Annotated in this window: 62 protein-coding genes and 4 tRNA genes (2 of these 66 running past the window's edge); 4 read left to right on the top strand and 62 right to left on the bottom strand. The window is 49.3% G+C overall.

Features of this window, described 5'->3' with window-relative positions; all coding sequences use genetic code 11:
- From ACYVUT_RS02235 to ACYVUT_RS02170, 14 genes are all read right to left on the bottom strand, one after another.
- Window positions 1–696: the 5' portion of a WecB/TagA/CpsF family glycosyltransferase gene (locus tag ACYVUT_RS02235; RefSeq protein WP_484499814.1), read on the bottom strand. Its footprint begins 39 nt before the window's first position; 696 of the gene's 735 nt are visible here — the first part of the coding sequence; it begins with the start codon at window positions 694–696; its stop codon lies beyond the left edge, outside the window.
- A 50-nt stretch (window positions 697–746) separates the two neighbouring features.
- Window positions 747–2,174, bottom strand: coding sequence for an oligosaccharide flippase family protein (locus ACYVUT_RS02230; RefSeq protein WP_484499813.1), 1,428 nt, complete (start codon window positions 2,172–2,174; stop codon window positions 747–749).
- A 3-nt stretch (window positions 2,175–2,177) separates the two neighbouring features.
- A complete protein-coding gene (locus tag ACYVUT_RS02225; RefSeq protein ID WP_484499812.1) occupies window positions 2,178–3,317 on the bottom strand; it encodes a CDP-glycerol glycerophosphotransferase family protein in 1,140 nt (379 codons plus the stop codon).
- 157 nt (window positions 3,318–3,474) lie between these two features.
- The gene (locus ACYVUT_RS02220; protein ID WP_002878105.1) at window positions 3,475–4,176 is read right to left on the bottom strand and encodes a GntR family transcriptional regulator; all 702 of its coding nucleotides are present in this window, start codon (window positions 4,174–4,176) and stop codon (window positions 3,475–3,477) included.
- A 65-nt stretch (window positions 4,177–4,241) separates the two neighbouring features.
- A complete protein-coding gene (locus tag ACYVUT_RS02215) occupies window positions 4,242–5,309 on the bottom strand; it encodes a hypothetical protein (protein ID WP_484501414.1) in 1,068 nt (355 codons plus the stop codon).
- 12 nt (window positions 5,310–5,321) lie between these two features.
- Window positions 5,322–6,434: a phage tail protein gene (locus tag ACYVUT_RS02210; RefSeq protein WP_484499810.1), complete on the bottom strand. Its 1,113-nt coding sequence runs from the start codon at window positions 6,432–6,434 to the stop codon at window positions 5,322–5,324.
- A gap of 146 nt (window positions 6,435–6,580) precedes the next feature.
- Complete coding sequence (locus ACYVUT_RS02205) at window positions 6,581–8,188, bottom strand: peptide ABC transporter substrate-binding protein (protein ID WP_439776353.1); 1,608 nt, start codon at window positions 8,186–8,188, stop codon at window positions 6,581–6,583.
- Between the two features lie 288 nt (window positions 8,189–8,476).
- Window positions 8,477–8,548 (bottom strand) — tRNA-Gln (locus ACYVUT_RS02200).
- Between the two features lie 5 nt (window positions 8,549–8,553).
- Window positions 8,554–8,635: transfer RNA gene (locus tag ACYVUT_RS02195), tRNA-Tyr, on the bottom strand.
- 75 nt (window positions 8,636–8,710) lie between these two features.
- Window positions 8,711–9,766 carry a PTS sugar transporter subunit IIC gene (locus tag ACYVUT_RS02190; protein WP_484499809.1) on the bottom strand — a complete coding sequence of 352 codons (1,056 nt, stop codon included), beginning with the start codon at window positions 9,764–9,766 and terminating at the stop codon, window positions 8,711–8,713.
- Complete coding sequence (locus ACYVUT_RS02185) at window positions 9,753–10,934, bottom strand: aminotransferase class I/II-fold pyridoxal phosphate-dependent enzyme (protein WP_484499808.1); 1,182 nt, start codon at window positions 10,932–10,934, stop codon at window positions 9,753–9,755. Before ACYVUT_RS02185 ends, ACYVUT_RS02190 begins: the two co-directional genes overlap by 14 nt.
- Window positions 10,935–11,259: 325 nt before the next feature.
- On the bottom strand, window positions 11,260–11,430 hold the full coding sequence (locus ACYVUT_RS02180) for a hypothetical protein (protein ID WP_439775501.1): 171 nt from the start codon (window positions 11,428–11,430) through the stop codon (window positions 11,260–11,262).
- Window positions 11,431–11,549: 119 nt separating this feature from the next.
- Window positions 11,550–11,621: transfer RNA gene (locus ACYVUT_RS02175), tRNA-Gln, on the bottom strand.
- Window positions 11,622–11,721: 100 nt separating this feature from the next.
- Entirely contained in the window at window positions 11,722–12,213 is a 492-nt protein-coding gene (locus ACYVUT_RS02170) for a YbhB/YbcL family Raf kinase inhibitor-like protein (protein WP_439775500.1), read from the bottom strand.
- A gap of 101 nt (window positions 12,214–12,314) precedes the next feature.
- On the opposite strand from ACYVUT_RS02170, the gene ACYVUT_RS02165 reads away from it, so the two are divergent.
- Window positions 12,315–13,484, top strand: a complete 1,170-nt coding sequence (locus ACYVUT_RS02165) for an MFS transporter (RefSeq protein WP_439775499.1) — start codon at window positions 12,315–12,317, stop codon at window positions 13,482–13,484.
- Between the two features lie 64 nt (window positions 13,485–13,548).
- On the opposite strand, the gene ACYVUT_RS02160 is transcribed toward ACYVUT_RS02165, so the two are convergent.
- From ACYVUT_RS02160 to rpsL, 40 genes are all read right to left on the bottom strand, one after another.
- Complete coding sequence (locus tag ACYVUT_RS02160) at window positions 13,549–14,172, bottom strand: NUDIX hydrolase N-terminal domain-containing protein (protein WP_439775498.1); 624 nt, start codon at window positions 14,170–14,172, stop codon at window positions 13,549–13,551.
- Window positions 14,173–14,286: 114 nt separating this feature from the next.
- Complete coding sequence (locus ACYVUT_RS02155) at window positions 14,287–15,918, bottom strand: peptide ABC transporter substrate-binding protein (RefSeq protein WP_484499807.1); 1,632 nt, start codon at window positions 15,916–15,918, stop codon at window positions 14,287–14,289.
- Window positions 15,919–16,212: 294 nt separating this feature from the next.
- Window positions 16,213–16,608, bottom strand: a complete 396-nt coding sequence (rpsI, locus tag ACYVUT_RS02150; protein WP_154546862.1) for a 30S ribosomal protein S9 — start codon at window positions 16,606–16,608, stop codon at window positions 16,213–16,215.
- Between the two features lie 12 nt (window positions 16,609–16,620).
- Window positions 16,621–17,064, bottom strand: coding sequence for a 50S ribosomal protein L13 (gene rplM, locus ACYVUT_RS02145; RefSeq protein WP_003613334.1), 444 nt, complete (start codon window positions 17,062–17,064; stop codon window positions 16,621–16,623).
- Window positions 17,065–17,169: 105 nt separating this feature from the next.
- A complete protein-coding gene (truA, locus tag ACYVUT_RS02140; RefSeq protein ID WP_439776242.1) occupies window positions 17,170–17,958 on the bottom strand; it encodes a tRNA pseudouridine(38-40) synthase TruA in 789 nt (262 codons plus the stop codon).
- Window positions 17,958–18,755: an energy-coupling factor transporter transmembrane component T family protein gene (locus ACYVUT_RS02135; RefSeq protein WP_484499806.1), complete on the bottom strand. Its 798-nt coding sequence runs from the start codon at window positions 18,753–18,755 to the stop codon at window positions 17,958–17,960. The genes truA and ACYVUT_RS02135 overlap by 1 nt, the downstream gene beginning before the upstream one ends.
- Window positions 18,748–19,611 carry an energy-coupling factor transporter ATPase gene (locus ACYVUT_RS02130; RefSeq protein WP_484499805.1) on the bottom strand — a complete coding sequence of 288 codons (864 nt, stop codon included), beginning with the start codon at window positions 19,609–19,611 and terminating at the stop codon, window positions 18,748–18,750. The genes ACYVUT_RS02135 and ACYVUT_RS02130 overlap by 8 nt, the downstream gene beginning before the upstream one ends.
- The gene (locus tag ACYVUT_RS02125) at window positions 19,587–20,435 is read right to left on the bottom strand and encodes an energy-coupling factor ABC transporter ATP-binding protein (RefSeq protein ID WP_484499803.1); all 849 of its coding nucleotides are present in this window, start codon (window positions 20,433–20,435) and stop codon (window positions 19,587–19,589) included. Before ACYVUT_RS02125 ends, ACYVUT_RS02130 begins: the two co-directional genes overlap by 25 nt.
- 188 nt (window positions 20,436–20,623) lie before the next feature.
- Window positions 20,624–21,007, bottom strand: a complete 384-nt coding sequence (rplQ, locus tag ACYVUT_RS02120; RefSeq protein WP_002878136.1) for a 50S ribosomal protein L17 — start codon at window positions 21,005–21,007, stop codon at window positions 20,624–20,626.
- A 23-nt stretch (window positions 21,008–21,030) separates the two neighbouring features.
- The gene (locus ACYVUT_RS02115) at window positions 21,031–21,969 is read right to left on the bottom strand and encodes a DNA-directed RNA polymerase subunit alpha (RefSeq protein ID WP_270447288.1); all 939 of its coding nucleotides are present in this window, start codon (window positions 21,967–21,969) and stop codon (window positions 21,031–21,033) included.
- Between the two features lie 43 nt (window positions 21,970–22,012).
- Complete coding sequence (gene rpsK / locus ACYVUT_RS02110; protein ID WP_201330222.1) at window positions 22,013–22,402, bottom strand: 30S ribosomal protein S11; 390 nt, start codon at window positions 22,400–22,402, stop codon at window positions 22,013–22,015.
- A 29-nt stretch (window positions 22,403–22,431) separates the two neighbouring features.
- Complete coding sequence (gene rpsM / locus ACYVUT_RS02105) at window positions 22,432–22,782, bottom strand: 30S ribosomal protein S13 (protein WP_003613363.1); 351 nt, start codon at window positions 22,780–22,782, stop codon at window positions 22,432–22,434.
- A 25-nt stretch (window positions 22,783–22,807) separates the two neighbouring features.
- Window positions 22,808–22,924 (bottom strand): 50S ribosomal protein L36, encoded by a 117-nt coding sequence (rpmJ, locus tag ACYVUT_RS02100; protein ID WP_002878160.1) that lies wholly within the window; start codon window positions 22,922–22,924, stop codon window positions 22,808–22,810.
- Window positions 22,925–22,938: 14 nt separating this feature from the next.
- Entirely contained in the window at window positions 22,939–23,160 is a 222-nt protein-coding gene (infA, locus tag ACYVUT_RS02095; protein WP_002878178.1) for a translation initiation factor IF-1, read from the bottom strand.
- Between the two features lie 75 nt (window positions 23,161–23,235).
- Window positions 23,236–23,889 (bottom strand): adenylate kinase, encoded by a 654-nt coding sequence (locus tag ACYVUT_RS02090; protein ID WP_002878179.1) that lies wholly within the window; start codon window positions 23,887–23,889, stop codon window positions 23,236–23,238.
- 11 nt (window positions 23,890–23,900) lie between these two features.
- The gene (gene secY / locus ACYVUT_RS02085) at window positions 23,901–25,196 is read right to left on the bottom strand and encodes a preprotein translocase subunit SecY (protein ID WP_003620853.1); all 1,296 of its coding nucleotides are present in this window, start codon (window positions 25,194–25,196) and stop codon (window positions 23,901–23,903) included.
- The gene (gene rplO, locus ACYVUT_RS02080; protein ID WP_296227863.1) at window positions 25,196–25,636 is read right to left on the bottom strand and encodes a 50S ribosomal protein L15; all 441 of its coding nucleotides are present in this window, start codon (window positions 25,634–25,636) and stop codon (window positions 25,196–25,198) included. Before rplO ends, secY begins: the two co-directional genes overlap by 1 nt.
- A gap of 20 nt (window positions 25,637–25,656) precedes the next feature.
- Window positions 25,657–25,842: a 50S ribosomal protein L30 gene (gene rpmD, locus ACYVUT_RS02075; RefSeq protein WP_002878183.1), complete on the bottom strand. Its 186-nt coding sequence runs from the start codon at window positions 25,840–25,842 to the stop codon at window positions 25,657–25,659.
- An 11-nt stretch (window positions 25,843–25,853) separates the two neighbouring features.
- The gene (gene rpsE, locus ACYVUT_RS02070; RefSeq protein WP_270447286.1) at window positions 25,854–26,366 is read right to left on the bottom strand and encodes a 30S ribosomal protein S5; all 513 of its coding nucleotides are present in this window, start codon (window positions 26,364–26,366) and stop codon (window positions 25,854–25,856) included.
- Between the two features lie 16 nt (window positions 26,367–26,382).
- Window positions 26,383–26,742, bottom strand: coding sequence for a 50S ribosomal protein L18 (gene rplR / locus ACYVUT_RS02065; RefSeq protein ID WP_270447284.1), 360 nt, complete (start codon window positions 26,740–26,742; stop codon window positions 26,383–26,385).
- Window positions 26,743–26,767: 25 nt separating this feature from the next.
- The gene (rplF, locus tag ACYVUT_RS02060) at window positions 26,768–27,298 is read right to left on the bottom strand and encodes a 50S ribosomal protein L6 (RefSeq protein WP_484499263.1); all 531 of its coding nucleotides are present in this window, start codon (window positions 27,296–27,298) and stop codon (window positions 26,768–26,770) included.
- 24 nt (window positions 27,299–27,322) lie between these two features.
- Window positions 27,323–27,721: a 30S ribosomal protein S8 gene (gene rpsH / locus ACYVUT_RS02055; protein WP_270447282.1), complete on the bottom strand. Its 399-nt coding sequence runs from the start codon at window positions 27,719–27,721 to the stop codon at window positions 27,323–27,325.
- A 22-nt stretch (window positions 27,722–27,743) separates the two neighbouring features.
- Window positions 27,744–27,929, bottom strand: coding sequence for a type Z 30S ribosomal protein S14 (locus ACYVUT_RS02050; protein WP_002878192.1), 186 nt, complete (start codon window positions 27,927–27,929; stop codon window positions 27,744–27,746).
- Window positions 27,930–27,943: 14 nt separating this feature from the next.
- A complete protein-coding gene (rplE, locus tag ACYVUT_RS02045) occupies window positions 27,944–28,486 on the bottom strand; it encodes a 50S ribosomal protein L5 (RefSeq protein WP_003620844.1) in 543 nt (180 codons plus the stop codon).
- Between the two features lie 19 nt (window positions 28,487–28,505).
- The gene (gene rplX / locus ACYVUT_RS02040; RefSeq protein ID WP_050889557.1) at window positions 28,506–28,745 is read right to left on the bottom strand and encodes a 50S ribosomal protein L24; all 240 of its coding nucleotides are present in this window, start codon (window positions 28,743–28,745) and stop codon (window positions 28,506–28,508) included.
- Between the two features lie 16 nt (window positions 28,746–28,761).
- Complete coding sequence (gene rplN / locus ACYVUT_RS02035; RefSeq protein ID WP_002878195.1) at window positions 28,762–29,130, bottom strand: 50S ribosomal protein L14; 369 nt, start codon at window positions 29,128–29,130, stop codon at window positions 28,762–28,764.
- Window positions 29,131–29,160: 30 nt separating this feature from the next.
- Window positions 29,161–29,427, bottom strand: coding sequence for a 30S ribosomal protein S17 (rpsQ, locus tag ACYVUT_RS02030; RefSeq protein ID WP_002878196.1), 267 nt, complete (start codon window positions 29,425–29,427; stop codon window positions 29,161–29,163).
- An 18-nt stretch (window positions 29,428–29,445) separates the two neighbouring features.
- On the bottom strand, window positions 29,446–29,643 hold the full coding sequence (gene rpmC / locus ACYVUT_RS02025; protein ID WP_002878201.1) for a 50S ribosomal protein L29: 198 nt from the start codon (window positions 29,641–29,643) through the stop codon (window positions 29,446–29,448).
- Complete coding sequence (gene rplP / locus ACYVUT_RS02020; RefSeq protein WP_002878205.1) at window positions 29,633–30,076, bottom strand: 50S ribosomal protein L16; 444 nt, start codon at window positions 30,074–30,076, stop codon at window positions 29,633–29,635. The genes rpmC and rplP overlap by 11 nt, the downstream gene beginning before the upstream one ends.
- A complete protein-coding gene (gene rpsC, locus ACYVUT_RS02015; RefSeq protein WP_260264692.1) occupies window positions 30,076–30,747 on the bottom strand; it encodes a 30S ribosomal protein S3 in 672 nt (223 codons plus the stop codon). Before rpsC ends, rplP begins: the two co-directional genes overlap by 1 nt.
- Before the next feature lie 13 nt (window positions 30,748–30,760).
- Window positions 30,761–31,114 carry a 50S ribosomal protein L22 gene (gene rplV, locus ACYVUT_RS02010; RefSeq protein WP_201330233.1) on the bottom strand — a complete coding sequence of 118 codons (354 nt, stop codon included), beginning with the start codon at window positions 31,112–31,114 and terminating at the stop codon, window positions 30,761–30,763.
- Between the two features lie 21 nt (window positions 31,115–31,135).
- On the bottom strand, window positions 31,136–31,411 hold the full coding sequence (gene rpsS / locus ACYVUT_RS02005; protein WP_003620834.1) for a 30S ribosomal protein S19: 276 nt from the start codon (window positions 31,409–31,411) through the stop codon (window positions 31,136–31,138).
- Between the two features lie 17 nt (window positions 31,412–31,428).
- Complete coding sequence (rplB, locus tag ACYVUT_RS02000) at window positions 31,429–32,265, bottom strand: 50S ribosomal protein L2 (RefSeq protein ID WP_484499264.1); 837 nt, start codon at window positions 32,263–32,265, stop codon at window positions 31,429–31,431.
- Between the two features lie 25 nt (window positions 32,266–32,290).
- On the bottom strand, window positions 32,291–32,587 hold the full coding sequence (gene rplW, locus ACYVUT_RS01995; protein WP_002878211.1) for a 50S ribosomal protein L23: 297 nt from the start codon (window positions 32,585–32,587) through the stop codon (window positions 32,291–32,293).
- A complete protein-coding gene (gene rplD / locus ACYVUT_RS01990) occupies window positions 32,587–33,204 on the bottom strand; it encodes a 50S ribosomal protein L4 (RefSeq protein ID WP_002878213.1) in 618 nt (205 codons plus the stop codon). The genes rplW and rplD overlap by 1 nt, the downstream gene beginning before the upstream one ends.
- Window positions 33,205–33,218: 14 nt before the next feature.
- Window positions 33,219–33,848 (bottom strand): 50S ribosomal protein L3, encoded by a 630-nt coding sequence (gene rplC, locus ACYVUT_RS01985; protein WP_002878214.1) that lies wholly within the window; start codon window positions 33,846–33,848, stop codon window positions 33,219–33,221.
- Window positions 33,849–33,873: 25 nt separating this feature from the next.
- Window positions 33,874–34,182: a 30S ribosomal protein S10 gene (gene rpsJ, locus ACYVUT_RS01980; RefSeq protein WP_008460094.1), complete on the bottom strand. Its 309-nt coding sequence runs from the start codon at window positions 34,180–34,182 to the stop codon at window positions 33,874–33,876.
- A gap of 389 nt (window positions 34,183–34,571) precedes the next feature.
- Window positions 34,572–36,656 carry an elongation factor G gene (gene fusA / locus ACYVUT_RS01975; RefSeq protein WP_484499265.1) on the bottom strand — a complete coding sequence of 695 codons (2,085 nt, stop codon included), beginning with the start codon at window positions 36,654–36,656 and terminating at the stop codon, window positions 34,572–34,574.
- Between the two features lie 33 nt (window positions 36,657–36,689).
- Window positions 36,690–37,160 carry a 30S ribosomal protein S7 gene (rpsG, locus tag ACYVUT_RS01970; protein WP_002878218.1) on the bottom strand — a complete coding sequence of 157 codons (471 nt, stop codon included), beginning with the start codon at window positions 37,158–37,160 and terminating at the stop codon, window positions 36,690–36,692.
- A gap of 15 nt (window positions 37,161–37,175) precedes the next feature.
- Window positions 37,176–37,583: a 30S ribosomal protein S12 gene (rpsL, locus tag ACYVUT_RS01965; RefSeq protein ID WP_003613306.1), complete on the bottom strand. Its 408-nt coding sequence runs from the start codon at window positions 37,581–37,583 to the stop codon at window positions 37,176–37,178.
- A gap of 262 nt (window positions 37,584–37,845) precedes the next feature.
- Between rpsL and ACYVUT_RS01960 the strand changes: the two genes are divergently transcribed.
- Both ACYVUT_RS01960 and ACYVUT_RS01955 read left to right on the top strand, forming a co-directional pair.
- On the top strand, window positions 37,846–38,661 hold the full coding sequence (locus ACYVUT_RS01960; protein WP_439774788.1) for a Cof-type HAD-IIB family hydrolase: 816 nt from the start codon (window positions 37,846–37,848) through the stop codon (window positions 38,659–38,661).
- Window positions 38,662–38,745: 84 nt separating this feature from the next.
- Complete coding sequence (locus tag ACYVUT_RS01955) at window positions 38,746–39,306, top strand: hypothetical protein (protein ID WP_439774789.1); 561 nt, start codon at window positions 38,746–38,748, stop codon at window positions 39,304–39,306.
- Between the two features lie 64 nt (window positions 39,307–39,370).
- Here the strand turns inward: ACYVUT_RS01955 and rpoC are convergent, their stop codons facing one another.
- From rpoC to ACYVUT_RS01915, 8 genes are all read right to left on the bottom strand, one after another.
- Window positions 39,371–43,036, bottom strand: a complete 3,666-nt coding sequence (gene rpoC, locus ACYVUT_RS01950; protein ID WP_484499802.1) for a DNA-directed RNA polymerase subunit beta' — start codon at window positions 43,034–43,036, stop codon at window positions 39,371–39,373.
- Between the two features lie 15 nt (window positions 43,037–43,051).
- Complete coding sequence (rpoB, locus tag ACYVUT_RS01945) at window positions 43,052–46,717, bottom strand: DNA-directed RNA polymerase subunit beta (protein WP_439774791.1); 3,666 nt, start codon at window positions 46,715–46,717, stop codon at window positions 43,052–43,054.
- Between the two features lie 201 nt (window positions 46,718–46,918).
- On the bottom strand, window positions 46,919–47,263 hold the full coding sequence (locus ACYVUT_RS01940; RefSeq protein WP_484499801.1) for a bacteriocin immunity family protein: 345 nt from the start codon (window positions 47,261–47,263) through the stop codon (window positions 46,919–46,921).
- A gap of 129 nt (window positions 47,264–47,392) precedes the next feature.
- Window positions 47,393–49,849, bottom strand: a complete 2,457-nt coding sequence (locus ACYVUT_RS01935; protein WP_484499800.1) for an ATP-dependent Clp protease ATP-binding subunit — start codon at window positions 49,847–49,849, stop codon at window positions 47,393–47,395.
- A 23-nt stretch (window positions 49,850–49,872) separates the two neighbouring features.
- Window positions 49,873–50,334, bottom strand: coding sequence for a GAF domain-containing protein (locus tag ACYVUT_RS01930; protein WP_439774794.1), 462 nt, complete (start codon window positions 50,332–50,334; stop codon window positions 49,873–49,875).
- 310 nt (window positions 50,335–50,644) lie between these two features.
- Complete coding sequence (locus tag ACYVUT_RS01925; protein WP_484499632.1) at window positions 50,645–52,012, bottom strand: IS4 family transposase; 1,368 nt, start codon at window positions 52,010–52,012, stop codon at window positions 50,645–50,647.
- A 694-nt stretch (window positions 52,013–52,706) separates the two neighbouring features.
- The gene (locus ACYVUT_RS01920) at window positions 52,707–54,032 is read right to left on the bottom strand and encodes an RNA-guided endonuclease InsQ/TnpB family protein (RefSeq protein ID WP_484499799.1); all 1,326 of its coding nucleotides are present in this window, start codon (window positions 54,030–54,032) and stop codon (window positions 52,707–52,709) included.
- A gap of 231 nt (window positions 54,033–54,263) precedes the next feature.
- Window positions 54,264–54,335: transfer RNA gene (locus ACYVUT_RS01915), tRNA-Gly, on the bottom strand.
- Window positions 54,336–54,523: 188 nt separating this feature from the next.
- On the opposite strand from ACYVUT_RS01915, the gene ACYVUT_RS01910 reads away from it, so the two are divergent.
- Window positions 54,524–55,367 carry the 5' portion of an ISNCY family transposase gene (locus ACYVUT_RS01910; protein ID WP_484501413.1) on the top strand. The gene runs 527 nt beyond the window's last position, so 844 of the gene's 1,371 nt are visible here — the first part of the coding sequence; its start codon is at window positions 54,524–54,526; its stop codon lies beyond the right edge, outside the window.

Raw genomic sequence — 55,367 nt, 5'->3', positions numbered from 1 at the left:
GACGAATTTTGGCAAAACCATCATCCGGCCGATCCGGCTTGGTTCCTTCAAGAGGCGGTAGAACCATTCCAAGTGGGCGTCCTGGAAGACCTTCGGTGCCCGCTTGACGGCACCGGCGAAAACGTCAAAGCTGCCGCCCACCCCCATCATGCTGGCTGGCAAGTTTTGCTGGCGCAAGATGGCCAGGAGCTTCTCCTGCTTGGGAAAGCCCAGGGCCGCGAAGACCAGGTCGGGCCTGGCTTGGGCGATCCGGCTGGCAATTTCCGGCAGGGCGTCTTTAGAGTAGCCGTCTTCAGCGCCAACTAAGTCGATATTCGGGTAATCCGTGGCGATTTTTTCCTTAACGGCGGCGATCACGGCTGGCTTGGCCCCAATCAGGTAGACCCGCAAGTGGTCTTCATTGGCAATTTGCAGATACCAGCAAAAGAGGTCGTAGCCGGTTACTCTCTCTGGCAATTTCAGCCCCAGCATCTTGGCCCCTTTGATGATGCCGATCCCGTCAGCCGTCACGTAGTCAGCCACATTGTTGATGATTTCCCGGTATTCCGGATCTTCTTTGGCGGCCATGACGATTTCCGGGTTGGCCGTCACTACCAAGGTGGATTCTTTTTTCCGCAAGCGGTCCAAAAAACGGGCTTCAAATTCCGCCAGGCTGTACTTGTCGAAGCCAACGCCCAAAATGTTGATTTTTACCATGCTCACACGCTTTCTTTGTTTATTTTTGCTAATTTCTTCCTTATTAATAGCTATTTTTTCAGCCGCTTTTTGACAATCGTGACCAAGTCTTCGTTCAAATCAAACTTCAAGAGCCAGAGGATGACCAGGTAAAGGGCCATAATGGCCAGGGACTTGACCGTCATGTTGATAAAAGCACTTGGAATCTGCCAAGGCCACAGCATCCCTGCCGCCAGGCTGATCCCCATGGCCAAGAAGCACTTGGGCACATCACTGAAAGTTTCCTTGAAGTCATAGCCGTCCCGCACGATCCAGCAGCGGAGAAACAGAACGACTGCTTCGGTCAAGAGGATCGCCACCATGGCGCCCGCTGCCCCGAAAGGCCGGTCCAAAAAGTAGCTGAAGACCAGCTCCAGGACCGCCCCGATCGTAACCGGAATGGCATAGTCCTTGTCCCGCTTGTTGGCCAGGGCAAACTGGTTGGCGAAGACCCCGCCCATGGGGATCAAGATAATGGTCAAGGTAAAGAAGAACATCAAGGGAGTCATCGGGATATATTTTTTCCCGAAGAAAAAGGGCACGAATTCCTTGGTATTGGCCATGACCACCACGGCAAACATGGTTCCCAGCATAGTCGTGGCTTCTAGGGACTTCTTCAAGACCTTCTTCTGGGTTTCCTTCCCCTGGACCGCCATCTGCGGCATTATTACCAGGGAAATACTGGTGATGACCCCCAGGATCATGTTGGAAATCCGCTGGGAGTTGTCATAATAAGAAACCTGGGCCGTGCTTTGGAAGAGGCCCAAAAGGGGCTTGTCCAAGGAAGTGTATATCTGGGTCGCGATCTGGGGAATCATCAAGGTCATGATGGCCCGGCGGGTTTCCGCGAAATGGTAGAAGTGCTTGACTGGCCGGCCGACATACTTGCCGATGCTGAACCAGAAGACAAAGGAACCCAACATGGTGGAAATGGACATGATCAGGAAATACTTCCACAGGTCAGCCGGACTTTTGATCAAAAGCAAGATAAAGACCACGCTGACGATCTTGACGATAGTGTTTCTAAGAACCACCCGGCCAAAATCAGCCAGGCCCTGGAAGAACCAGGAGATGTCAAACTGAGCCGAAATCAAGTACGGCAGCATCAGCAAGAAGTAGTTCCAGTAGCGGACCTTGAGGACCAGGCAGGTCAAGACAGTTAAAGCGATGGTGACTGCCCCGCCGATAAACTGGAAGTACCACAGGCCCCAGAAGGCCTCGGTCAGTTCCCCGCTCTTGCTTTTGGCCCGGGCTTTAGAGATACTTCTGACCCCGATATTGGATAAAGACAGGACGCAGAAAATCATCAGAAACTGGACCGTGTTGTTGACGCTGGAATAGATCCCGTAGGTCGTCGGGCCCAGGACTCTGGACAGGTAAGGAACCGTGATCAAGGGCACCAGGACCAGGAAGACCTGGTAGACCGCGTTATAGAAGATGTTCAGAAAAGTTTTTTTCAAGGATCAGACCCCGCTTAAGTAATCAAAAATTGTCTGGCAAGCCTGGCCATGGTCGGCCTGGTCGCTCAAATCCAGCCACTTTTTCCGTTCAAGACCATACTTGTCGCCTTCCCCCAGCTGCTTGACCAGGTCAGCCTGGCTGGCCACGCAGGGACCAGGGACGATTTTTTCATAAGGCCCCAGCAAAAATCCCCGGGTCTTTTCATACTGGGCCAGGTAGTTGGTGATGAAAATCAGCGGCTTGTCCAAGTGGAGGTAGTCAAAGTAGATCGAGGAGAAGTCGGTCATTAAGAAGTCGGTGGCTCCCAGGATTTCGTAGAGGTCCAATTTTTTGGCCAAAAGATCGGAATTGTTCAAAAAGGCCACGTGCTTAGCCGCTAAGTGAAAGTCGCTGAAGAGCTTCATTTCCCAAGGGTGGAGCTTGACCAGGAGGTACTGCTTTCTAGCAGCCAGGGCCTGGTCTAAAGCGGCCAGGTCAAAGTCGCTGAAGGCAAAAAAGTTCCCTGCCTTAATCCGCTCCATCACTTCCGGGTCTTCTAATTCATAGCGGAAGGTTGGCACATAAATCCCCACTTGGGCCTCCGGGTCCTGGCAGGAGAAAAAGTCAGCCAGGAGCTGGTCCTTTTTATAAGGGGACTTGAGCAAGGCATCAATTCTGGGAAAACCCAGTTGGACATAGCGGGGACCTTCAATCCCCATGCAGGCGCTCATCAGGCTTTCATAGAGCTCGGAACTGGAGGTGACCAGGTCGGCCGTCTTGTGCCAAAGCTTTTCGTTTCTCTGGTTGTCTCGGCGCTGGGTATTGTTGGCCATGGTCCCCATCCGCTTTAGAGGAATCCCATGCCAAAGGGCCAGGTTGACCTGACTTTTCCGGACCTTGAAGGGCTGGTGGGTGGTCAAGACGTACTTGGCCCGGCCGATTTTTTGCCAGTCCGACCAAGGAAGGTGGGAGGAGGGCCAGGGTTCGATCAAGTAGGCCGTGACTTCCGGGTGCTCGCGGCGCAGGTATTGATAAAAGAGGTAGCCATTGGATCCCGACCGGCCGGCCCCGTTCAAGATCACGTATGTGTTGGGATCTTCTTTTTGCCAGCGGGCCAAAAATTTCATGACTGCCAGATACAGGCGGAATAGTATGCTTTTCATAGTGCCTCGTTAATCATTAGCTAATAGTGTCAAGTCCATTTTAGCAAATTCGCCCCCTGCCGCCAAAAGCAAGTTCCATCTTTTGCCCTTTTTTAAAGGAAGGAAAAAGAGGCAGGTTTGATTCCTGCCTCTTTGTCATTCGCTTATTTATAGCTGGCTATTTGCTGAAAGTAAATTCGAAGCGCTCACCCACGTATGAAGCCCGCGTGTATTCAAAGGGCCGGCCATCGGCCAGCTTGGTGACCTGCCGGCGGGTGATCAAGGCCTCGCCCCGGCGGCAGTTGAGCAGGCGGGCCTCCTGCTCATTGGCAACAGCGGCTGAGATGTACTCAGTTGCATCCCCGATCTGGTAGCCCCCCTGCTTTTCCAAGGTCTGGTAAAGGTGGCTTGACACGTCATCCTTGGCAAAAGGCGCGATCAGGTCTTCCGGCACCGTCACGATTTCATGGCAGATCGGCACCTGGTCGGCATAGCGAATCCGCTCCATGCGCAGGACCTTGTCGCTGCCTTCCAGAGCCAGGCGTTCTTTTTCCGACAGGGAAGGCTGGGTGATCTTGTAAGAAACCAGCTTGCTGGACGGAGTCTGCCCGTTGGCCCGGGTAATTTCGGTAAAGGACATGATCCCGGACATTTTTTCCTGAACCTTCTGACTGGCCACATAGGTCCCGCTGCCCAGCCGCCTTTCCAGAATCCCCTCTTCTTCCAGGGTTTTGATGGCCTGGCGCAGGGTCATCCGCGACACCTTGAACTGCTCAGCCAGCTGTCGTTCAGCTGGAATCCGGTCCCCCACCTGGTAGACATGGTTTTCAATATCCCGGCGCAGCTGATTGTGAATTTTGATGTACATTGGTTCTTGCATCGTTTTCCCCCCCACAGAATCATCCAGCTTAGATCTTAATTAAATTTTATAGCAAAAGGCGGTCTTTAGACAAGTTTACATTTAATTCCTGTCAATTTTACCTTGCCCTGGCCAGTCTGCTTGACCAGCAGCTGTTCCTGGTCGCTCTCCAAAACATTGCCCAAGATCCCGGCTTTGTCGGCTAACCGCAAGTGGCTGCCTGCCACGTTTAAGAGGGCATCCTGCAGGCGAACCTGGCTCGCGCCGCTTAAACTAAGCCAAGTGCCTTCGCTGCAGGAAAAGTGTGGCCGGCAAAAAACAGCCTTGCCCTGGCCTTCAATTTCTCCTGCCACCAAGTGACAGTTGGTTAAGTTGCTGCTCCCGCTGACCTGCTTAAATTGCTTAAAAGTGCAGTTTTGGAAAGCGGCGGAATTGGCTTTTTCCAAAAGAGCCGTCCCCTGCAAGTCACAGTTCAAAAGGTCAGCCTGGCCATTTTTCAGAGTTAAAGACATGGTAGATTCGGTGAAGTAAAGACCGTTGTTTTTTCCCAGGCTGGTCACCTGGTCAAAAGCCGTCTGGTCAAAATGGCCTTCATAAGCCGAATTTTCCTCCAGGACAAATTCTCCCTTGATTTGAGACTGGCTGATGGCCAAGGGACCAAAGCCATCGCCGGTAAAAGCAGCCGGAGCTGCCTTGATTTCACTTCCCGAAATCTGGACATGCTGCTCTTCTCCGCCAACCAGGCGGATTTTTCCCCTAACTTGACAGGAGTAAAGTTCCAACCAAACCGGACCCAGAGTCATGAGGGCAGTACTCCCTTCTCCTTCTGGCGCTTCCAGCCGGCAGCCGCGCAGGGTCAAGTAAGGAGCATTTTCGCCTACATAAACTCTAACCAGGGCCCCGGCAATTGCCTTGGTCTTGACGGCCAGGTTTTCCAGGGTCAAATAGCGGCCAGACAGGACGACTTGACCAACCAGGACCGTCATATCTGGCGCTGTCCCCGTCCCCTTGATCACGATGTTGTTCAGCTTTTGCCCAAAAGGAATTTCATAAAAGCCGGGAGCCAGCATGAGCACGTCATCGTCTTCCAGCTGGTCTAAAGCCTGCTCCCAGGACAAGTCCCGGGGGTCCTGGCTTACTTTGATTAAGCGCATGGTGGCTCCTTTCTATTCCTTCCGTTCAGTCCACTTGATCCCCAGCAAAGAGATGTTTTCCGGATGCTCACACTTGATTTCCAGTGGCGCCCCCTGGTAGTAAAGGGCGTTGGCCACAAAGCGGGCATCATTGTCTACCAAAACCGGCCAGTTTTGCGGGTCAAATTGCAGGTTCCGCCCCTTCAATACCGCTTGGTCGACCAGGAAAATAAAGTAAGGGTAGTCGCCATTGCCCGAAAAGGTCACTAAACTCCCCTCCATGAAGCTTTTTCCTTCCAAGTTGGCCGCGGCCGCGATCTGGACATTGGACAAAAAGCTCTGGCTCTCCCCCCGGGCTTGGAAATTGTAGAGCTGACTGTTCTGCATTAGCAAGTGGCAGTGGTCTTCAATCGCCAATTGGCTTGGCATTTGGCTCTCCAGGATGTTCAGCCAGCATTCGCCCCGGGCATAAAGGCTGTAGTCCCGGTTGAGAAAGCGGCAGGCGTAGACATTGACCCAGCTCTTGCCGCCCAAGTTAAGGTTACCGATGGCTGAGTTATTGATGTTCAGTTCGATATTGCTGGAATCAAAGCTGTTGACCGTCCCCCGAATCTCGGAATTATTGATGATGGCCGTCCCGGTTCCTTCCAAAGAGATGGTCCCGAATTTTTCTGACTCATAGTCCAGCAGGCAGTCCGCCATTTCCAGGCGGAAATTAGCTTTTTCAAAAAAGGACAAGGTCCCGTTGAGCAGGCGGCAGGAGTACATCTCCACCGTGTCCTGGCCGTTGATGGAAATCGTGGTCGTCTTGCTGCCGGTCCCGGTCAAGACGCAGCCGCGCAGGATCAGGTAGCTGTTGGTCTCTTCCGGAAGATCCAGGGTGTTTACGTCCCCATAAGGTTCCAGGGTCAAGTTTTCAAAAACCACCCGGGAGCTGTTTTCACCGATGGAGAAAAAGCTGCGGATCCGGGTGTCTTCCGGGCTGGCCCCCAGGCCCTTGATGGTCACGTCTTCTAATAGCCGGCCCTGGGGCCAAACGTAATAGCCGGGCTCCAGCAGCAGATAGTCCCCCGGCTCCATGTCGAGCATGGCCCGGTGCCAGGTCACTTCACCGCCGCCGCTGCCAACTTTGATGTATTTGCTCATATCCGCCTCCTGGTCAAAAAACTAAATACTATTGTACCCGCTATACAGGCAAAATAGTTGAAGAATGCTTCTTTTTTTCGCAAAAAAGCCGTCAGTTTCTTCCTTATTGAAAGAAACTGGCAGCTTTTACCGGTTTAAAACTTGTTTTACTTAATCTTGACGTCCCAGTAGTAGGCAACAGTCCCGTAAGGAGACAGGCGGAAGCCGGTCACCTTGGACTTAAGCAGGTAGGAAACCCCGGCTTGGTAGAGCGGTGCCGCGAAAGCATCCTTTTGGATCAATTGCTTTTCAGCGGCGATCAAGCTGGCCTGCCGCTTGGCCGGCTGAGTGGCGTAAGTGCTCCTTGCCTGCTTGATTTCCTTCCAGAAAGTGCTGTTCTTGTAGTCACTTTCCAGGTTGAAGAGGCCACCGATGGTCAAGTAGTCGATCGGGTCCTGGAAGCTTGGCTGCCAAGTCCCGTATACCATGTCGAAGTTGTGCTTGGTCGTGTCAGCCAGGCGGGACTTCAGCGGAATCGACCGCAATTTAACAGTCAAGCCCGGCAGGTTCTTCATCAAGTTGCTCTGCAGGTATTCGCCCACCCGCTTAGACGCATCCATGTCACTGGTCAACAGTTCGATGGTGATCTTGGACTTGCCCAGCTGCTTTTTAGCCAAGGCCCATTCCTTTTGGGCCTGCTTCAGATTGTAAGTCATCAGCTTGCCAGCACTGGTCCGGTAGTCCTTGCCGTTTTCATCGTAGATGAAGTCGCTGGCGACCAGACCTTGGGCAGCCTTGCCGGAGTGCAGGACCGTCTTCACCAATTCCTGCTTGTTCACGCCCAGGCTGATTGCCCGGCGAACGTGGACATTGCCAGTGGTCTTGCGCTTGGTGTTAAAAACCATGTAGCCGTTGGTCGGCGTGGTCTTGGTGTGGTAGTCAGCATTCTTTTCATACTGCTTGACGTAGTCAGCATCAACTGGCGCGTAATCCAGCTGCCCGCCCTTGTAGAGGTTGAGGCCGGTAGAGGTGGTCTTGATGACCTGGACCTTGACCGCGCTCAAGCTGACTGACTTGGAATTCCAGTATGTCTTGTTCTTCTTCAAAGTCCACTTGAGGCTGGACCCATCCCACTGGCTGACGGTAAACGGCCCGTTGTAGACCAGCTTGCTGGAACTGGTCCCGTAGCTGGACCCGTACTTTTTGACGATCTTCGTGTCCTGCGGGTAGAACTGGGCCCCGGTTAAAAGGTCTGGCAGGTACTGGATCGGGTTTTCCAGGGTGACCTGCAGCTTGTACTTGCCCAAGGCCTTGATGCCCAGACTGGACACCTTCTTCTTGCCGGCTGCTACAGCCGTCCCGTTCTTGATCACTTGGTAGCTGTCGCTGTCCAAAGAATCGTTCTTGGGGTCAACCGTCCGCCGCCAGGCAGTAACGTAGTCCTGGGCAGTCACTGGGTCCCCGTTGGACCACTTGGCGTTTTTTCTAAGAGTAAAAGTATAGACCTTCTGGTCCTTGGACTTGGTCACCTTGACCGCCCCGGCCAGCTGAGCCTGCCCCTTTTTATCGAAGCGGTAGAGCCCTTCCATGGAATTCTGCAGGGTTTCAGAGCTGACGGTATCCCCGTACTTGCTGGAGTCCAGGGTGCTGATTTCGCCAGTTACAGCTGTCTTCATTACCTGCTTGGAACTGGAAGCCTGCTTGTTTTGCCCGCAGGCCGTCAAAAGCGCCGCCGTTGCTAAAAGCGTTACTGACACAATCCTCTTTTTATGCAATTTTTTGCCTCCCGAAATTTTACTTAATCTAGCCAATCTAATCTTACTTGCATTTGTACTTATCAAACTTACTAAAAGTAACCAACAACTTACTTTTCAGTATAGCAAGTTACGCAAAGAAAGTACATCATTACTTATGAAAGAAAAACATTTTCTTGAAAAGTAAGTTTTTTCATCTATTTTTAAGCATTTTCTCTTGGAAAAAATTGCTTTTCTTTTGCTCTGGCAAAAAAGAGCTCCTGACTCAGTCAGAAGCTCTTCTTTCGGGTTGGGTGTTCTTTAGAACAATTGCGTTAGCTGGATTCGAACCAGCGCATGACGGTACCAAAAACCGTTGCCTTACCACTTGGCTATAACGCAATCAATGGAGGAAAGTGGATTCGAACCACCGAACTCAGAGAGAGCGGTTTTACAGACCGCCGCGTTTAGCCACTTCGCTATTCCTCCGTCGAAGTACTCTATTATCTTAACGAAAAAACAGGGTAAGTGCAAGCTTTTTTGGTAATTTTTTTGCTTTTTAGCTTAAACTTCCAGGCGCAAGTCCTCTGCTTGGGCAAAACTCAAGCGGTCGATGAAGAGCCAGCGCATGAAGAAGCCCAAAGCGACCGGGTAAACAACGTAGAGCACCGTCAAAAGGATGATGCTCCCCCAGCCTGGCGTCATCTTTGCGTAAGCCGCCAGAGGCCCGATCAAGCCGCTGAAGCCAAAGCCAGCGGAATTAGGCGTCCCCTGCAGGTTGAAGATGGCGGCCAGAAGACCGGACAGACCAGATGAAAGCAGGACCGGAACAAAAAGCTTCGGCTTTTCCAGCATGTTGGCCATCTGGATCTTTGGCGTCCCGATGAAGTGGGCCAAGGTGGTCCCCATCCCATTGACGCTGTAACTCATGATCCCCAGAGTGTAGGCAGCCCCGGTAATGCCCAGGTTGGCGGCTCCGGAAGCAACCCCGGTCAAGCCAATCGCCACCGCGATCCCAACTGAGGAAATTGGCGACACGATCATGGCCGCAAAGGACATCCCGATCAAAACGCCCATCAGGAGCGGCTGCAGCTTGGTGAAGGCCATGACGATCATGCCAATGAAGGTGGTCACGGTCTTAACGTATGGCAGAATTAGGAGACCAACCCCGCCGCCAACGACCAAGACGATGATTGGCAAAAGAATCGTGGTGTAGGAACCCAGTTTGTTGCCAATCAATTTGATCAAGAGGATGGCCAGGGTGATCGTCAAACCGATGTTGATGACGTCACCAGTCCCGGCCACCATAATCAAGCTGTTTTTAAAAGTAACCGCGCCAGAACCGATCATGGCCGCGGCAGCGACAGAACACATCTGGATCATGTTCATCTGGAAGAGGTAGGCAGCGCAGAAGCCAGCCATGGCGGCCAGCAGGCTCTGGGTAAAAGTCGTGATATTGATGACCGTCTGGGCAAAAGTTGGTGCCACGCCCAAGAGGGCCTTCATCAGTTGGCCTAAAAGCGCGGCCGGCACCAGGGCGGCAATAACCCCGAGCCCGATTCCGTTTAAAATATTCAATGTGCCTTGCTTAAGGCAGTTTGTTTCTTTACTTTCCGTCATTCTTATTTTCCTCGACAAATTTCTTGATTCTGCTTACGCCTTCTTTGATTTCGTCCAGTGCTGTCGCGTAGGAGAAGCGGAGCCAGCCCTGCCCGCCCTTGGCAAACCAGGAACCAGCACAGACCCCGACATGGGCCTGGTCAGCCAACTCGTAAACGAATTCCGTGTCCTTTTGGTTAAGACCGGCCGGAATCTTGGCCCAGATGTAGAAGGCACCCTGCGGCTTGATCACTTCAAAGCCGATTTCCGTTAAAGCCTGGTAGAGGTAGTCCCGGCGCTCTTTGAAGGCCGCCTTCATTTCCCGGGCATCCCGGTCCCCGTTTTTAAAAGCTTCCTCAGCCGCGTCCTGCATTGGGGTCGGTTCAGTCGTGGTGATGAACTGGTGAACCTTGGCCAGCTGGTCAGTAATTTCCTGGGGAGCAGCCATGATCCCGATCCGGTAGCCAGTCATGGCCCAGGACTTGGAGACCCCGTTTAAAACGATGGCCTGGCTTCTAAGGGACTTGGCCATTGATGCGTGCTCTTGCTCGTAATTCAGTTCACTGTAGATTTCGTCGCAGAGGACAAAAGTTGGCCGGTCCTTGATCACTGCCGCCAAAGCATCCAGTTCTTCCTGGCTGTACATGACCCCGGTCGGGTTGGTCGGGTAGTTCATAACCAGAATCCGGAGGCGGTCGCCGTATTCGTCAACGGCTGCCTGCAGCTGGTCTGGCGTCAATTTAAAGCCGGTCTTGGAAGTGTCGATCTGGACAACTTCCGCTTTTTCCAAGGCCGCGTCGGCAATATATAAAGGAAAGATTGGGGTTGGCAGGACCATCACGTCGCCTGGGTTGATGATGGCAGACATGACCGTGTAGATGGCTTCTGTTGCCCCGTTGGTGGCAATGATTTCGCTTGGCTCATAGTGCATGTCGTAATGCCGGGCCAGGAAGTCAGCCGCGGCTTTTCTGAGGCCAGGCGTCCCGTTTGAAGGCGCGTAGTGGGAGTGGTTGTCCACGATCCCCTTGATGGCAGCCGTCTTGATATGGTCTGGGGTGTTGAAGTCCGGTTCACCGACCGTGAACTTGACGATGTCCGGGTACTGACTCGTATATTTAGCAAAATTCAGAATAGCTGAAGACTTTACTTCCGCTACCCCCTGCTTAAAGTGCTTAGTTAAATCAACCATGGTGTCCTCCTTGGCTACCGTAAAAATAAAAAAATCGCGGATCAGATGATCCACGATTACCAAAGTCTGCTAATGCGCGTGTTCTTGAAACCGCCGGATCCTGATTCCTGCCGTTTCAAAAAATGCTGAGAAAACTCTTATTATTGAAACTGCAGATGCATGTTCTTGCTTGAAGACTTGCATCCGCAGATGCAAGCTAGTTCCAGTAATAAAAGCTAAAGAATTTCGCGTTCTTGCTGATTAAAGCGTTCATGATTCTTGTCCTCTCTCAACATTTGATGCTTTAACTATATCTTAAAGATAAATTAAAGTCAAGTACGATGTGTTAATTTTCTTCCCAATTTTCAGGATTGGCCAACAGGTCCTGCATGGCCTGCAGGAGGTCGCGGCCAACCGTGATGGTGCCGGGCTTAAGGAAGTAGCTCAAGGAAATTTCTTCTTCCAGCTGGCCCAGCAGCTTTTGCATTTTCTCCACTTCTTCTTCTTTTCCAGCCATCTGCTGCCTCTTTTCTTAAAAAAATCCGCCTACAAAAGTTCTTTTCCATTTTACCAGATTTTTGCCTTGCATTTTTGAGAGCGCAAAAAAGGCCAAGCCTTCCAGCCTGGCCTAACTTATTGCGTTAGCTGGATTCGAACCAGCGCATGACGGTACCAAAAACCGTTGCCTTACCACTTGGCTATAACGCAATCTTACTTGTGAGCTGATCGCTCAACAAATAATATATTACCTAATTTCCCAGCTTTGGTCAACAGTTTTCGGCAACTTTTTTCTAAAAAAACTTTTTCCTTAAACCCGGGCCGGCAGGTCAAGCTGGCTTTCAGCCAAGACCTTGCCCTCCAAGGCACGCAAGAATTCATTGTAGTAATAAGGCTCTTCCAGGTCCAGCTTCTCGCTTAAAGCGTAAACCCGGAAGCGGTAGTCGTGGTCCTTGTCCGGCGGAGTCGGCCCGATATAGCCCGTATGTACTTCTTCTGGATCATTCAAAAAGCGGGAAACGGTACTGTTGTAGCCCTGGGGAGTATCCGTCGTCCGGCTGAAGTCAGCTGGAATTTCGCTGGCTGCTGGCACATCGCTGGCCAGCCAGTGGATCCAGGCAAAGCCACAGACCGGAATGGAATCATAATCGACCAAGGACCAGGCCAGGTACTTGGTCCCTTCCGGCAAGTCCGTCAGGGTAAACGGAAAAGACACTACCGGGTTGCCAGCTTCTTTAACGCTGGCATACTTGGCATATTCGTCGGGCAAATAGCCCTTGTTCAATTTCACTTGAATTTGCATGGTCAAACCTGCTTTCTTTACTCAAGACTTGTTATTATCATCTTCATTTTAACATTTTTTCTGTTAAACTAATTAACAGTGTCTTTTATAGGAGTTTTAGTATGTCACGTTATAAAATTCAAGCTTTTCTCTTTGTCTTCGTGGCCTTCATGCTCGGCTGCAATGAATATATGATCGTCGGTGTTTTGCCGGATATTTCCCGGGAAATAAATGCCTCACTCAGCAGCTTAGGCTACCTGGTTACCGTATTTGCCCTGGTTTATGCCATCGCTACGCCCATAGTTACTTCCCTAACCAAGTATTTCAAGCGCCACCAGCTCCTCTTCTTTTTGATGGGCGTCTTCTTCATCGGCAACACCTGGACGGCATTGTCCCACAGCTATATCAGCCTGCTTTTGTCCAGAATCCTGTCTGCCACTACGGCCGGGGCAATTATTTCCCTGATCCTGGTTATCGCCAATTTCGTGGCGCCCTTGGAAAAAAGAGCCTCGCTTCTGTCCTGGATTTTTGCCGGCTTCTCGATTGCTTCCATCATCGGCCTGCCGATTGGTACCTTCATCTCAACCACTTTTTCCTGGCATGCCAGTTTCTGGATGATCTCAGTTCTGACACTTGTAACCTTCGTCCTTTTACTGGTATTCGTGCCCCGGGATACCCCGCAGAGCCAGTCCAGCAAGGGCAATAAGCAGTTTGCCATCCTGGGCAACCGGCAGATCCAGCTGACCCTCTTGGCCATCGTCCTGGTCTGCGCGGCCCAGTATACCTACTATACTTATATCAGGTCCTTGATCACCGACTACATGCATTTTCCAAAGAGCTGGCTGAACATCTTGCTCTTGCTGCTGGGCTTGGCCTTTATCGCCGGCAACAAGACTGGGGGCTTTCTGGCCGACCATGGCGGAATCAAGCGCCTGCCATTGGTTTTCGGCATCCAGACCGTCCTGCTCTTCCTCTTGGCGCCGCTTTTGCCGCTGTCCTGGCTGGCCTTCCTATGCATCGTCGGCATCTGCTGCCTCAACAGCATGTACGGGTCTTCCACCCAGGTTTATTTCCTGGACCTGGCCGCGGCTGAATATCCAGAGTCAATTGACTTTGCCTCCAGCTTCAACTCGATTTTTGCCAATATCGGCATTTCCCTGGGCTCCTTTACAGCTGCACAAGCGGCAGGCTTGACTGGTATTTCCAGCACCCCCTACTTTGGCGGTGTCTACAGCTTACTCAGCTGCCTTCTGATGATCCTGGTTTGCCGGCAATTAGCTGCTAAGAAGTAAAGAAAAACAGAATAGAGAATAAAATAGAGATAGAAAACAAAAACTCGCCTCACAGCGAGTTTTTTTAGTCGAATAAAGTTTGCCAGTCAGAGTTACGTTGGGCAGCAAAGCACATCTTGACCTGTTCAGTCGAGTTCTTGTTTTCCGCCAGAGGCGGCAGGTCAGCTTCCTTAAACCAAGCTGCCTGGCTGGTTTCGGAGTTGGCTTTGAATTCCCCGCCCAGGGACTGGCAGAGATAATAGATGTCGGTAATTCCGTAAGGGTGGATGGAGCCATGGTGCTTAAAGTGATCTTGAACAGCAATAATTTTGACCGGTTTAACAGTTAAGCCGGACTCTTCCCGGCACTCCTTGACGCAGTTGTCAGCTGGGGACTGGTCGACGTCACACCAGCCGCCGGGCAGGGACCAGTGCCCTTCTTTTTCTTGGACCAGGAGAATCTGGTCATCCTTGAAGATGGCTGCCCTGGTCGCGATCTTCGGAGTCTGATAGCCAATTTCATTGCAAAAGAGCTCCTTGACCTTGTCATAATTGACCTCACTTTTTTCCGCTAGCATTTCCGCGGCAATTTCCCGCAAGCGGCTGTAGCGCTCCGTGTCAAAAACATCCTTGCTGTAGGCCAGGCCGGTCTGCCCGATCGCTTGGATTTCCATGGCCCAGTCAATTAATTTGTCGCCTTTTTTCATCATGCCCTCTTTTCCTTCTGCTGTAATTGTTTCTGCCTTAATTATAGTCAAAGGGAAAAATTTTTGCGCAAAAAAGCAGATCCGGAGATCTGCTTTCTTGACTATCTTTAATCTTGATTATTTGACGTAGGCTTCCTTGAAGTCCCAGTTGCCCCGGTTGTAGACCGCCTTCTTAACACTGGTCCGGACCAGCATGACGCTGGTTGAGTAGTAGAGCGGGCAGATGCCGGCATCGTTTAAGAGGATATCTTCAGCCTTGCTCATGTCGCTCCAGCGCTGGCTAGTAGACGTGGTGGTCTTGGAGTCAGCAATCAGCTTGTCGTATTCGCTGTTTGACCATTGCCCGTCGTTTTGGCTGTTGCCAGTCGTGAACAGGTCCAGGAAGGAGATCGGGTCAGCGAAGTCGGCGATCCAGTCGATCAGCCCCAGCTGGAAGTTGTGGCTGGCCAGGCGGTTCAGCAGGGTCTTAAACGGAACGCTGTTGACTTCCACCTTGACCTGCGGCAGGGTCGCTTCAATGTTGGACTGAATTGATTCAGCCGTCTTCTTGGCACTGTCCGTGTCGCTGGAGATCAAGGTCAGCTTGATCTTGCTCTTGCCCAGTTCAGCCAAGCCCTTGGCCAGGTACTGCTTGGCCAGCTTCTTGTTGCCGTCCTTCGGGTAGAGGCTCTTGGCGCTGCTGGAGATCAAGCTGGTGTAGTCTTTGCCGTTGACCTTGGTCAAGTCCTTGGAAGTCAAGGTGTTGGCCGGCTGGCTGGCCCCGCCGTCGATGGTAGAAACCAGGCCCCCGCGGTCAATTGCCAGTGACAGGGCCTTGCGGATGTTGGCATTCTTAACGTATTCGTTGCCGCTCTTGCCCTGGCCGAATTCCATGTAGTAGGTCCCGCCTTGTGGCAGCAAGGTGAAGGCCTTGTCGCTCTTCAGCTGCTTGATTTGTGAGGAGTCAAGGGAAGTAGCGTCCAGCTTCTTAGCCTGGTAGAGGTTGTAGGAGGTCGTGGTTGACTTCTGCACGCTCCAGTTGATCTGGCTCAGCTTGACCTTGCTCTTGTCCCAGTAGTACTTGTTCTTGACCATCTTCCAAGACAGGTTGGACCCGGTCCAGCCCTTCTGGATGTAAGGACCGTTGTAGACCAGGTACTTGGAAGCTGTCCCGTACTTGGAGCCATACTTCTTGACGGCTTTTTCATTTTGCGGGAAGAAGACCGCGAAGCCCATCAGCTTGTTGAAGTATGGGATCCGCCGTTCCAGGGTCACGACCAGCTTGTACTTGCCAACCGCTTTGATCCCCAGGCTCGTTGCCGGCTTCTTGCCAGCTACGATCTTGTCAGCATTCTTGATGCCTGAGAAAAGGTATGAATATTCTGATTCAGTCTTCGGGTTGACCGTCCGCCGCCAGGAGTAGACAAAGTCCTGGGCCGTCACCGGGTCCCCGTTGGACCACTTGTCGTTCTTTCTCAAGGTGAAGGTGTAAGTTTTACCGTCTTTGGAAACTTTTTCAGAGGTTGCCAGGCCCGGAGTAATTTTTGAGTCCTTGCCCAGGCGGTAGAGGCCTTCAAAGGTGTTGGAGATCTGGGTAAAGGAAACCGAGTCGGTCGCCTTTGACAGGTCCATGGTCGGAATTTCAGCACTAGCTGACCAATTCAGAGTCTTTTTGGCGGATGAACTTGCCTTTGAAGAACCACATGCCGTTAATGCGAGTGCCGCCAGACAGACGCAAGCTGCTTGACCTAAGTTTTTCGGAATTTTCATTGTCTTGTCCCCTGCTTTCACATCTTTATCATCACGGGTCACTTTTTAAGCTTGCATTCATTGTATTTTCATTTTGTAGCATATGCAAGGACTTGTACTTTATTCCGGGAAACTCTTCATTTTGGAAATTTTCTGTCGGGGACTGATTTACTTTATTCAGTTGGTCTAGACTTTTGCTTAATTTTCTTATGTGGATAAGTTGGGGAGAAAAATTGGTCTGCTTATGGGAGAAAAACAAAAAAGCGCCGTTCCCTGCGGAACAACGCTTTTTGAAGGCAAAACGTAATCGTAAGATTAACGCTTTGAGAATTGTGAAGCCTTGCGGGCCTTCTTCAGACCTGGCTTCTTTCTTTCCTTCATTCTTGGGTCACGAGTCAAGAAGCCAGCCTTCTTCAGTGGACCACGGAAGTCTGGGTCTACTTCAAGAAGGGCACGGGCGATACCATGACGGATCGCACCGGCTTGACCTGAGAAACCACCACCGTTAACGTTAACGATAACGTCGTATTGGCCTTCAGTTTCAGTCAAAGTCAAAGGTTGCTTAAGGTCCTTAACCAAGATTGGCAATGGAATGTAGTCAGCAACATCCTTGTTGTTAACAGTGATCTTACCATCGCCTGGTACTAAACGAACGCGAGCTACGGCGTCCTTACGACGACCAGTACCTGCATATGCAGCTTGTTGTGCCATCTAAACTACCTCCTAGATCAAATTGTTAATGTCTAACTTTTCAGGCTTTTGCGCTTCGTGCTTGTGTTCTTCACCAGCATAAACGTGCATCTTCAAGAATTCTTGGTGGCCAAGAGTGTTCTTTGGAAGCATACCCTTAACTGACAATTCAACCAATTTAACAGGGTTCTTGGCAAGCAATTCGCCAGCTGATACAGACTTCAAGCCGCCACGGTATTCTGAGTGGTGGTAGTAGATCTTGTCAGTTGCCTTCTTACCAGTCAGCTTCAACTTAGAAGCGTTAACGATGATGACATTGTCACCAGTGTCAACGTTTGGGGTAAATTGAGGCTTGTTCTTACCTCTAAGGATAGTAGCAACAGCAGTTGAAAGACGACCCAATGAAACATCAGTAGCGTCAATCAAGTACCACTTACGTTCAATTTCACTAGTCTTTGCTAATGGTGTAGTACGCAATGTAAATTCCTCCGTTTAATTCGTAGTTTGAATACAATAAGTTTCCGGGGCCTATCGTGGACAAACATACTCTTATATCATATGTCCTAAATACCAAAATGTCAATTATAAATCAAGGTCGAGCCGATATTTTCTTGGTACTTCCTCGTAAAAGACATGATAGAGGTACAAGCCACTGGCCTGGGCGGTCTGCTGGACCTCCAGCCGGTTCTTGGCCGCGATCACCCGCTTTAAGTCGTGAACCGGCCGGCGACCATTGCCGATCTCCAGCAAGGTGGCCACCAGGATCCGGACCATGTTGTACAAAAAGCCGGTCGCGATAAAGTCCATGATCACTTCGTTGTTTTCTTCATCCAGGGCCACGTTGACATAGTACATGTCCCGGACTTTGTCCTCAATTTGCCCGCCGCTGGCCGCGAAACTGGTAAAATCATGCCGGCCCAGGAGGTCCTTGGCGGCTTCTTGCATCTTATCCACATCCACCGGATATGGATAATGGCCGGTGTAAAAACGCTTGAAGGGGTTCACGAAGCTGTCCAGGCTGACCCGGTAGCGGTACCACTTCCCCTTGACGGAAAAGCGGGAGTGGAAATCTTTATCCACAATTTCACAGTCGGTAAAAACCATATCCATCGGCAGCTGGGAATTTAGGGCCTTGATCATGTTGGCCGCCGGAATTTCCCGGCCTGGATAGTCAAAATGAATTACCTGCCCGACTGAGTGGACTCCGGCATCAGTCCGGCCTGACCCAAAGACCCGGACTTCCTGGCCCTTGGTCATCCGCTTGAGGATCTCCTCTACCGTCCCTTGGATCGTTCTTTGCCCCGGCTGGGACTGGAAACCATGAAAGTCATGGCCGTCATAGGACAATGTCAATTTGTATCTGCTCGTCATCAATGCATCCTTGTCGTGATCATCAAAATTGTCAACAGCAGGCAGTAAACAGCCGGAATTAGGTCCACCTTGCTCCATTCCAGAATCCGGTAGCGGGTCCGGCCATCACTGCCCTTGTAGCCCCGGGATTCCATGGCTGTGGACAAGTCCAGGGCCACTTCCAAAGAATCGATAAAAAGCGGCACCAGCATCGGGACCACTGACTTGGCCCGCTTGACCAGGCCGCCGTCGTTAAAGTCGGCGCCCCGGGACCGCTGGGCATTCATGATCTTGACCGTCTGGTCAAACAAGGTCGGCACGAAGCGCAGGGCGATCGAAATCACCAGACTGATCATGCCCACGTTGACCTTGAAGAGCTTGAGCGGCGTCAGCATCCATTCCATGGCATCCGCGATTTCCAGGGGCTTGGTCGTCACCGTCATCACTGTTGACACCAAAATGATCATGGCAAAACGGATGAAGACGTACAAGCCATTGATCAAGCCTTCGCTGGACAGGGTAAATATCCACCAGTGCCAGTAGACTTTTCCACCGGCCATGAAGAAGGTCTGCAGAAGGGAGGTAAAAACAATCAGCCAGATCATTGGCTTGACCCCGTCCCAAAAGACTCTGGCCTTCAGTCCCGTCGCGAAAACGCAGGCCAGGCCAAAGATGCTGATCACCAGATAGCTGACCCAGTTGTTGGCCAGGAAGATCATGATGATAAAGTAAAAAGTCGTCAGCAACTTGGCCCGCGGGTCTACCCGGTAGACAAAGGTCGTACCCGGCAGGTAGCGGCCGATAATAATCTTACTCATGCTCTCCCCCCTTCAAGCTTTGGCTGATCGCATCCGCTAGTTCCGGCATGGTCAAAGGCTGGCCCGGCAGCTTTAAGCCGGCTGCCTCAAGTTTTGCGGCAAAACGGGCGCTGCGAGGTTCAGCCAGGTGGTGCTTTTGGAGCCATTCACTGTCTTTAAAAACTTCCTTAGGGCTGGCATGCTTGATTAGGCGCCCATGTTCTAAAACCAGGACGTCGTCGGCGTAATCAGCCACGTCATCCATGTTGTGGGTTACCAAAATAACCGTATGACCCGCTGCCTGGTAATCCTTAAACAGCTGCATCATTTCCAGCCGCCCCATTGGATCCAGCCCAGCTGCCGGCTCATCTAAACAGATGATATCCGGCTCGTAGGCCAAAACCCCAGCCAGGGCCACCCGCCGCATCTGCCCGCCAGATAAGTCAAATGGCGAATGATCAATCAAGTCGTCTTTCAGACCCACCTTTTTAAGCCATTTTAAGGCCGCCTCACGGGCCTCATCTTCACTGAAGCCAAAGTTCCTTGGCCCATACTCAACGTCCTTTAGAACCGTGTTTTCGAAGAGTTGAGCCTCAGGGAACTGAAAGGCCAGGCTCACCTTGCGGCGCAGGTCCTTCAAGCCCTTATTGCCAGTCTCGGGGGTAATAGTATAGCCCGCGATTTCGATCTTGCCGCTGGTGGGCTTGAGCAGCGCGTTAAAGTGCTGCATCAAGGTCGACTTGCCGCTGCCCGTGTGGCCGACCAAAGCGATGAACTTCCCCTCTTCCAGGCTGAAATTCAGCTGGTCCAGGCCGATAGCTTCCAGCGGTGAGCCGGGGCTGTAGACGTAACTTACATTTTCGAATTTAATTGCCATAAGCTCTGAACCAACTTTTCCTCATCATCAATTTCATCCGGGAGCTCAATGTCCCGTTCCTTCAACAGCTGCTTGAGCCGGTAGACAAAGGGAATGTCCAGGCCGATCCGCTCCAGCATCTCCACCTTGGAAAAAATTTCCTCCGGCTTGCCCTGGTCCAGCAGCTGGCCATCGTCTAAGACCAAAACCTGGTCAGCCCCTGCTGCTTCTTCCAGGTCGTGGGTGATGGAAATAACCGTCAAGTCATTGTCTTCTTTGATCTTCCGGACCAGGTTCAAGATCTGCTCCTTGCCTTCCGGGTCCAGCATGGAGGTCGATTCATCCAGGATGATGACCTGGGGTTTGACCGCCAGGATGCCGGCGATCGCTACGCGCTGTTTCTGCCCCCCTGAGAGGTTGCTGGGCTCGCTGTCAGCATAATCAGCCATACCGACGTCAGCGACCGCCTGAGCGACGATTTTCAGCATTTCTGGCCGGGGGACAGCCCGGTTTTCCAAGCCAAAAGCGACATCGTCACTGACCGTGGCTCCGACAAACTGATTGTCAGGATTCTGGAAGACGATACCGACCTTTTCTCGAACGTCCCAAACAGTGTCAGCCCCCAGTTTGACCCCGTCAACCATAATGGTGGACTTATCCAAATCATCTGGTGCCAACAGGCCATTGATCAATTTAGAAACCGTCGACTTGCCGCTGCCGTTATGGCCGATCAAAGCCGTCCAGCTTCCCCGCTCAATCGCGAAAGAAAGGTCAGACACCGCTGGCCGCGGGCTGTCCGGGTAAGTAAAAGTCACATGGTCGAAAGAAATAATATTGTCGCTCATCGCGTCACCACCTATTTGCTCATTTCCTTCTATTGTATCAAGTGACGGAAAAAAAGCGAAAAAAAAATCATCCATGAAGAGGGATGATATCGAACCATCTAAGCTAGACTAAGGTTTCCCCATCATCATCGCGCTTATTCTCGCTTTCATGAATAATTTCAAAAAGTATTAAATTTGCAGCTTGAGAATTAAACCAATTCCAAAACTACCATAGGAGCTGCGTCACCCTTACGAGGAACTGCCAGCTTCATGATCCGGGTGTAACCACCGTTACGGTCCTTGTAACGAGGAGCTACGTCGCTGAAGAGCTTTTGAAGTGCTGACTTAACAACTACTTCGTCGCCTTCTTCGTGGATATCAGCGATTTCGTTACGTACAAAAGCAGCAGCCTTTCTTCTTGCAGCCAAGTCACCGCGCTTGCCCAAAGTGATCATCTTTTCAGCAGTGCGACGTACTTCCTTAGCGCGAGCTTCAGTAGTGACGATGCGTTCGTTAATGATCAATTGGGTAGTCATTTCACGGAGCATAGCTTTTCTTTGACTACTGTCCCAACCTAATTTACGGTATGACATTAATGTGCCTCCTTTATTACAGACTAGTCTTCTTGACGAAGTGAAAGACCCAGGTCTGCCAATTTATTCTTAACTTCTTCCAATGATTTACGTCCCAGGTTGCGTACCCGCATCATTTCTGCTTCTGACTTAACAGTCAAGTCTTGCAGGGTGTTGATGCCAGCCCGCTTCAAGCAGTTGTATGAACGAACTGAAAGGTCCAGGTCCTCGATAGTCATTTCGAGCTTCTTTTCCTTTTGGTCGTTCTCCTGTTCTACCATAACTTCGCCGATTTCGGCAGCAGCGTCAGCTGATTCGAAGGCCTTGAAGTGTTCTACCAGAACACGAGCGGCAAAGTTGAGGGCGTCATTCGGAGCGATTGAACCATTTGTCCAAATTTCCAGGGTAAGCTTGTCAAAGTCTTCTCTCTTACCAACCCGGGTTGATTCAACTTGGTAGTTGACCTTTTCGATTGGTGAGAAAAGTGAGTCAACTGGAATGTCGCCGATAGACATTTCAGCAGTCTTGTTTTCGCTGGCTGGTACGTAGCCCCGGCCGTTGCAGACATCAATCCACATGTGCAGGTGGCCACCTTGAGCGATGGTACAAATGTATTGGTCAGGATTCAAGACTTCAACATCAGCATCAGCCTTTAAATCTTCAGCAGTTACCGTAGCTGGACCTTCAACGTCGAGTTCGATCGTCTTTACTTCTTCAGTGTAGGCTCTGAGTTCAAGCTTCTTCAGGTTCAAGATGATCTTGGTTACGTCTTCTTTAACACCGGGAACAGTAGTGAATTCGTGCAAGACACCATCGATCTTCACCTTCACCAAACCGGTCCCTGGAACAGAAGTCAGCAAAACCCGACGCAGTGAATTACCTAAGGTAGTACCAAACCCACGCTCCAGCGGTTCAACGACAAACTTACCGTAACTGTCTTCTTGATCCACGACGGTAATATTTGGTTTTTTAAATTCAATCATTACTGGGCCCCTTTCAAAACGCACGTCTCAAAGTAAGATTTTATTAAACACGACGACGCTTTGGTGGTCTAGAACCGTTGTGAGGTACTGGAGTAACGTCACGGATTGAAGTGATTTCCAGACCAGCAGCTTGCAGAGCACGGATTGCTGATTCACGACCAGAACCTGGGCCCTTAACTGATACTTCGATGTGGTTCATACCTTGGTCAATTGCGCTCTTAGCAGCAGCTTCAGCAGCCATTTGCGCAGCAAATGGAGTAGACTTACGGCTACCCTTGAAACCCAAAGCACCAGCTGAAGACCAGGCAACGGCGTTACCTTGAACGTCAGTAATCATAACTAAAGTGTTGTTAAACGTTGAGTGAATGTGAGCCACGCCACTTTCAACGTGCTTCTTCACACGACGCTTACGAGCAGTTTTCTTTGCAGGCATCAATAAACCTCCTTATATTATTTTTTGGATTAACGGCTTCTCTTAGCACCCTTGCGAGTACGTGCGTTGTTCTTGGTGTTTTGACCACGAACTGGAAGACCGCGACGGTGACGGATACCACGGTATGAACCGATATCAACAAGACGCTTAATGTTCATGCTTACTTCACGACGCAAGTCACCTTCAACACGGTACTTGTCGACTTCTGCACGAAGCTTTTCTTGTTGTTCTGGGGTCAAGTCCTTTGAACGAACGTCTTCAGATACACCGGCTGCTGCACAGATTTCTTGTGCAGTGTGTTCACCGATACCGTAAATGTAAGTCAAAGCGATAACAACTCTTTTATCTCTTGGTAAGTCAACACCAGCGATACGTGCCATAGAATGCACCTCCTACTTTCTAAAATTAACCTTGACGTTGCTTGTGCTTTGGATTTGCAGGGCAAATAACCATAACACGACCATGTCTCTTAATGACCTTGCAATGTTCGCACATTGGCTTAACAGATGGTCTAACCTTCATGTTTGCCTCCGTTTTTATTTAATAAACCGATACGTAATTCTACCTTTAGTCAAGTCGTATGGAGACAGCTCCACAGTAACCCGGTCGCCAGGCAGGATCCGAATGTAGTGCATTCTGATCTTGCCGGAAACGTGGGCCAAAATAGTGGCACCGTTTTCCAATTCGACTTTAAACATAGCATTAGGTAAGGTATCAACTACCTTACCTTCTACTTCAATGACATCATCTTTTGCCAAAGTTGCCCCTCCGCAATCAAAACAGTCATACTTCGAAATTATAACACGTTCGAAAAAATTTGCAAATTCTTTCGGCTAATCCTTGCTCAAGATAGCGTCAATATCTGCAAAAACTTTTTCAGGTGCTTGTTCGCCGTTTACAGTAGCGAGCAAGCCCTTCTTGTCATAGTACTCCTTCAATGGAGCGTTCATCTTTTCGTTAACTTCCAGCCGGTTCTTGACAACTTCAGGCTTGTCGTCTTCACGTTGATAGAACTCGTGGCCGCCGCAGCGGTCGCAAGTCCCTTCGACCTTAGGCTTCTTTGAGAACTTGTTGTAAGTTGCGCCGCAATTCTTGCACATGAACCGTGCAGATAAACGATCGATTAAAGTCTCTTCCTTGACATCGATTGCGATGACGTTGGTCAGCTGCTTGTTCAAGCGGGTAGTGATTTCGTCGAGCAATTCTGCCTGGTTGGTCGTTCTCGGGAAACCGTCAAGAATGAAGCCATTCTTAACGTCGTCTTGACCGAGACGTTCTTCAACCAACTTAGCAGTTACTTCGTCTGGAACCAAATCGCCCTTGTCGATGTAAGACTTGGCTTCCAAGCCTACTGGAGTCTTGTTAGCCATAGCTTCTCTAAACATATCACCGGTTGAAATGTGAGCCAAGTGATACTTGTCAACGATTTGTTCAGATGCAGTACCCTTGCCTGCGCCTGGCAGACCAAGAAGAATCAAATTAATCATGTTTTTTTCACCTATCTAATAAATCCGGCATATTCACGCTTCATCAACAAACCGTTGATTTGCCGTGACAATTCCAGAACAACCCCGATAACGATCAATAAACTGGTCCCACCCAAGCCAATTGAACTTGGCAGGTCCCAGATGTTGGTTGCAAGCTGTGGAAGCAAAGCAACCAAACCCAGATATACGGACCCGACCGTTGAAAGCTTCAGCAACATTGAACTCATATATTTCTCAGTGTCCTTACCTGGCCACACGCTAGGAATATATGCACCCTGCTTTTGTAAGTTTTCCGCCAGCTTCTCAGGATTTACCTGAACGAAGGCATAGAAGAAAGTAAATAGAATGATCAAAAGGGTGTAGATAATTGCCCCAGGAGTCGTCTGCAAGCTAAAGATATTCGATAAGACCTGATACCAAGTCGTGTCGCCGTACTTGCCTTGGAAAGCCATCAAAATCGTGGCTGGCGTAACGATGAACGAACTGGCGAAGATAACTGGAATAACGCCGGAGACGTTAACCTTTAATGGTAGAAAACTTTCTGATCCACTGGTCGTCGCTCTTCTCGTATATTGGATAGGAATACGACGATCAGCTTGTTCAACCCAGGTAACGAATTTCGTTACCAATAAAATTGCGACAATAAGCGCAACGAAGAACGCAACCCCTTGCCAGCGATCACTTGCACTGTTGTTGATCACCTGATCTTGGAAGACTTGGTAAAGTCCGCCTGGCAGGCGGGCAATGATCCCAGCAAAGATAATTACTGAAACCCCATTGCCTAAACCCTTGTCGGTAATTTCATCACCCAGCCAAGTTAACAGGAAGGTACCGGCTGTCATGATCATACCGATTTCGAAGTAGGTTTGCCAAGTTTGAGTCTTAACCAGACCGAAGGAAGACAAGGCGTTAAAACCTAATGTAATCCCCACACTCTGGACAAAAGCAACAAACAGCGTTAAATACCGGGTAACCTGATTGGTTTTGCGCCGGCCAACTTCCCCTTGCTTGCCCCATTCGACAAGCGTTGGTACGATGTCCATCTGCAACAGTTGGATAACGATTTGCGCGGTGATGTATGGCGATACCCCCAAAGAAAAGATGGAGTAGTTGTCCAAGCCACCACCGGAAACCGTATCTAACACGGAAACAAGTCCCGTATTAGCAACAGTCGTCAGAGCCTTCGCATTTATCCCCGGAACTGTAATATTTGCACCGAGTCGGTAAATTACAAGGATAAACAAAGTATAGAAAAGCTTATTTCTAATTTCCTTATCCTTGAAGGCGTTCTTCAAGGTTGAAAACATTAGATCACCTCTACAGTGCCACCAGCTGCTTCGATCGCGCTCTTAGCAGCTTCTGAAACCTTGTTAACCTTTACAGTCAACTTAACGTTCAATTCGCCGTTGCCAAGTACCTTGACACCTGACAATTGCTTCTTAACCAAGCCCTTAGCCTTCAAAGCTTCGAAGTCAACTACGCTGCCTTCTTCGAACTTGTTCAAATCTGCAAGGTTAACGATTGCGTATTCCTTACGGTTGATGTTCTTGAAACCACGCTTAGGCATAGTTCTGAACAATGGCATTTGACCACCTTCAAAACCTAAGCGGGTGTTACCGCCGGAACGTGCGTGTTGACCCTTTTGACCACGACCTGAAGTCTTACCGAAGCCACTTGAAGTACCACGGCCGACACGCTTTCTAGCGTGGCGTGAACCTTCGGATGGGTGTAATTCATTAAGTTTCATTAAATTGGACCCTCCTTGATTTATTTGTTAACTTCTTCAACAGAAATTAAGTGAGCGATTTTCATCAGCGCGCCACGAGTTGCAGCGTTGTCTGGTTGGACAACAGTACTGTTGATCTTGCCTAAGCCGAGAGCTTTAACAACTTTTCTTTGTTCAGGCAGACGGTGGGCAACACTTCTAATTAAAGTAATCTTTAAATCTGTCATCTATAATCTCCCTAATCTTGCAAGCTCTTAGCTGATTCACGAAGCTTCAGAACGTCTTCGCGAGTCTTCAACTTTTGCAGACCATCGATAGTGGCCCGGATAACGTTGATTGGAGTGTTTGAACCCAAAGACTTGGAAGTAACGTCGCCGATACCAGCCATGTCCATAACGATACGTACGGCACCACCAGCTGCAATACCAGAACCGGCTTCAGCTGGCTTAAGCAGAACGTTACCTGAGCCGTAGTGGCCAAGTACTTCGTGAGGAATAGTAGTACCAACAGTTGGAACTGAGATCATGTTCTTCTTGCCGGCTTCGACTGCTTTGCGGATAGCTTCTGGAACTTCAGTTGCCTTACCAGTACCAAAGCCAACGTGACCCTTCTTGTCACCAACGACAACTAAGGCAGCAAATCTTTGACGGCGACCACCCTTAACAACCTTGGTAATCCGGTTGATAGCGACCAGTTGATCTTCGATGTCGTCCTTGTTTCTACGATTTCTTGAATCGTTGCGGTTTGCCATGTGTTAATCTCCTTTCCTAGAATTCTAAGCCGTTTTCACGAGCTGCGTCAGCCAAAGCTTCTACACGACCGTGGTAGATGTAACCACCTCTGTCGAAGACAACTTCAGTGATGCCCTTGGCCTTACCAGCTTCAGCAATGGCCTTGCCAACTGCTTGAGCTTGTTCTACCTTGGTAGCATCCTTTGAAACGGACTTGTCTAAACTTGAGGCACTTGCAAGCGTGACACCCGCTACGTCATCAATCAATTGAGCGTAGATGTTAGTGTTTGAACGGAAAACACTCAAGCGTGGGCGCTCAGCAGTACCAGAAATCTTACCGCGAACACGTCTGTGGCGCTTTAAGCGCAACTTGTTTTTATCTGGTTTTGAAATCACAATTTCACCTCAAAATTATTTTCTATTACTTACCAGTCTTACCTTCCTTGCGGCGAACAACTTCGTCAGCGTAACGGATACCCTTGCCCTTGTAAGGTTCAGGTGAACGTACGGCGCGAATTTCCGCAGCAAATTGGCCGACTACTTGCTTTGAGATACCTTCAACAGTAACGTCAGTTGCTGATGAGGTGGTCACAGTAACGCCTTCTGGGGCCTTCATTTCAACTGGGTGTGAGTAGCCAACGTTCAGAGTCAAGACGTTGTTCTTGGCAACTGCACGGTAACCAACACCGATCAGCTTCAATTCCTTCTTGTAGCCAGTTACGACACCTTCGATCATGTTAGCCAGGTTGGCTCTCATAGTGCCGTGGATAGCCTTGTCATTTTCGTTTGAACGAGTGAAGCGGATTTCACCGTTTTCTTGTTCGAACTTGATGCGTGGGTCGAATTCTCTAGTCAATTCACCCTTTGGGCCCTTAACAGTAATTTCATTACCATTCTTGGTAACAGTGACACTTTCAGGGACTTTAATTACCTTTAAACCAATACGGCTCATTAATTGTTCTCCTTCCTGTCAGAATTACCAAACGTAAGCGATAACTTCGCCGCCGACGTTCTTTTCTCTAGCTTCCTTGTCGGTAAGGATACCAGCTGAAGTTGAAACAATAGCGATACCTAAGCCATTCAAAACCTTTGGCAGGTTGTCAGCTGAAACGTAGTTTCTCAAGCCTGGCTTGGAGATACGCTTCAAACCGGAGATAACACGTTCACCGTTTGGACCGTACTTCAAGGTAACCTTGATTACGCCTTGCTTACCGTCTTCAGTTACTTCGTAGTCACGGATGAAACCTTCTTGCTTCAAGATTTCTGCAAGTGACTTCTTAATGTTTGATGCAGGAATTTCTACTGAATCGTGCTTAGCCATGTTGGCGTTTCTGATTCTAGTCAAAAAGTCTGCGATTGGGTCAGTCAATACCATCTATGCTATCCTCCTTACCGATTTACCAGCTGGCCTTCTTAAGACCAGGAATTTGACCTTTGTGTCCCAATTCCTTCAGGCAAATGCGGCACAAACCAAACTTGCGGTAAACAGAGTGTGGACGCCCACAACGTTCGCAGCGAGTGTATTCACGTGAAGAAAACTTTGCAGGACGGTGATTTCTTACCTTTTGTGATGTCTTAGCCATGTATGTCCTCCAAATTACTTAGCAAATGGCATGCCAAATTGAGTCAAAAGTTCACGAGCTTCTTCATCAGTTTGAGCAGTAGTTACGATAACGATATCCAAACCTCTAGTGCGGTTAACCTTATCGAAGTCGATTTCTGGGAAGATCAATTGTTCCTTAACACCCAGAGTGTAGTTGCCCCGGCCGTCAAATGAACGAGTTGAAACACCACGGAAGTCACGAACACGTGGAAGAGATACGTTGATCAGCTTGCTCAGGAAGTCGTACATTCTGTCACCTCTAAGGGTAACCTTAGCACCGATAGACATACCTTCACGCAAACGGAAGTTGGCGATTGACTTCTTGGCCTTGGTAATCATTGGCTTTTGGCCAGAGATCAGAGTCAATTCTTCAACAGCTTCGTCCAGGTTCTTAGCGTTGGCAACGGCGTCACCAACACCCATGTTCAAAACGATCTTGTCGATCTTTGGTACTTGCATGCTTGAAGTGTAGTTAAACTTCTTAGTCAATGCAGGAACGATTTCTTCGTTGTACTTAGTTGCAAAACTATTAGCCATTAGTGTCCTCCTTCCCTAATTAATCTTTGTTGCTTTCAGCTTTAGCAATAACCTTAACGTTAGAAGCGTGGATTGAGCCTTCAGTTTCAACCACACCGCCGTTGGCATTAGCAGCTGAAGCCTTGGTAGCCTTCTTGATCATGTTAACGCCCTTAACAACAACGCGGTTCTTCTTAACGTTTACAGAAAGGACAGTGCCTTCCTTGCCTTTTTCTGAGCCGGCAATAACTTTTACCTTGTCACCAGTTTTAACGAACATTCGCGCAACTCTCCTTTTACAATACTTCAGGGGCAAGTGAAACGATCTTCATGAAGTCCCCTTCACGGAGTTCACGTGCAACTGGCCCGAAAATACGAGTACCACGAGGGCTCTTGTCAGCGTTGATAATAACAGCTGCGTTTTCGTCAAACTTGATGTATGAACCGTCTTCACGACGAGCGCCTGACTTGGTTCTTACGATAACAGCCTTAACGACGTCACCCTTCTTTACAACACCACCTGGCGTTGCTTGTTTAACAGCTGCGACAACGATGTCACCGATGTTACCGGTCTTGCGCTTTGACCCGCCCATAACGCGGATAACAAGCAATTCACGTGCACCGGAGTTGTCAGCTACCTTCAAACGAGTTTCAGTTTGAATCACTATTAAATCCTCCCTTAGCTAATCCGTAAATTAAACAGATTTCTTAACAATGTCAACTAAACGGAAACGCTTAGTACGTGATAATGGACGGGTTTCCATGATACGAACGATGTCGCCTACCTTGGCTTCGTTATTTTCATCCATAGCGTAGTACTTCTTTGAGTAACGAGTACGCTTGCTGTAAACTGGGTGGTTCTTGTAAGTATCAACTACAACAACGATAGTCTTGTCCATCTTGTCGGAAACGACACGGCCTTGGTAAACGTGGCGGCGGTTTCTTTCGATTGATTCGCTCAAGTTAGTATCTCCCTTCCACTAGTTTTGTTCTAATTCTTTTTCGCTCAAGATAGTCTTGATCCGAGCGATGTTCTTACGGACTTGGCTCAAGCGAGCGGTGTTTTCTAATTGACCGGTAGCTTGTTGGAAACGCAAGTTGAACAATTCTTCCTTGTATTGCTTTTCCTTTGCCAACAATTCATCAGTTGATAATGATCTGATTTCCTTAGTCTTCATTAGTTGCGCCACCTGCTTCCTGGTCTTCTCTCTTCACGAACTTGCACTTAATTGGAAGCTTGCTTGCTGCGAGGCGCATTGCTTCACGAGCAGTTTCTTCTGAAACGCCACCAATTTCGAACATGATCTTTTCTCTCTTAACTACAGCTACCCAACCTGCTGGTGCACCCTTACCGGAACCCATACGTACACCAACACCCTTAGCAGTGTAGGACTTTTGAGGGAAGATTCTGATCCAAACCTTACCACCACGCTTCATGTAACGAGTCATCGCAACACGGGCAGCTTCGATTTGACGGTTGGTAATCCAGTGGGATTCAAGTGCTTCAAGACCGTATTCACCAAATGCTACAGTCTTGCCACCCTTGGCAGCACCACGCATCTTACCACGGAATTCACGACGGTGTTTTACACGCTTTGGTACTAAAGGCATTACTTCTTACCTCCCTTTGAACGCTTTGCAGGTTGATTCTTGCGACCTGGCAAAATTTCGCCACGGTTGATCCAAACCTTAACACCGATTTCGCCGTAGGTAGTAAATGCGTTTACCCATGCGTAGTCGATGTCAGCTCTTAAAGTATGAAGTGGAACACTGCCTTCAGTGTGCCATTCACGGCGAGCCATGTCAGCACCGTTCAAACGGCCTGCAGTTTGTACCTTGATTCCCTTGGCGCCGGCACGCATTGAACGTTGTGCAGCTTGACGGCTGGCACGACGGAAAGCGATACGAGCTTCAAGTTGACGAGCGATGCCGTCAGCAACAAGCTTGGCGTCAAGATCAGGCTTCTTGATTTCAACAATGTTAATGTGAACTTGCTTGTTAGTCAAAGCGTTGATTTCCTTGTTCAAGGCTTCAACTTCAGCGCCGCCCTTACCGATAACCATACCTGGACGAGCAGTGTGGATAGCGATGTTTACACGGTTAGCAGCACGTTCGATTTCAACAGTGGATACGGAGGCATCCTTCAACTTTTCATCGAGGAACTTTCTGATCCGAAGGTCTTCGTTTAAAGTTTCCTTGTAGCCTCTAGCAGCGTACCATTTAGCTTCCCAGTCGCGGTTAACACCAAGACGGAAACCAATTGGGTTAATCTTTGAACCCATTCAAATACCTCCCTTAATCGTTCAATTCTGAAACAACAACAACTACGTGGCTGGTTCTCTTCATGATTGGAGAAGCTGAACCCTTGGCACGTGGACGGAATCTCTTCAAAGTAGCACCTTCGTTTACGTATGCTTCTGATACGTAAAGGTTTGCACTTTCAAGATCGTAGTTGTGTTCTGCGTTGGCAACTGCTGAACGCAAAACCTTTTCAACGATTGGGGAAGCAGCTTTTGGCGTAAACTGTAAAATCGCCAATGCTTCAGCAACGCTCTTACCCCGGATCAAGTCTACAACGAGACGAGCTTTTCTTGGGGCGATACGAACAGTTCTTGCTTCAGCTCTAGCTGAACTAATTTGTTCTGCCATTTAATTGTTTCTCCTTCCTTATTACTTGGATGCCTTGTCGTCAGCCTTGTGGCCGCGGAAGGTTCTAGTAGGTACGAATTCGCCCAGCTTGTGACCAACCATGTCTTCAGTTACGAAAACTGGAACGTGCTTTCTACCGTCGTAAACAGCGATAGTCAACCCTACGAAAGAAGGGAAAATAGTTGAACGACGTGACCAAGTCTTGATAACTTGCTTCTTTTCTGCAGCTTGTTGTTCGTCAACCTTCTTCAAAAGGTGGGCGTCTGCAAAAGGACCCTTTTTAATACTACGGCTCATTTAATTACCCCCTTCTCTTACTTACGACCCTTACGGTGACGGATGATTAACTTTTCACTAGCCTTCTTGCTGTCTCTAGTCTTAACACCACGTGACTTCTTGCCCCATGGAGTCATTGGCTGTGGACGGCCGACAGGTGCCTTACCTTCACCACCACCATGTGGGTGATCGTTAGGGTTCATTACGGAACCACGGGATTGTGGACGCTTGCCCATCCAGCGTGAACGACCAGCCTTACCGATGTTGATCAGGGAGTGTTGTTCGTTGCCGACAGCACCAACAGTAGCACGGCATTCTGAAAGGATTTCACGAACTTCGCCAGATTGCAGACGAACTTGAGTGTACTTGCCGTCAACACCCAAAACTTGAGCTGAAGTACCAGCACTACGTGCGATTTGGCCACCCTTGCCTGGCTTCAGTTCGATGTTGTGAACTTCAGTACCAGTTGGGATGTTCTTCAGTGGCAATGCGTTACCAACCTTGATGTCGGCATCTGCGCCTGATTCTACCCATGAACCTACAGTCAAGCCCTTAGGAGCCAAGATGTAAGCCTTAGTACCATCAGTGTAGTGCAGCAAGGCGATGTTTGCTGAACGGTTTGGATCGTATTCGATTGCGACAACCTTAGCCTTAACGTTGTCCTTAGTACGCTTGAAATCGATGATACGGTATTGTTGCTTGTGACCGCCGCCACGGTGTCTTACAGTAATGTGACCGTATGAGTTACGACCTGCAGTCTTTGACTTAGAAGCAAGCAAAGTCTTTTCAGGCTTTGACTTAGTGATTTCTGCAAAGTCAGAAGAAGTCATATTACGACGACCGTTTGATGTTGGCTTGTAAACTTTAATAGCCAATTGACTGACCTCCTAATTACTTGATTTATTCGTTGTTTTCGTCTTTGAAAATCTTGATGTCGTTTGAATCTTCAGTTAAAGCAACGATAGCCTTTCTGCGACGGGCAGTCTTGCCAGTGTAGCGGCCAACGCGCTTTTCCTTGCCGCGAACGTTCATGATGTTCACGCTCTTAACCTTAACATCGAAGATTTCTTCAATAGCGTCGCGAACTTGAAGCTTGGTAGCAGTTAAGGCCACGTCGAAAGTGTACTTCTTGCTGTCCATCAAGTCGGCTGACTTTTCAGTGATAACAGGTCTTAAGATAATGTCGCGTGCGTCCATTAAGCCAATACCTCCTCAATCTTCTTAACGTCGTCTTGAGTCAAAACGAGCTTGTCGTAGTTAACAGCGTCTTCAACGTTCAAGCCGTTAACTGGAACAACCTTAACCTTTGGCAGGTTCTTAGCTGAAAGTTGTACGTTCTTGTCGTCTGAAACAACCAGAACCTTGCCTTCAAGCTTCAAGCCGTTCAAGATTGCAACGAAGTCCTTAGTCTTAGGAGCGTCCAGAGTCAGCTTGTCCAGAACTACCAAGTTTTGGTCAAGGAGCTTTTGTGACAAGACAGACTTGATAGCCAGACGGCGTTGCTTTCTTGGCATGCTGTAAGCGTAGGAACGTGGAGTAGGCCCAAAGACAACACCACCGCCGCGCCATTGTGGAGCACGGATTGAACCTTGACGAGCACGACCAGTACCCTTTTGTCTCCAAGGCTTCTTACCACCACCGCGAACGGCAGATCTGTTCTTCACCTTAGAGGTACCCTGACGCTTGCCAGCTCTTTGTCTGATGATTGCATCAAAGACAACAGCTTCGTTTGGTTCAACGCTAAATACGTTGTCGTTTAAAGTTACTTCACCAGCGTTGTTGCCGTTTTGATCCATAAGTTTGAAATTAGCCATTTGAGTCCTCCTTCCTACTTGCTAGCCTTTGCAGATGACTTAACAACGATCAATGAGTTCTTGGCACCTGGCACGTTACCCTTGATCATCAAGACGTTCTTGTCTGCAACAACTTTTTCTACTACTAAGTTTTCAATAGTAACAGTCTTCACACCCATGTGACCTGGCAACTTCTTGCCCTTTGGCACGCGGTTGATGATTGAACCCATTGAACCTGGAATTCTGTGGTAACGGGAACCGTGAGTTTCAGGACCACGTGATTGGTGGTGGCGCTTGATGTTACCTTGGTAGCCATGACCTCTTGAAGTACCAGTAACGTTGACAACGTCACCTTCCTTGAACGTCTCCACAGTAACTTCTGAGCCGACTTCGTAGTCACTAAGCTCTACTCCGCGGAGTTCACGAATGAAGCGCTTAGGTGAAGTCTTTGCCTTATCAGCATGACCTTTTTCTGGCTTGTTGCTCAAAACTTCACGCTTGTCTTGGTAGCCCAATTGTACAGCTTCGTAACCGTCGTTTTCTACAGTCTTAACTTGCATAACAACGTTTGGAGTTGCTTCAATAACAGTTACTGGTACAAGAACACCATCTTTAGTGAAGATTTGAGTCATGCCAACTTTTCTTCCTAAGATTCCTTTGGTCATGATTACACCTCTTTCTATCTAAAAATTAAAGCTTGATTTCGATGTCTACGCCGCTTGGCAGATCGAGCTTCATCAATGAGTCAACCGTCTTAGGGGTTGGGTTCAAGATGTCGATCAGGCGCTTGTGGGTCCGCATTTCGAATTGTTCACGTGAGTCCTTGTTCTTGTGTGGTGAACGCAGAACAGTGAACAAAGTTCTTTCAGTTGGAAGCGGAACTGGACCTGAGATTTCAGCGCCAGTTCTCTTCGCAGTGTCCACAATCTTAGCAGCTGATTCATCGAGAATGCTGTGTTCGTAAGACTTTAATCTAATACGAATCTTTTCATTTGCCATCTAATTACCTCCTATACGTCTTCTTTAAAAGATGACTAGCTCGGCGAAAATTCCCTGCACAACCACTGTGGCAATGCAGCCTGGTGTGCCGCAACCTTCCGCGTCGAAGCTAACTACAATTTGTACTCAGAGGGCATCTTCCCTCTCAAAAGCACTTTATCTAGTATAAGGCCTTAAGCCTTAAATAGCAAGGGTTTAGCCCGATTTTTTTAGAAAAAGTTTTCTGGAATTGCTTTCGTTTTGCGGAGAATTTTTTCTTTCCTTTTTAAAATATTTCCAGAAGAGAATTTTTTCTTAAAAAATACAAAAAATCCTAGCAAGGACATAAAATATCTTTGCTAGGATTTCTGTTTTGGTCTAAATCAAGGCTTAGATCATGCTAGGAAGCATTAAGCGTTGCCGCCGCGCTTCTTGATGATTTCAGCTTGGATTGACTTAGGACATGGTGAGTAGTGGTCCATAACCATCGTGAAGGTACCACGGCCTTGAGTGGATGAACGCAGAGTAGTTGCGTAACCAAACATTTCTGACAATGGAACCATCGCGTTGATAACCTTGGCACCTGCCCGGTCTTCCATACCTTCCATTTGGCCACGACGAGCAGTGATTGAGCCCATAACGTCACCAAGGTATTCTTCTGGAGCGATGACTTGAACCTTCATGATTGGTTCAAGGATAACAGCGCCGGCCTTTGCAGCAGCGTTCTTCAAAGCCAATGATGCGGCAACCTTGAAGGCAGCTTCACTTGAGTCGACTTCGTGGTATGAACCGTCGTACAGCTTAGCCTTAACGTCGATCAATGGGTAGCCAGCCAGAACACCGTTCTTCATGGCTTCTTGCAGACCAGCGTCAACTGATGGGATGTATTCACGAGGAACTACACCACCGACAATGGCGTCTTCGAATTCGTAACCCTTGCCTTCGTTTGGAGTAAATTCGATCCAAACGTCACCGTATTGACCCTTACCACCGGACTGACGAACAAACTTACCTTGAGCTTGAGTCGGTACAGTGAAGGTTTCACGGTAGGCAACTTGTGGTTCACCGATGGTTGCTTCAACGTTGAATTCACGCTTCATACGTTCAACCATGATGTCCAGGTGAAGTTCACCCATCCCGGAGATCAAAGTTTCACCAGTTTCTGGGTTGGTTTCAGCCCGGAAAGTTGGGTCTTCTTCAGTCAGCTTTTGCAAAGCGACGTCCATCTTGTCCCGGTCAGCCTTTGACTTAGGTTCAACTGAAACTTGGATAACTGGAGCTGGGATGTCCAGGCTTTCCAGAATCAATGGGTGAGCTGGGTCAGTCAAAGAGTCACCAGTAGTGGTGTTCTTCAAACCGATGGCACCAGCGATGTCACCTGAGAAGACTTCTGGGATTTCAGTACGTGAGTTGGCGTGCATTTGCAGCAAACGACCAACACGTTCACGTTGGTTCTTTGAAGCGTTCAATACGTAAGAACCTGATTCCAATGAACCAGTGTAGACACGGATGAAAGTCAAACGACCAACAAATGGGTCAGTAGCGATCTTGAAGGCCAAAGCTGCGAATGGCTTGTTGTCGTCAGCCAGCAGTTCAACTTCGTTGCCGTCCTTGTCGTGGGCGATGTAAGGCTTAACGTCAAGTGGTGATGGCAGGTAGTCAACAACACCGTCAAGCATCATTTGCACACCCTTGTTCTTGAAGGCTGAACCAGCAAATACTGGGAAGGCCTTCAAATCCAAAGTTGCCCGACGCAAAGCAGCCTTAAGTTCTTCGTTGGTAATTTCTTCACCGCCAAGGAACTTTTCCATGATGTCGTCGTCAACTTCAGCGATCTCTTCGATCATTTCTTCACGACGGCTTTCGGCTTCTTCCTTGTATTCGTCTGGAACTGGAATAGTTTCCCAGTTTGCGCCCAGCTTGTCTTCGTCGTAGACGTCGGCAACCATGTCGAACAAGTCGATAACGCCTTCGAATTGGTCTTCAGCACCGATAGGCATTTGAACGGCGATAGCGTTAGCGTTCAAACGTTCGTGCAGACTCTTAACTGAGAAGTCGAAGTTGGCACCGATCTTGTCCATCTTGTTAACGAAGACGATCCGCGGAACACCGTAGTTTTCAGCTTGACGCCAAACGTTTTCAGTTTGTGGTTCAACACCTGATTGAGCGTCCAGAACAGTTACGGCGCCGTCAAGGACACGCAGGGAACGTTCAACTTCGATAGTGAAGTCGACGTGTCCTGGGGTGTCGATGATGTTGATCCGGTGGTCCTTCCATTGCGCAGTAGTGGCTGCGGAAGTGATCGTGATCCCACGTTCCTTTTCTTCTTCCATCCAGTCCATTTGGGAGTCACCTTCGTGAGTTTCACCAATCTTGTGGATCTTACCAGTGTAGTAAAGGATACGTTCAGTAGTAGTAGTCTTACCGGCGTCGATGTGGGCCATGATACCGATGTTGCGAGTCTTCTCTAATGAGAATTCACGTTTGTTAGCCATAATTTTCTATCTCCTTAGATAACGAGCACTAGATTAGAAACGGTAGTGAGCGAAGGCACGGTTGGCTTCTGCCATACGGTGCACGTCTTCACGCTTCTTAACGGCTGAACCAGTGTTGTTTGAGGCATCGATCAATTCGTTTGCCAAACGTTCATCCATAGTGTGTTCGTTACGCAGGCGGGAGTATGAAACAAGCCAACGCAATGCCAAAGTAGTTTGTCTTTCTGGACGAACTTCTACAGGAACTTGGTAGTTAGAACCACCGATACGGCGAGCCTTAACTTCCAAAACTGGCTTAACGTTGTTCATGGCTTCTTCAAAGACGTCCATTGGTTCCTTGCCAGTCTTGTCCTTGATGATGTCAAAAGCATCGTACAAGATTGATGAAGCTTGAGCTCTCTTACCATCCTTCATCAAGTGGTTGATCAGCTTAGTAACCAGCTTTGAGTTGTAAACTGGGTCTGCTAAAACGTCTCTCTTTGAAACATGACCTTTTCTTGGCATTATTTAAGTCCTCCTTTAACCCTTCTTAGCACCGTACTTGGAACGAGCTTGCTTTCTGCCGTCAACACCAGCAGTGTCAAGGGCACCACGAACGATGTGGTAACGTACACCAGGAAGGTCCTTTACACGGCCCCCACGGATCAGGACAACTGAGTGTTCTTGCAAGTTGTGGCCTTCACCTGGGATGTAGGCAGTAACTTCAGTCAAGTTTGAAAGACGTACACGGGCGTACTTACGCAAAGCTGAGTTAGGCTTCTTTGGCGTCATAGTACCGACACGAGTCGCAACCCCACGCATTTGTGGTGCTGGGTTGAAGACTTGTTCCTTCTTCATGCTGTTGTAGCTGTAGTTCAAGGCTGGTGACTTTGACTTAGTAGTCTTTGAGTGACGGCCTTTTCTAACCAATTGATTAATGGTTGGCATTAACTAGTTCCTCCTAAATTTATATATCATTTTGTTCACATATCCGGGAGTTTCTTTTTTGCCTCGCGGAGTAATCTTCAAAACATACATCTGTTAGTATACTCCATTTGCCAGCCAATGCAAAGCTTTTTTTCAAGAATTTCCTGTCTGGAAAAAGCTGCGCTTCTTCACGCGATGACAGCGTTTTCCATCTATGCTAAGATTGGTTTTAGACGAAAAATATTAATTTGCAGTTAGTAGAAATGAAAAAATGAGGTAAAAAATGATCAAATTAATTGCAATCGATACTGACGGCACCCTGCTCAACTCACAAGGGCAAATCCAGTCCAGCAGCAAAGAAGCCATCTCTAAGGCACTTGAACGCGGCGTTAAGGTCGTCCTTTGCTCCGGCCGGCCAATTGCCGGCTTGGCCCCTTACATGGATGAGCTGGGGATTAAGGGCGAAGACCAGTACGCCGTGACTTTAAACGGGGCAATCAGCCGCAAGGCCAGCGGGGAAATCATGACCAGCGACTTGATCGCCAACTCAGTTTACCGGCAGCTGACGGCCTACGCCCTGTCTTTAAAGCTTCCCTTCAATATCGTTGACTTTGAATCCCGGATCATCACACCTAACCACGACATTGACCCGATGGTTTACCAGCAGGCTTACGAAAACCAGGCCGTCCTTTACGTCAGAAATGTCGAAGACTTCCCGGAAAAGGGCCAGGCTATCGCCAAGGCCTGCTTTGTCGGCAGCGAAGCTCTTTTGGACAGAGTTGAAGACCAGGTCAAGGAAGACTGGGGACAAGACTTCAACGTTCTGCGGACTGACGCCCGCTTCCTTGAATTGCTCAATCCCAAGGTTAATAAAGGCCAAGGACTGAAAGAACTCTGCGGCCGGCTGGAAATCGCGCCAGAAGAAGTCATGGCCATCGGCGATGAGAGAAACGACTTAGACATGTTTGCTTTTGCCGGCACCAGCATAGCCATGGGCAACGGCAATGACTTGGTCAAGCAAGCTGCTGACTATGTGACCGCAAGCAATGATAAAGACGGGATTGCCCAGGCTTTGGAAAAATTCGTGCTGAACAATTAAAACTGATTTTCCCTACCATCTAAATTTTTTGCCTTTTAAAAAAATATTGGCCAAAAAGGTGTAATAGTAATTGGAGGGAAAAATATGCTCAGCAAAATCATATCTTTATCTTGCGGTCTTTTGGCAGCTCTCATTGCCGACCGCTACCGTTATAATACCTTTCTTGAGTGTAAAAGCTGGCCGGCGGATGACCTGCCTTACATCATCCTGGCCGGCAATTTATCGGTTCATACTGACTCCAATTTTGAAGATTTTGGCATTTTCCTACCGTTTCTAATCAACTTATTTTTAATGGTCGTCAGCGACCTGCATGAACAGTCTTTTGATACTTACCTGCTCGTCGTGCCGCTGGTCACCGGGCTGATACAGTTTTTTCAGGCACCAAATACTGAAGGCCTGGGGCAGGCTGCCTTTTTTCTGGCAGTCTTGGTCTGGCTTGCTTTTACAGGGAAAATGGGCAGCGGGGACGTCTGGTTTTATATAATTACGGTCCTAAACTTCTCTGGCCTTGTTGCCCTAAAGAGTTTCTTGCTTGCCTCCCTGCTCGCCATCGCCCACGCGCTTTGGCAAAAGCGGCCAGGTAAAGAACCCTTCGCCTTCCTGCCCTACTTATTCTGGGGCCTCAACCTCCAATTTTTCCTTTAGGGCAAAACAAAAAACGTTCGGATGACTTTGAGCCATTCGAACGTTTTTTGTTAATCAAACTGAATTACTTGCTTTCAGTTTCCTTGTTTTCGTCTTCCATCTTCTTTTCCAGGTCAGCGATTGAGTAAACTGAGTCTGGTTGTTGAACATCGGCCTTTGGCACTTGGTCGCGGTAAATTGGCATACCAGTACCAGCTGGGATGATCTTCCCGATGATGACGTTTTCCTTCAAACCAAGAAGCGGGTCGTTCTTGCCGCGGATTGACGCGTCGGTAAGAACACGGGTGGTTTCCTGGAAGGAAGCAGCTGACAGGAAACTGTTGGTTTCCAAGGCAGCCTTGGTGATACCCAGAATGTCAGCCTGGGCAGTAGCCGGGATCCCGCCACTGATGATGACGTCACGGTTTCTGTCGCGGAATTCAGCGATGTCCATGACTTCACCTGGCAAGATGTCGGTTTCACCTGGGTCAAGAACCCGGACCTTCTGCAGCATCTGTCTGGTCAAGACTTCGGCGTGCTTGTCGGCCAGATCAACACCCTGAGTCCGGTATGACTTCTGGACTTCAGCCAGGATGTATTCTTCAGTCGTCAAGGTGTCAGTTACCTTGATCAATTCCTTAGGGTCGATAGAACCAGGGATCAGCTTGTCACCACGGTGGATTTCATCACCTTCCTGAACTGCTGGCTTAGCAGTGTAAGGAATGGTGTAGACTCTGGTGTCGATCTTGCCCTTAACGGTGATTTCCTGCAAGTGTTCAGCCGCGTTGCTTTCGATCTTGTCAACAACACCGTCAACTTCAGAGATGACCGCGCGACCCTTAGGGTTGCGGGCTTCGAACAATTCTTGCACACGAGGCAGACCTTGAGTGATGTCTTCTGCGCCGGCAACACCACCGGTGTGGAAAGTACGCAGGGTCAGCTGGGTACCTGGTTCACCGATTGACTGAGCGGCAACCGTACCAACTGCTTCACCGATTTCAACTTCTTCGGCAGTGGCCAGGTTCCGGCCGTAACACTTCCGGCAGATACCGTGGGAAGTGTTGCAAGTCAGGATTGACCGGATTTGGACTTCCTGCACGCCAGCGTCAACGATCTTCTGCGCCATTTGTTCATCCATCAGGACGCCCTTAGGGCAGATGACTTCACCGGTTTGCGGGTCACGGACAGTCCGATTGGTAAAGCGGCCTACCAGACGGTCGTAAAGTGATTCGATCAAGCCGGCATCCTTGTCAACGATGGCCTTGGCAGTAATGCCGCGGTCAGTGCCACAGTCGTCTTCACGGATGATAACGTCCTGGGCAACGTCTACCAGACGACGGGTCAGGTAACCAGACTGGGCGGTCTTCAAGGCCGTGTCAGTCATCCCCTTCCGGGCGCCGTGAGTGGACATGAACAGTTCCAGAACGGTCAGACCTTCCTTGAAGTTGGAGATAACCGGGATTTCGAACAATTCACCACTTGGAGTGGCCATCAAACCACGCATACCAGCCAGCTGGGTAAAGTTGGAGATGTTACCACGGGCACCAGACTGCTGCATGACGGAGATTGGGTTCTTTTGGTCCTTGAATTCGGCAATTTCCTGTTGAACGGCATCCTTACAGTCAGTCCAGATCTTGATGATGTTGTCGTGACGTTCCTTGTCGGACAGCTTGCCCCGGCGGAACATCTTGGATACCTGCTTAACCTGCTTGCGGGCTTCAGCAACCAAGGCATCCTTGGTCTTGGTTTCCGGAACGTCGGCCATACCGATAGTCAAGCCGGAGATAGTTGAAGCTGAGTAGCCCATTTCCTTCAAGTCGTCCAGGTATTCAGAAGTTCTTTGTACCCGGTAGCGCTTGTAGATTTCAGAAATAGTGTCACCCAGGAAGCCCTTCTTGAATGGGGTAGCCACCAGGTCCTGGCCAACTTCAGCAATCTTGTCGTGGATATCCTGGCCGTCTTCCAGGAAGTACTTGTCAGCCATTGGCTGCTTCAAGTTGTCCTGGGTTGGTTCGTTGATGTAGAAGTAGTCGTCTGGGAAGAGGGAGTTGAAGACCAAGCGGCCGTAAGTAGTTACGAAAATGCTGTCTTCGTGGCCCGCGCCCCAGTCCTTCTTCGGCATTGAAGCTGCTGACACACCGATGATGGTGTGGTAGTGAATGTCGCCGTTGTTGTAGGCAATGGTTGCTTCTTCTGGAGTAGCAAAGATCATGCCTTCGCCTTCCCGGCCGATTTCAGCCTGGGTCAGCCAGTAGTTACCCAAAACGATGTCCTGGGACGGAGTAACGATTGGCGTACCGTCCTTAGGAGTCAAAATGTGGTGGGCAGCCAGCATCAAGAGGCGGGATTCAGCTACAGCTTCGTCTGACAGCGGCACGTGGATGGCCATCTGGTCACCGTCGAAGTCGGCGTTGTATGCTTCACAAGCCAGTGGGTGCAAACGCAGGGCCTTGCCTGGGACCAAAACTGGTTCAAAGGCCTGGATTGACAGACGGTGCAGGGTAGGTGCCCGGTTCAAAAGAACTGGACGTTCCTTAATGACGTATTCCAATACGTCCCAGATGTCGTCGTCTTCACGGTCGATCTTGCGCTTGGCGTTCTTGATGTTGGAAGCAATACCCCGACGGACAAGTTCCCGCATAACGAATGGCTTGAACAATTCCAGAGCCATTGGACGCGGAACACCGCATTGGTAAAGCTTCAGCTTTGGAGAAACGTCGATAACTGAACGGCCGGAGTAGTCAACACGCTTACCAAGCAAGTTTTGACGGAAACGCCCTTGCTTACCCTTCAGCATGTGTGAGATAGACTTCAGTGGCCGGTTGCCTGGCCCAACAACTGGGCGGCCCCGGCGGCCGTTGTCGATCAAAGCGTCAACTGCTTCTTGCAGCATCCGCTCTTCGTTTTGCACGATCAAGCCAGGAGCGTGCATGTCCAGCAGCTTCTTCAACCGGTTGTTACGGTTGATAACCCGGCGGTAAAGGTCGTTCAAGTCTGAAGTGGCGAAACGGCCACCTTCCAGTTGAACCATTGGCCGCAAGTCCGGCGGAATAACCGGAACAGTTTCCATAACCATCCATTCAGGCTTGTTGCCGCTGTTTCTGAAGGCATCAAGGATGTCCAGCCGGCGGATGGCCCGGGTCCGCTTTTGCCCCTTCAAGGTTTGCAGTTCTGCCTTAAGGGCAGTAACTTCCTTGTCCAGGTCAACCTGCTTAAGCAGGTCGCGGATAGCTTCGGCACCCATCTTGGCTACGAAGCGGTTGCCGTACTTGGCCTTTTCTTCCCGGTATTCAGCTTCAGTCAAGAGCTGCTTGGCTTCCAGGCCAGTGTCACCTGGATCGATGACAATGTAGGCCGCGAAGTAGATGACTTCTTCCAATTGCTTTGGAGATACGTCCAAAACCAGCCCCATTCTTGACGGAATACCCTTGAAGTACCAAATGTGGGTTACAGGAGCAGCCAATTCGATGTGGCCCATCCGTTCCCGGCGCACGTGAGAGGTCGTTACTTCAACCCCGCACCGGTCACAGACGATCCCCTTGTAGCGAACGCCCTTGTACTTGCCACAGGCACAAGCGTAGTCCTTGGTCGGCCCGAAGATCCGTTCATCGAACAGACCGTCTTTTTCTGGCTTCAAAGTCCGGTAGTTGATGGTTTCCGGCTTCTTAACTTCCCCGTAAGACCAACTTCTGATCTTGTTTGGTGAAGCCAAACCAATCTGCATGCTTTCAAACTTATTTACGTCGATCAAAGTTTAACCTCCCAATTACTTTGAAGCCTTGTCGTCGTCAGCAGTTTCAGCTTCATTTGCATCAGCATCTGCTTCAGCTGCATCTGCACCTTCTGCTTCAGCTTCCGCGGCGATTTCGGCCTCTTCTTCGGCCAACTTCTTCTTTTCTTGCGCTTCCGCAAGGCGAGATAAAGTATCGATGTTTACGTGTTCATTTGAGTCTTCGTCCATGTCGCGCAGTTCGACTTCGTTTTCGTCGCTGTCCAAAACGCGCAGATCCAGGCCCAATGATTGCAGTTCCTTGACCAAAACGCGGAATGATTCAGGCACGCCTGGCTTAGGAATTCTTTCGCCCTTGACGATCGCTTCGTAGGCCTTGACACGGCCGACAACGTCGTCAGACTTGTAGGTCAGGATTTCTTGCAGGGTGTAGGCTGCACCGTAGGCTTCCAAAGCCCAGACTTCCATTTCACCGAAACGCTGGCCACCGAATTGCGCCTTACCACCCAAAGGCTGTTGGGTAACAAGTGAGTAAGGCCCGATTGACCGCGCGTGGATCTTGTCGTCGACCATGTGAGTCAGCTTTAGGTAGTACATAACCCCGACTGAAACCCGGTTGTGGAATGGTTCACCGGTCCGGCCATCGTAAAGGACAGTCTTACCGTCTGAGTCAACGCCGGCTTCGCGGACAAAGTCCCAAACGTCATCTTCGCTGGCCCCGTCGAATACTGGAGTAGCCACGTGGATACCCAAGGCGCGGGCTGCCCGGCCCAAGTGGATTTCAAGCAGCTGCCCGATGTTCATACGTGATGGCACACCCATTGGGTTCAAGCAGATGTCGACTGGAGTACCGTCTGGCAGGTAAGGCATGTCTTCAACTGGAGCAACCAAGGCAACCGTACCCTTGTTACCGTGACGACCGGACATCTTGTCCCCGACTTGAATCTTTCTCTTTTGCACGATGTAGACCCGGACCAGGGTGTTGACGCCTGGTGCCAGTTCGTCGCCGGCTTCGCGGGTGAAGACTTGAACGTCTTGAACCACACCGCCACCGCCGTGAGGTACCTTCAATGAAGTATCACGGACTTCACGGGCCTTTTCACCAAAGATGGCGTGCAGCAGTCTTTCTTCAGCGCTCAGTTCAGTGATCCCCTTAGGGGTAACCTTGCCGACCAGGATGTCGCCGTCGTGAACTTCGGCACCGATCCGGATGATCCCGTTTTCGTCCAGGTCCTTCAAGGCATCTTCACCAACGTTAGGGATTTCCCGGGTGATTTCTTCCGGCCCCAGCTTGGTGTCACGGGCTTCTGAGTCGTAGTCTTCAATGTGGATTGAAGTGTAGACGTCTTCCTTAACCAGGCGTTCGCTCAGCATGATGGCGTCTTCGAAGTTGTACATGTTCCAAGTGGTGAAGGCGATAACCGGGTTTTGACCCAGAGCAAGTTCGCCGTCAGCCATTGACGGACCGTTGGCAATTACCTGGCCGTCAACAACCTTGTCGCCGCGCTTGACGTTTGGCGTCTGGTTGTAGTTCTTAGTCGCGTTTGACCGGCGGTACTTTTCAAGGGTGTAAGTATCCAAAGTCTGGTCTTCGCGGCGGACGCGGATTTCGTTTGCGTCCACGTATTCAACTTCACCGTCTGCTTCAGCCAGCAAAGCGTCACCGGAGTCGTGACCTGCCCGGTATTCCATACCAGTAGCCACAAGCGGACCATGCGGGTTGATCAAAGGAACAGCCTGACGTTGGTGGTTGGCCCCCATCAAGGCCCGGTTGGAGTCGTCGTTTTCCAGGAATGGAATACATGCGGAAGTTACGGAAACAACCTGCTTTGGAATAACGTCCATGTAGTCGATCCGGTCTGGACTTACTTCGACGTTGTCTTCCCGGTGCCGGCAAAGAATCACGTCATCAACGAAGGAGCCGTCTTCGTTCAAAGGAGTGTTGGCCCCGGCGATGATGTAGTTGTCTTCTACATCGGCAGTCAAGTAGTCGATCTTGTCGGTAACCTTGTGGGTTGCCCAAGAAACGCGCCGGTATGGAGTTTCCAGGAAGCCGTACTTGTTGATGATGGCGTAAGTGGCCATGGAGTTGATCAAACCGATGTTAGGACCTTCTGGCGTTTCGATTGGGCACAGACGGCCGTAGTGGGTGTAGTGAACGTCACGGACTTCGTAGCCGGCCCGGTCACGGGACAGACCACCAGGCCCCAAGGCGGACATACGCCGCTTGTGGGTCAATTCACCCAGCGGGTTGTTTTGGTCCATGAATTGAGAAAGCTGGGATGAACCGAAGAATTCCTTGATTGAACCAACGATTGGCCGGATGTTGATCAATTGCTGCGGAGTAACCGTAGCCGCGTCTTGAATTGACATACGTTCGCGGACAACCCGTTCCATCCGGGCCAAACCGATCCGCATCTGGTTTTGCAGCAATTCGCCAACCCGGCGAATGCGGCGGTTGCCCAAGTGGTCGATGTCGTCGATGTTGCCGACGCCTTCTTGGAGTTCCAGGAAGTAGTTGACAGCAGCGATGATGTCGGCTGGAGTGATGCACTTAACGTCTTCGTCAATGTGACCGTTGGAGATCAGCTTGATTTCCCGGTCTGGAATTTCACGGGAGAAGACCTTGATTTCCTGAACAGTTACAGGTTCTGGAATCGCGCCTTCGTCAGATGGAGTGTAGGTAACAGTCTTGAAGTCGTCGCGGTCCAGGTAGTCCTTCAGAACGTCCATGACTTCGTTGTTGACAACCGTCCCCTTGGCAGCCAGAACTTCCCCAGTGTCAGGGTCAGCCAGGGTTTCAGCCAAAGTGTAGCCCAAAAGCCGGTTCTTCAAGCTCAGCTTCTTGTTGACCTTGTAGCGGCCAACGGCAGCCAGGTCGTAGCGACGTGGGTCAAAGAAGCGGGAAACCAAAAGGCTCCGGGATGAGTCGGTAGTCTTAGGTTCACCTGGACGCAGACGATCATAGATGTCCTTCAAAGCTTCTGCTACCCGGCTGTCTGCTGGGTTCTTGTGAACATCCTTGTCCAAAGTCAGGTCCAAAGTGTCGCTGTCGCCGAAGATTTCCTTGATTTCACTGTCGGAGCCAAAGCCCAGAGCCCGGACCAGGACAGATAAAGGAAGCTTCCGGGTCCGGTCAACCCGGACGTAGGAAATGTTCTTGGCGTCAGTTTCGAATTCCAACCAAGCCCCGCGGTTAGGGATAACAGTCGTGCCGAAGATTTGCCGGCCGTTCTTGTCGAATTCGCCACTGTAGTAGACACCAGGTGATCTAACCAGCTGGGAAACGATAACTCTTTCTGCCCCGTTAACGATGAAGGAGCCTGACTTGGTCATCAGCGGTAAGTCGCCGAAGAAGACGTCTTGGGTCTTGATTTCGCCAGTTTCGTGGTTGGTCAATTTCAGAGTCACGTGCATTGGAGCGGAGTAAGTCGCGTCATGCTTGCGTGATTCATCGACAGTATACTTAGGTTCTTGCAGCTTGTAGTCGACGTATTCCAGGGTCAAGCGGCCAGAAGTGTCGCTGATTGGCAGAATGTCGTCAAAAACTTCCTTAACGCCTTCGTCAAGGAACCACTTGTATGATTCAGTCTGTACGTCGGTCAAGTTTGGCAGCGGCAGGATTTCCTTAATCCGTGAGAAGCTGCGTCTTGTCCGGTGTTGTCCGTAATTTACTACGTGTCCGTTTAGCAAGGAAAACATCCTTTCTATCCTGTTGAAGAGAGCAAATATTACATTTGTGTTACATTTTAAAAAGGCCGGGATTTTGGGCATAAAAAAGACAAAAACGAACCAGTCGTTTTTGTCTTTATCATTTTACTGGACAATATATCAGTAAAATCCTGAACTTCAGCCTTTTAAATCGCCCAATATTGTACCACTAATTTTAAAGCAAAGCAAGCCCTAGCGGCCGCTAAAAAGCATGGCCGCCTGGCTGGCCAGACCAACCCCAGTGAGCTGGTAGCCGCCAGCCGTGATATTCCAGAAAATCTGCTTGCCTTGCGGGCTGAGCTGGGACTTGATTGCAACCGGCTCTAAAGCGATCCGCAAGTCTCGCATCACCTTGCCCAGGTAGACCTTCTGTTCCAGCTGCTGCTTAGCTTCCAGCAACGCCTCCCGCTCTTCTCTTGGCATTTCGTCGTAAAGAGCGTCGATGATATCGCTGTAAAGCAGAATCCGCCCGTCAGTCTTCTTGCTTGCTTCTTGTTTTGCCTTTGTGGCTGCTTCTTTTTTCTTTTTGCCAAACATAATCTGCCTCCAAAAATAACATAAACAATCTTTTGTTACGCTAAATTATAGGCAGATATTCACATCTGTCAATAAAAAATTCAGTCTTTGCAAATATTTAAAGAATACGTGCAGCCGCTCGCTGCCGGCCTAGCCCTTGACCTTTTCGCCGGACTTGGCCTTGACGATTTCAAAGCGCAGCTTGCCGCCCCGGGCGCCAATCTTGACCGTGTCGCCGGCCTGCAGCTTTTCGCTGACCAGGTCCTGGGCTAATTCGTCTTCAACTTCATCCTGGATGGTCCGCCGCAATGGCCGGGCCCCCATTTCCGGATTGTAGCCGTCCTTGGCCAATTGGTCCAAGGCAGCTGGCGACAGGCGCAAAGTAATGTCTTTTTCCGCCAGCCGCTTGAGCAGTTTCCGGGTCAGAAGCGTCACGATTTCCCGCAGCTGCTTGGCATCCAGCGGCTTGAAGACGATCTTTTCGTCGATCCGGTTCAAAAATTCCGGCCGGAAGAAGTCCTTGGTGGCCTTGGTTACCTTTTCCGTGATCAGCTTGCCCTGGTCTTCCTGGCTGGCAGAGAAGCCCACGTGGCTGTCAGCCTCCAGGCTTCTGGAACCAAGGTTGGAAGTCATGATGATAATCGTGTTTCTGAAGTCGACCTTTCGGCCCAGGGAGTCAGTCATGAAGCCTTCATCCAGCACCCGCAGCAAGACGTTGAAGATTTCCGGATTGGCCTTTTCCACTTCGTCAAAAAGAACGACTGAGTAAGGATGTTCCCGGACCTTGTTGGAAAGCTGGCCCCCTTCTTCGTAGCCAACATAACCAGGCGCTGACCCGATCAGCTTAGAGGAAGATTCCCGGTCCATGTACTCTGACATGTCGACTCTGATGATGTTGTCTTCTGAGCCAAAAACTGCCTCAGCCACGGCCTTGGCCAGTTCAGTCTTGCCGACCCCGGTTGGGCCCAGGAAGAGGAAGGAACCGATTGGCCGGTTCTCATCCTTCAAACCGCTTCTTGACCGGCGGATGGCATTAGCCACGGCCTTGACGGCATCGTCCTGGCCAATGACTCTTTCATGCAGGATCCCTTCCAGGCGGGCCAGGCGCTTGTTTTCACTGGTCTTGAGCTGGGTTACCGGAACCCCGGTCCAGATGGAGACCACCTTGGCCACGTCTTCAGCACCAACGACTGACCGCTTTTCATCCTTGCCGGCCAACTTTTTAGCAATCTCGCTGCGCTTTTGCCGCAAGGCGACTTCCTGGTCGCGCAGCTTGGCCGCTTGGGCAAAGTTTTGCTTGGCTGCTTCATCGTTCTTTTGCTTGAGAGTCCGGCTGATTTCCAAATCGATTTCAGCCAAGTCCTTGTCTTCGCCAGTGTCATTGGCCAGTTTAACCGCCGCACTGGCTTCATCGATCAAGTCGATGGCCTTGTCTGGCTGGTAGCGGTCGGCAATGTAGCGGCTGGACAAGTCAACTGCTGCCTGCAGGGCTTCTTCTGACAAGGCTACCCGGTGGTAGTCCTCGTACTTGTCCTTGATCCCATGCAAAATCTGCAGGGTTTCTTCTTCATTTGGCTCAGCCAGGCGGACCAGCTGGAAGCGGCGGACAAAGGCAGAGTCTTTTTCCATGTGCTTGCGGTATTCTTCAAAAGTCGTGGCCCCGATCAATTGAATATCCCCGCGGGCCAATGCCGGCTTCAAGGTGTTGGAGGCGCTCATCGCCCCTTCCGCGTCCCCGGCCTTGACCAAAGAGTGGATTTCGTCGACAAAAAGAATGACATTCTTGCTGGCAGTAACTTCCTTGATCAAGCGGTCCATCCGCTCTTCAAATTCACCCCGGTAGCGGGTACCGGCCACCATGCTGTTGACGTCCAGCGAAACCACCCGCTTGTCAGCCAGATCCCGGGGAACCTTTTTATCAACGATTGCGCTGGCCAAAGCTTCTGCGACCGCGGTCTTGCCGACCCCAGGCTCACCGACCAAAAGGGGGTTGTTCTTGGTCCGCCGGGAAAGGATCTGAATCACCCGGTCCAGTTCCCGCTGGCGGCCGATCACCGGGTCAATGTCACCTTCTTTAGCCCGCCGGTTCAAGTCGATCCCAAACCGGTCCAAAATCGGCGTCTGTGACTGGCTTGCCCCAGCGGCTGGCCGGCTGGCCTGGCTGCTTTCCCCAGTCACCTGGTTGGCATCATCCAGTTCGTCTTTCAAGTTGTCCAGGTCCACGTCCAGGTTGCGCAGGATCATGGCTGACAAGATCTGCTCGCTGGAAACCAAAGCTTGAAGAATGTCCGTCGTTTCAATTTCCTTGCTGGACCGGAGTTCAGAATTCCGCTTGGCGTAGTCCAGCGCCAAAGTCAGCCGGGGAGAAAACTCCATGTAGCTGGTTGGGGCCGCTGAGCCGTAGCCCGTGTAGCGCTCGATTTCTTCCCTGACCCCGGCCGGCGTCACGTTCATGGTCCGCAGGATCTTGCCAGCCTTGCCGTCAGCTTCGATTACCAGGGCCAAAAGGACATGCTCAGTCCCGATCAGGCGGTGGTGAAACTCCTTGGCTTGTTCCTGGGCAATTTCCAAGACCTGTCTGCTGCTTTTACTGTATGAATTTTGCATATAAAAATCGCCTCACACCGGACCTAGTTGCCTAAAGCTACTGCCGCTATCTGCTCTAAGTACTTCTGGTCCAAATCATCAAAATTGTTCAAATTAGTCGAGTCAAAGTCGTACACGCCCCAGAAATTGCCGCTCCGGTCAAAAATCGGCACGACGATTTCTGAATTGGAGGCACTGTCGCAGGCGATATGGCCTGGGAAGTCATGGACATTGGCCACGATCTGCGTCTTCTTTTCCAAGGCGGCTTTCCCGCAGACCCCCTTGCCCAGCTGGATGTGCACGCAGGCCGGCATCCCCTGGAAGGGCCCCAGGATCAATTCCCCTTTTTCAAAGCGGTAAACCCCGGCAAAATTGACGTTTTTCATTCCTGCTTTCAAAAGGGCCGAAACATTGCCGGTATTGGCGATCCAGTCGCTCTCCCCGGCCGTCAAGGCCTTGGCCTGCTCAAGCAATAACTCGTACTCCGCCTGACTTGCTGCTGCCATGATTTCCTCCTTCGCGTCTGCCAAATAATAGGTAAAAAGGCAAAAATTGCTATGCTTGCAAGCATAACATTTCCCGATCTTTTCGACAAGCCAGGTGCCCTGCAGATCTATTATAAGGCAAAAAGAAAAGACCCGCTAACTAGCGCAATGTCATTAAGTTAAGGGATTGACATTGACCATAGATCGGTTCTAAATAAAAACTTGTTCAATATCACGCCGTTTTGGTGTGATCCTTGAACAAGTTTTTTTGTTTCTACGCATGACAAAATAGTCCTTAGTAGGACTTGAAAGCTATGCAAACCTTACAAAATTAGAGCCGGTAATTGAAAACTACTGCACTTCTTGGATGTATATTTCGATTGTAACTTCGGTTTGGCCTAATCATCCCGATATACATCGAAATCATATACAGTAACTCCTCATAATTCTTCTTTAGCCATCCAGCACCTAGTAAATAATGTGCTAAAAAGAACGCCATGGATAGGTTTATCTGGTATGGGCTGTCAGATTTTGACTTAGGATGCGGAGCATAAGCCTGGTTCACCATGGTCATTATCACATTGTAGGCAATCAGATGGGCATACAGCTCCATCTTTACAAACTCGTCTTTCTTGGAATGGAACTGGATTCCGCAGTCATCGTACTTAAGTGTCTTGAAAGACTTCTCAATTCCCCAGCGTAAATTGTATAGTTCTTTCATTCTGTCGAGCGGAAACTTATCTGCGTCAAGATTAGTTACCAGGACTTCCCACTGCTCCTTATTCGGAGCATCATCAGGGTTGATTCTGAACTTGCATACACGGAATCTCACATGACAAAACTGTTTAAAGTCCCAGCTGTTGTCCTTACTATTCTTGGATTTGAACTTCTTGTACTGATGATTTACATGGTTTACCAGATGTATATTGAGATGATCTTTGTTTTGGGTATAGAAATGGTTAGATGTAGTTACCCAGCAGTCAAGGATACCGTCATATTCTTCATCGGGCAGCTGGCTGATTTCCTTGATCGCAGTGAAACCCGTTTTTGACCTTATCACGTAGTAGCAGTCTTTGTTTACGTTGCAGTGCTGAATCATATTGAAGGATAGATATCCGCGATCCATCAAGACGATATATTTTCCGCAATCAAGCCTAGAAAGCATCTCAACGGCTGCCTTTCGTTCATCCATCCTGTTCTTAGGTTGAATCACACAATCTTGATAGATCTTATTTTCAAGATCGTACAGGGCATTAAGATGAACCTGGCAGTAAGGTTTGCGATTGGCGCCTTCAAAACGGACGATATTTTCAGATTTAGGATTCCATACTTGATTAAAGTCTGAGCCGTCAATGGCAAACAGTCTATATTCATCATTGTATAGTTTTAGACTCGTAAGATTCATATTAAGCTGGTCAAAAATGTATCTGAATATGTCAGGTTTAAGCTTAGCTTTGGCTTGTACAAAAGCGGAAGCTGTAATACTACAGCCAGAAAGCGATATGTTCTTGAACAGCTCCTTCTGAATGCTCTCGGACTGCATATTGATGATCAACATAATCAGCTTAGAAACGTCAATCACACGGTGTCTGCTAAAAGCAGTTGGTTTGGTGGTAAATTCCGAAATTTTGGATACCGCTTCATTGATAATAGAATCAAGTAGAGCTAAAATATTTACAGGTAGAGATTGAGATTTCATAGTTTACACAGCTTTCAATATATTTCTACTGTTTACGAAAAACGTGGGAGTGCTAATGACACTTCCACGTTTATTTTTATTCCGAATCCTACAAAAGTCAAAAGAACCGTACTACCCAAATTTTGGATAATACGGTTCTTTCTTGTTGTCAATCCCTTAACTTAATGACATTGTAACTAGCGAGTGCTATAAGAAATGTGGAAGAATGTGCGCTTGATACCGGCTGGTTCACATTATGGTCAAGATATTCAGCTTTGCGACTATCACATCATCGATATCTCTACTTCCAGCACCGACATGCCTGGCTGGAACATACCCAGCACATAACATAGGACTCTGCCGGCTTCCATTTCTCTCACGAGCGTTCACTGCCAAGCTTTCGCATTGACAGCGTGGGCGATCTCTGCACTCGATATGCTCACATCACCTGTACGGCTGAAGCCGCAGACAATGCCTTTATCCGAAGATGAGCAACCGAACTGTCTCACGAGTTCTGAACTCGCTTCTCGCATGTTCTTCCATTTGAGGAATTGCATGCGCGGTCGTAGAAACCGATTGCTGCCAAAACAACTTATCGGCTTCCCGTCCGGTGAGCCATCTGCACCGAAACAGCCGCTTACGCAACTGCTCAAGTAACAGATGGCATTCCGGCCATTAGCCTGCCCGCATGGATCCTTGTGGATCCTTCAATTCTTTACAATGCTTTATTGTATCTTGGATGATCAATCAAAAAAGTAAGATTCATCATTGCATTCATGTCCCGATCTACAACCTTATTGTAGTTCGGGCATTTTTTGTTGTAGCACACATATTCATTGTGCTTGGTGCCATGCTTCTTATTGCCAGAAAGAGTAATCTTCTCATCGTCCTTCTTGACGTTGCCGCACGCTGCACAGCGCTGGGTGCTTGGATAAAAGCGATTGGCAATCACCAATTTGACCCCGGCAGACTTGCACTTGTATTCGAGATAGCTGCGAAAGCGTCCAAACAGCGCACGGTGCACGCCTTTTGAAGCGACATGGCTCATAAGCATGCCCTTGACGTCCAGATCCTCAATGCAGATTGCATCATATTCTCTGACAAGGTGAGTCGTGTACTTGTGCATCGCGTCATCCTGCATGCGGTGAGCACGCTCGTAAAGCTTCTGAAGCTTGATTCTCGCTTTTTGATAGCTTTTTGAGCGCTTCCCGGCAATCTGGCCATTTTCTTCCAGCTTTCTTGCCAGAATCCGCTGCTGGTGCTTGATGTTCTCATAGACTCTTGCCAGCTTGACGGCGCCATTGTTTCCTTTGTGCAGAAAATAGTGTTCTCCTTCTGCATCATTGAAATGGCTGACATTGACGTCAATTCCTGTCTTCTTACCCGTATGCTTGTGAATGTATGGTGGCGTCTCATACTTGTAAGGAACCGCCATGTAGTAATGGCCGTGTTCACGGTAAAAGCTTATCGTCCCAAATTCCGCATTTTTGGGGATTTCAGAAAATCTTATGCTATGCCATTCGCCCTTATAAGGTGCTGGGACAGGCAAGGTCAGCTTCCCGTGGTTGCCTTCCTTTGCGAGCACCACGCCTTGATTCAACTTAAAGCCTTGACGTTTGGCTTTCTTGGATTGAAAAACGGGGCGTCCGGCACCTCTTTTAACTTTGAGTGCCTTATCTTTTGCAAACTTCTTGAATGATTTGCCCAAGTCAGCGCATGCTTGCTGCAGGATACGCGAAGAAATCTGCTTTTCCCATGACTGTTTGTTTGCCGTAAGCTTTTTCTGAATCAGTGCTGCGGTTGGGTAGTATCTAGATATAAATAACTTCTGCTCTTCAGTAAATTGCCGTTCTTCTTTTGGCTTCTTGAATTCCATCAGAATCTCTGGACTGACTAACATACGATATTCCGAATAGGTCGCATTCCACAGTTCTAGGGCCTTATTGTAGCAATAACGGCGATAGTCACACCACTGGTCCAAGACGTGAGCCATAGTAGCATCTGGATATAAACGATATACGTGAGTCCTTTTGGTTGTCATTTGTCTTCACCTCTTTTCGACAAGCATATTTTAGCACTTATTCCAACTATTTTCCAAACACACGTTCAAAAAAGAAGCAAAAAAAATGCGTTGCATCTTTTGACTAAAATCATAGGTGCAACACACTTAATTTCTATTAAGATAGAAGTTGTTTTCTTTTGCAAGCACATTACGCTATATTTTTCGATATAGTTCTATATTACTTGTTACTAATTAGCGAGTCTTTGATGAAGCGGAAGACGGGATTCGAACCCGCGACCCCCACCATGGCAAGGTGATGTTCTACCACTGAACTACTTCCGCGATACATTTATTAGTTTACCAAAAAATTTCTCTTTTGCAAGTCTTTTTTGCCCATAAATGAGAAAAAATGTGTTTAACAAGTGATAATGTCTTAAGTATTAACAGAGAAAAATGTCCCAAAAAGGTAAATGTCTGAGATAATCTCCATATATCGGAGGTTACGGACAATGAAGAAAGTTAGGTTAACTATGAAGTACGAAGAACAATACAGAATCATCAAAGAGCTGGTTGATCATGGCGGAAACAAGAAAAGAGCTGCCCTTATCTTGGGGATCTCTGTCAGACAGCTGAACAGAAGAATCAACCAGTATCGAAGCAAAGGAAAAGCGGCCTTTGTTCATGGGAACGCCGGTCGCTTACCTGTTAATTGTCTCACCACAGAAATTAACAAACAAATTGTAACTCTATATCGCACCAAATATCAAGACTGCAACTTGACTCACTTCGTTGAGCTACTTGAAGAAATCGAGCACATCTCTGTTTCTTACACCAAGGTCTATAACCTGCTTAAGGACAATTACATCCTTTCGCCAAAGCCTTGGAGGCAAACTAAGCGGAAAATGGCCAAAAAGAAGTGGTACCGGGATCACCCAAAGCAGACAACCAAAGTTTCCGAAGAGGTTATCGACCACCAGGTAGCCTTGGAAGACGCACATCCTCGCCATGAGCGCTGTAAGTACTTCGGTGAGGAAATTCAAATGGATGCCTCTTCCCTGCTCTGGTTTGGCGATAAGAAGGCTCACCTGCACCTAGCCATAGACAACGCCACAGGTAACCTGGTCGGCGCCTACTTCGACTGGCAGGAGACTCTGAATGCATACTACCACGTCTATGAGCAGATTCTCGTGGATTACGGTATCCCTCTTAGATTCAAGACCGATAATCGGACTGTTTTCAACTACGAGACGGCTAAGACCAAGGCAGAGCACAAAGATGTACTTACGCAATTTGGTTATGCCTGCAAGACCCTCGGAACAGATATCGTAACCACTAGCGTCTCACAGGCCAAAGGCATGGTAGAACGGGCGAATC

The sequence above is a fragment of the Lactobacillus sp. WILCCON 0059 genome, assembly GCF_057197985.1.
The sequence above is the reverse complement of the archived record's forward strand: the minus strand, read 5'-3'. Positions and strand labels throughout refer to the sequence as shown.

Excerpts from the sequence above, each read along its gene's own strand:
- ACYVUT_RS02225 (WP_484499812.1), bottom strand. The coding sequence starts at position 3,317 with ATGAAAAGCATACTATTCCGCCTGTATCTGGCAGTCATGAAATTTTTG.
- ACYVUT_RS02220 (WP_002878105.1), bottom strand. The coding sequence starts at position 4,176 with ATGCAAGAACCAATGTACATCAAAATTCACAATCAGCTGCGCCGGGAT.
- ACYVUT_RS02215 (WP_484501414.1), bottom strand. The coding sequence starts at position 5,309 with ATGCGCTTAATCAAAGTAAGCCAGGACCCCCGGGACTTGTCCTGGGAG.
- ACYVUT_RS02210 (WP_484499810.1), bottom strand. The coding sequence starts at position 6,434 with ATGAGCAAATACATCAAAGTTGGCAGCGGCGGCGGTGAAGTGACCTGG.
- ACYVUT_RS02190 (WP_484499809.1), bottom strand. The coding sequence starts at position 9,766 with ATGACGGAAAGTAAAGAAACAAACTGCCTTAAGCAAGGCACATTGAAT.
- ACYVUT_RS02185 (WP_484499808.1), bottom strand. The coding sequence starts at position 10,934 with ATGGTTGATTTAACTAAGCACTTTAAGCAGGGGGTAGCGGAAGTAAAG.
- ACYVUT_RS02180 (WP_439775501.1), bottom strand. The coding sequence starts at position 11,430 with ATGGCTGGAAAAGAAGAAGAAGTGGAGAAAATGCAAAAGCTGCTGGGC.
- ACYVUT_RS02170 (WP_439775500.1), bottom strand. The coding sequence starts at position 12,213 with ATGCAAATTCAAGTGAAATTGAACAAGGGCTATTTGCCCGACGAATAT.
- ACYVUT_RS02165 (WP_439775499.1), top strand. The coding sequence starts at position 12,315 with ATGTCACGTTATAAAATTCAAGCTTTTCTCTTTGTCTTCGTGGCCTTC.
- ACYVUT_RS02160 (WP_439775498.1), bottom strand. The coding sequence starts at position 14,172 with ATGATGAAAAAAGGCGACAAATTAATTGACTGGGCCATGGAAATCCAA.
- ACYVUT_RS02155 (WP_484499807.1), bottom strand. The coding sequence starts at position 15,918 with ATGAAAATTCCGAAAAACTTAGGTCAAGCAGCTTGCGTCTGTCTGGCG.
- rpsI (WP_154546862.1), bottom strand. The coding sequence starts at position 16,608 with ATGGCACAACAAGCTGCATATGCAGGTACTGGTCGTCGTAAGGACGCC.
- truA (WP_439776242.1), bottom strand. The coding sequence starts at position 17,958 with ATGACGAGCAGATACAAATTGACATTGTCCTATGACGGCCATGACTTT.
- ACYVUT_RS02135 (WP_484499806.1), bottom strand. The coding sequence starts at position 18,755 with ATGAGTAAGATTATTATCGGCCGCTACCTGCCGGGTACGACCTTTGTC.
- ACYVUT_RS02130 (WP_484499805.1), bottom strand. The coding sequence starts at position 19,611 with ATGGCAATTAAATTCGAAAATGTAAGTTACGTCTACAGCCCCGGCTCA.
- ACYVUT_RS02125 (WP_484499803.1), bottom strand. The coding sequence starts at position 20,435 with ATGAGCGACAATATTATTTCTTTCGACCATGTGACTTTTACTTACCCG.
- rplQ (WP_002878136.1), bottom strand. The coding sequence starts at position 21,007 with ATGTCATACCGTAAATTAGGTTGGGACAGTAGTCAAAGAAAAGCTATG.
- ACYVUT_RS02115 (WP_270447288.1), bottom strand. The coding sequence starts at position 21,969 with ATGATTGAATTTAAAAAACCAAATATTACCGTCGTGGATCAAGAAGAC.
- rpsK (WP_201330222.1), bottom strand. The coding sequence starts at position 22,402 with ATGCCTGCAAAGAAAACTGCTCGTAAGCGTCGTGTGAAGAAGCACGTT.
- rpsM (WP_003613363.1), bottom strand. The coding sequence starts at position 22,782 with ATGGCACGTATCGCTGGTGTTGACTTACCAAGAGATAAAAGAGTTGTT.
- rpmJ (WP_002878160.1), bottom strand. The coding sequence starts at position 22,924 with ATGAAGGTTAGACCATCTGTTAAGCCAATGTGCGAACATTGCAAGGTC.
- ACYVUT_RS02090 (WP_002878179.1), bottom strand. The coding sequence starts at position 23,889 with ATGATTAATTTGATTCTTCTTGGTCTGCCAGGCGCAGGCAAGGGTACT.
- secY (WP_003620853.1), bottom strand. The coding sequence starts at position 25,196 with ATGTTTTCAACCTTGAAGAACGCCTTCAAGGATAAGGAAATTAGAAAT.
- rplO (WP_296227863.1), bottom strand. The coding sequence starts at position 25,636 with ATGAAACTTAATGAATTACACCCATCCGAAGGTTCACGCCACGCTAGA.
- rpmD (WP_002878183.1), bottom strand. The coding sequence starts at position 25,842 with ATGACAGATTTAAAGATTACTTTAATTAGAAGTGTTGCCCACCGTCTG.
- rpsE (WP_270447286.1), bottom strand. The coding sequence starts at position 26,366 with ATGGCAAACCGCAACGATTCAAGAAATCGTAGAAACAAGGACGACATC.
- rplF (WP_484499263.1), bottom strand. The coding sequence starts at position 27,298 with ATGAGCCGTATTGGTTTAAAGGTAATTAAAGTCCCTGAAAGTGTCACT.
- rpsH (WP_270447282.1), bottom strand. The coding sequence starts at position 27,721 with ATGGTATTGACTGACCCAATCGCAGACTTTTTGACTAGAATCAGAAAC.
- ACYVUT_RS02050 (WP_002878192.1), bottom strand. The coding sequence starts at position 27,929 with ATGGCTAAGACATCACAAAAGGTAAGAAATCACCGTCCTGCAAAGTTT.
- rplE (WP_003620844.1), bottom strand. The coding sequence starts at position 28,486 with ATGGCTAATAGTTTTGCAACTAAGTACAACGAAGAAATCGTTCCTGCA.
- rplX (WP_050889557.1), bottom strand. The coding sequence starts at position 28,745 with ATGTTCGTTAAAACTGGTGACAAGGTAAAAGTTATTGCCGGCTCAGAA.
- rpmC (WP_002878201.1), bottom strand. The coding sequence starts at position 29,643 with ATGAAGACTAAGGAAATCAGATCATTATCAACTGATGAATTGTTGGCA.
- rplP (WP_002878205.1), bottom strand. The coding sequence starts at position 30,076 with ATGCCTTTAGTACCAAAGCGTGTAAAACACCGTCGTGAATTCCGTGGT.
- rpsC (WP_260264692.1), bottom strand. The coding sequence starts at position 30,747 with ATGGGTTCAAAGATTAACCCAATTGGTTTCCGTCTTGGTGTTAACCGC.
- rplV (WP_201330233.1), bottom strand. The coding sequence starts at position 31,114 with ATGGCAGAACAAATTAGTTCAGCTAGAGCTGAAGCAAGAACTGTTCGT.
- rpsS (WP_003620834.1), bottom strand. The coding sequence starts at position 31,411 with ATGAGCCGTAGTATTAAAAAGGGTCCTTTTGCAGACGCCCACCTTTTG.
- rplW (WP_002878211.1), bottom strand. The coding sequence starts at position 32,587 with ATGGACGCACGCGACATTATCTTAAGACCTGTTATCACTGAAAAGTCA.
- rplD (WP_002878213.1), bottom strand. The coding sequence starts at position 33,204 with ATGGCTAATTTCAAACTTATGGATCAAAACGGCAACAACGCTGGTGAA.
- rplC (WP_002878214.1), bottom strand. The coding sequence starts at position 33,848 with ATGACCAAAGGAATCTTAGGAAGAAAAGTTGGCATGACTCAAATCTTC.
- rpsJ (WP_008460094.1), bottom strand. The coding sequence starts at position 34,182 with ATGGCAAATGAAAAGATTCGTATTAGATTAAAGTCTTACGAACACAGC.
- fusA (WP_484499265.1), bottom strand. The coding sequence starts at position 36,656 with ATGGCTAACAAACGTGAATTCTCATTAGAGAAGACTCGCAACATCGGT.
- rpsG (WP_002878218.1), bottom strand. The coding sequence starts at position 37,160 with ATGCCAAGAAAAGGTCATGTTTCAAAGAGAGACGTTTTAGCAGACCCA.
- rpsL (WP_003613306.1), bottom strand. The coding sequence starts at position 37,583 with ATGCCAACCATTAATCAATTGGTTAGAAAAGGCCGTCACTCAAAGACT.
- ACYVUT_RS01960 (WP_439774788.1), top strand. The coding sequence starts at position 37,846 with ATGATCAAATTAATTGCAATCGATACTGACGGCACCCTGCTCAACTCA.
- ACYVUT_RS01955 (WP_439774789.1), top strand. The coding sequence starts at position 38,746 with ATGCTCAGCAAAATCATATCTTTATCTTGCGGTCTTTTGGCAGCTCTC.
- rpoB (WP_439774791.1), bottom strand. The coding sequence starts at position 46,717 with ATGTTTTCCTTGCTAAACGGACACGTAGTAAATTACGGACAACACCGG.
- ACYVUT_RS01940 (WP_484499801.1), bottom strand. The coding sequence starts at position 47,263 with ATGTTTGGCAAAAAGAAAAAAGAAGCAGCCACAAAGGCAAAACAAGAA.
- ACYVUT_RS01935 (WP_484499800.1), bottom strand. The coding sequence starts at position 49,849 with ATGCAAAATTCATACAGTAAAAGCAGCAGACAGGTCTTGGAAATTGCC.
- ACYVUT_RS01930 (WP_439774794.1), bottom strand. The coding sequence starts at position 50,334 with ATGGCAGCAGCAAGTCAGGCGGAGTACGAGTTATTGCTTGAGCAGGCC.
- ACYVUT_RS01925 (WP_484499632.1), bottom strand. The coding sequence starts at position 52,012 with ATGAAATCTCAATCTCTACCTGTAAATATTTTAGCTCTACTTGATTCT.
- ACYVUT_RS01920 (WP_484499799.1), bottom strand. The coding sequence starts at position 54,032 with ATGACAACCAAAAGGACTCACGTATATCGTTTATATCCAGATGCTACT.